This is a genomic window from Streptomyces sp. NPDC005302 (genome assembly GCF_040607345.1).
Taxonomy (GTDB): domain Bacteria; phylum Actinomycetota; class Actinomycetes; order Streptomycetales; family Streptomycetaceae; genus Streptomyces.
Map to the genome: position 1 here is coordinate 228,166 of NZ_JBEXGN010000002.1, position 56,034 is coordinate 284,199.

At 72.6% G+C, this 56,034-nt stretch carries 48 protein-coding genes and 2 pseudogenes (2 of these 50 cut by a window edge); 20 read left to right on the plus strand and 30 right to left on the minus strand.

Annotated features, from left to right (window positions below):
• The 4 genes from ABZT74_RS03410 to ABZT74_RS03425 all read right to left on the minus strand — a co-directional run.
• Positions 1–1,032 carry the 5' portion of an LLM class flavin-dependent oxidoreductase gene (locus ABZT74_RS03410; protein WP_355880174.1) on the minus strand. The gene continues 87 nt to the left of window position 1, outside the view, so only the first 1,032 of its 1,119 coding nucleotides appear in the window; the start codon lies at positions 1,030–1,032; its stop codon lies beyond the left edge, outside the window.
• A 98-nt stretch (positions 1,033–1,130) separates the two neighbouring features.
• Positions 1,131–1,907, minus strand: coding sequence for an SDR family NAD(P)-dependent oxidoreductase (locus tag ABZT74_RS03415; protein WP_355880171.1), 777 nt, complete (start codon positions 1,905–1,907; stop codon positions 1,131–1,133).
• A 10-nt stretch (positions 1,908–1,917) separates the two neighbouring features.
• Positions 1,918–2,859 carry a TIGR03619 family F420-dependent LLM class oxidoreductase gene (locus tag ABZT74_RS03420; RefSeq protein ID WP_356433251.1) on the minus strand — a complete coding sequence of 314 codons (942 nt, stop codon included), beginning with the start codon at positions 2,857–2,859 and terminating at the stop codon, positions 1,918–1,920.
• A 111-nt stretch (positions 2,860–2,970) separates the two neighbouring features.
• Positions 2,971–4,230: an amidohydrolase family protein gene (locus ABZT74_RS03425; protein ID WP_355880165.1), complete on the minus strand. Its 1,260-nt coding sequence runs from the start codon at positions 4,228–4,230 to the stop codon at positions 2,971–2,973.
• A 247-nt stretch (positions 4,231–4,477) separates the two neighbouring features.
• On the opposite strand from ABZT74_RS03425, the gene ABZT74_RS03430 reads away from it, so the two are divergent.
• Entirely contained in the window at positions 4,478–7,435 is a 2,958-nt protein-coding gene (locus ABZT74_RS03430) for a BTAD domain-containing putative transcriptional regulator (RefSeq protein ID WP_356433253.1), read from the plus strand.
• Positions 7,436–7,645: 210 nt separating this feature from the next.
• Positions 7,646–7,825: a hypothetical protein gene (locus ABZT74_RS03435; protein WP_355880159.1), complete on the plus strand. Its 180-nt coding sequence runs from the start codon at positions 7,646–7,648 to the stop codon at positions 7,823–7,825.
• A 102-nt stretch (positions 7,826–7,927) separates the two neighbouring features.
• On the opposite strand, the gene ABZT74_RS03440 is transcribed toward ABZT74_RS03435, so the two are convergent.
• A complete protein-coding gene (locus ABZT74_RS03440) occupies positions 7,928–9,526 on the minus strand; it encodes a FadD3 family acyl-CoA ligase (protein ID WP_356433255.1) in 1,599 nt (532 codons plus the stop codon).
• 99 nt (positions 9,527–9,625) lie between these two features.
• Between ABZT74_RS03440 and ABZT74_RS03445 the strand changes: the two genes are divergently transcribed.
• From ABZT74_RS03445 to ABZT74_RS03455, 3 genes are read left to right on the plus strand one after another with little or no spacing between them, the layout of a single operon-like run.
• Positions 9,626–10,774, plus strand: a complete 1,149-nt coding sequence (locus tag ABZT74_RS03445; protein ID WP_356167021.1) for a lipid-transfer protein — start codon at positions 9,626–9,628, stop codon at positions 10,772–10,774.
• A 1-nt stretch (position 10,775) separates the two neighbouring features.
• Positions 10,776–11,213, plus strand: a complete 438-nt coding sequence (locus ABZT74_RS03450) for a zinc ribbon domain-containing protein (RefSeq protein ID WP_356167024.1) — start codon at positions 10,776–10,778, stop codon at positions 11,211–11,213.
• Entirely contained in the window at positions 11,210–12,052 is an 843-nt protein-coding gene (locus tag ABZT74_RS03455; RefSeq protein ID WP_356433257.1) for an enoyl-CoA hydratase/isomerase family protein, read from the plus strand. Before ABZT74_RS03450 ends, ABZT74_RS03455 begins: the two co-directional genes overlap by 4 nt.
• A gap of 13 nt (positions 12,053–12,065) precedes the next feature.
• Here ABZT74_RS03455 and ABZT74_RS03460 read toward each other — a convergent pair whose 3' ends face one another.
• From ABZT74_RS03460 to ABZT74_RS03470, 3 genes are all read right to left on the minus strand, one after another.
• Positions 12,066–12,698 (minus strand): hypothetical protein, encoded by a 633-nt coding sequence (locus ABZT74_RS03460; protein WP_356433259.1) that lies wholly within the window; start codon positions 12,696–12,698, stop codon positions 12,066–12,068.
• Positions 12,699–12,759: 61 nt separating this feature from the next.
• Positions 12,760–15,087, minus strand: coding sequence for a serine/threonine-protein kinase (locus ABZT74_RS03465; protein ID WP_356167030.1), 2,328 nt, complete (start codon positions 15,085–15,087; stop codon positions 12,760–12,762).
• Positions 15,088–15,351: 264 nt separating this feature from the next.
• The gene (locus tag ABZT74_RS03470) at positions 15,352–16,107 is read right to left on the minus strand and encodes a VOC family protein (protein ID WP_356167032.1); all 756 of its coding nucleotides are present in this window, start codon (positions 16,105–16,107) and stop codon (positions 15,352–15,354) included.
• 157 nt (positions 16,108–16,264) lie between these two features.
• Between ABZT74_RS03470 and ABZT74_RS03475 the strand changes: the two genes are divergently transcribed.
• Positions 16,265–16,912 (plus strand): TetR family transcriptional regulator, encoded by a 648-nt coding sequence (locus ABZT74_RS03475; protein ID WP_081217837.1) that lies wholly within the window; start codon positions 16,265–16,267, stop codon positions 16,910–16,912.
• Positions 16,913–17,053: 141 nt separating this feature from the next.
• Here ABZT74_RS03475 and ABZT74_RS03480 read toward each other — a convergent pair whose 3' ends face one another.
• Together ABZT74_RS03480 and ABZT74_RS03485 are read right to left on the minus strand one after the other, a co-directional pair.
• Positions 17,054–17,620 (minus strand): nitroreductase/quinone reductase family protein, encoded by a 567-nt coding sequence (locus ABZT74_RS03480; RefSeq protein ID WP_356433261.1) that lies wholly within the window; start codon positions 17,618–17,620, stop codon positions 17,054–17,056.
• Between the two features lie 548 nt (positions 17,621–18,168).
• On the minus strand, positions 18,169–19,356 hold the full coding sequence (locus ABZT74_RS03485; protein ID WP_356433263.1) for an acyl-CoA dehydrogenase family protein: 1,188 nt from the start codon (positions 19,354–19,356) through the stop codon (positions 18,169–18,171).
• A gap of 140 nt (positions 19,357–19,496) precedes the next feature.
• On the opposite strand from ABZT74_RS03485, the gene ABZT74_RS03490 reads away from it, so the two are divergent.
• On the plus strand, positions 19,497–20,690 hold the full coding sequence (locus ABZT74_RS03490) for an acetyl-CoA acetyltransferase (RefSeq protein WP_356433265.1): 1,194 nt from the start codon (positions 19,497–19,499) through the stop codon (positions 20,688–20,690).
• A 54-nt stretch (positions 20,691–20,744) separates the two neighbouring features.
• Positions 20,745–21,401 (plus strand): pyridoxal 5'-phosphate synthase, encoded by a 657-nt coding sequence (locus ABZT74_RS03495; RefSeq protein WP_355880133.1) that lies wholly within the window; start codon positions 20,745–20,747, stop codon positions 21,399–21,401.
• A 29-nt stretch (positions 21,402–21,430) separates the two neighbouring features.
• Here the strand turns inward: ABZT74_RS03495 and ABZT74_RS03500 are convergent, their stop codons facing one another.
• The 4 genes from ABZT74_RS03500 to ABZT74_RS03515 all read right to left on the minus strand — a co-directional run bounded on the left by ABZT74_RS03500 (position 21,431) and on the right by ABZT74_RS03515 (position 24,206).
• Complete coding sequence (locus ABZT74_RS03500) at positions 21,431–22,342, minus strand: GNAT family N-acetyltransferase (RefSeq protein WP_356433267.1); 912 nt, start codon at positions 22,340–22,342, stop codon at positions 21,431–21,433.
• A gap of 103 nt (positions 22,343–22,445) precedes the next feature.
• Positions 22,446–23,051 carry a GNAT family N-acetyltransferase gene (locus tag ABZT74_RS03505; RefSeq protein ID WP_356433269.1) on the minus strand — a complete coding sequence of 202 codons (606 nt, stop codon included), beginning with the start codon at positions 23,049–23,051 and terminating at the stop codon, positions 22,446–22,448.
• 31 nt (positions 23,052–23,082) lie between these two features.
• Positions 23,083–23,475, minus strand: coding sequence for an OB-fold domain-containing protein (locus tag ABZT74_RS03510; RefSeq protein ID WP_356433271.1), 393 nt, complete (start codon positions 23,473–23,475; stop codon positions 23,083–23,085).
• 278 nt (positions 23,476–23,753) lie between these two features.
• Positions 23,754–24,206, minus strand: a complete 453-nt coding sequence (locus ABZT74_RS03515) for a DoxX family protein (RefSeq protein WP_355880123.1) — start codon at positions 24,204–24,206, stop codon at positions 23,754–23,756.
• 403 nt (positions 24,207–24,609) lie between these two features.
• Between ABZT74_RS03515 and ABZT74_RS03520 the strand changes: the two genes are divergently transcribed.
• On the plus strand, positions 24,610–25,821 hold the full coding sequence (locus ABZT74_RS03520) for an NAD(P)/FAD-dependent oxidoreductase (RefSeq protein WP_356167052.1): 1,212 nt from the start codon (positions 24,610–24,612) through the stop codon (positions 25,819–25,821).
• A 49-nt stretch (positions 25,822–25,870) separates the two neighbouring features.
• Positions 25,871–26,038, plus strand: a pseudogene (locus ABZT74_RS03525) (FAD-dependent oxidoreductase); the annotation flags it as partial.
• A 52-nt stretch (positions 26,039–26,090) separates the two neighbouring features.
• Here ABZT74_RS03525 and ABZT74_RS03530 read toward each other — a convergent pair.
• Positions 26,091–26,516: an SRPBCC family protein gene (locus tag ABZT74_RS03530; protein WP_355880119.1), complete on the minus strand. Its 426-nt coding sequence runs from the start codon at positions 26,514–26,516 to the stop codon at positions 26,091–26,093.
• A 252-nt stretch (positions 26,517–26,768) separates the two neighbouring features.
• Between ABZT74_RS03530 and ABZT74_RS03535 the strand changes: the two genes are divergently transcribed.
• The gene (locus tag ABZT74_RS03535; RefSeq protein WP_356433274.1) at positions 26,769–28,661 is read left to right on the plus strand and encodes an alkyl sulfatase dimerization domain-containing protein; all 1,893 of its coding nucleotides are present in this window, start codon (positions 26,769–26,771) and stop codon (positions 28,659–28,661) included.
• A 391-nt stretch (positions 28,662–29,052) separates the two neighbouring features.
• Here ABZT74_RS03535 and ABZT74_RS03540 read toward each other — a convergent pair.
• Positions 29,053–29,243 (minus strand): annotated as a pseudogene (locus tag ABZT74_RS03540) (IS5/IS1182 family transposase); the annotation flags it as partial.
• A gap of 377 nt (positions 29,244–29,620) precedes the next feature.
• Between ABZT74_RS03540 and ABZT74_RS03545 the strand changes: the two are divergent.
• Positions 29,621–30,439, plus strand: coding sequence for an alpha/beta hydrolase (locus ABZT74_RS03545; RefSeq protein WP_356433276.1), 819 nt, complete (start codon positions 29,621–29,623; stop codon positions 30,437–30,439).
• Between the two features lie 183 nt (positions 30,440–30,622).
• Here the strand turns inward: ABZT74_RS03545 and ABZT74_RS03550 are convergent, their stop codons facing one another.
• A complete protein-coding gene (locus ABZT74_RS03550; protein ID WP_356433278.1) occupies positions 30,623–31,231 on the minus strand; it encodes a DJ-1/PfpI family protein in 609 nt (202 codons plus the stop codon).
• Between the two features lie 215 nt (positions 31,232–31,446).
• Between ABZT74_RS03550 and ABZT74_RS03555 the strand changes: the two genes are divergently transcribed.
• Positions 31,447–32,271: an MBL fold metallo-hydrolase gene (locus tag ABZT74_RS03555; protein ID WP_356433280.1), complete on the plus strand. Its 825-nt coding sequence runs from the start codon at positions 31,447–31,449 to the stop codon at positions 32,269–32,271.
• Between the two features lie 12 nt (positions 32,272–32,283).
• On the opposite strand, the gene ABZT74_RS03560 is transcribed toward ABZT74_RS03555, so the two are convergent.
• Both ABZT74_RS03560 and ABZT74_RS03565 read right to left on the minus strand, forming a co-directional pair.
• Entirely contained in the window at positions 32,284–33,135 is an 852-nt protein-coding gene (locus ABZT74_RS03560; protein WP_356433282.1) for an enoyl-CoA hydratase/isomerase family protein, read from the minus strand.
• Positions 33,136–33,574: 439 nt separating this feature from the next.
• On the minus strand, positions 33,575–34,378 hold the full coding sequence (locus ABZT74_RS03565) for a hypothetical protein (RefSeq protein ID WP_356433284.1): 804 nt from the start codon (positions 34,376–34,378) through the stop codon (positions 33,575–33,577).
• A 709-nt stretch (positions 34,379–35,087) separates the two neighbouring features.
• On the opposite strand from ABZT74_RS03565, the gene ABZT74_RS03570 reads away from it, so the two are divergent.
• From ABZT74_RS03570 to ABZT74_RS03580, 3 genes are all read left to right on the plus strand, one after another.
• A complete protein-coding gene (locus tag ABZT74_RS03570) occupies positions 35,088–35,516 on the plus strand; it encodes a hypothetical protein (RefSeq protein ID WP_356433286.1) in 429 nt (142 codons plus the stop codon).
• A 536-nt stretch (positions 35,517–36,052) separates the two neighbouring features.
• Complete coding sequence (locus ABZT74_RS03575; protein WP_356433288.1) at positions 36,053–38,278, plus strand: acetate--CoA ligase family protein; 2,226 nt, start codon at positions 36,053–36,055, stop codon at positions 38,276–38,278.
• Positions 38,279–39,033: 755 nt separating this feature from the next.
• Entirely contained in the window at positions 39,034–39,813 is a 780-nt protein-coding gene (locus ABZT74_RS03580; protein ID WP_356433384.1) for an enoyl-CoA hydratase-related protein, read from the plus strand.
• 107 nt (positions 39,814–39,920) lie between these two features.
• On the opposite strand, the gene ABZT74_RS03585 is transcribed toward ABZT74_RS03580, so the two are convergent.
• A complete protein-coding gene (locus ABZT74_RS03585; RefSeq protein ID WP_356433290.1) occupies positions 39,921–40,889 on the minus strand; it encodes a hypothetical protein in 969 nt (322 codons plus the stop codon).
• Between the two features lie 158 nt (positions 40,890–41,047).
• Between ABZT74_RS03585 and ABZT74_RS03590 the strand changes: the two genes are divergently transcribed.
• The gene (locus ABZT74_RS03590; protein WP_356433385.1) at positions 41,048–41,668 is read left to right on the plus strand and encodes a flavin reductase family protein; all 621 of its coding nucleotides are present in this window, start codon (positions 41,048–41,050) and stop codon (positions 41,666–41,668) included.
• 15 nt (positions 41,669–41,683) lie between these two features.
• Here the strand turns inward: ABZT74_RS03590 and ABZT74_RS03595 are convergent, their stop codons facing one another.
• Positions 41,684–43,018 carry an MFS transporter gene (locus ABZT74_RS03595; protein WP_355880095.1) on the minus strand — a complete coding sequence of 445 codons (1,335 nt, stop codon included), beginning with the start codon at positions 43,016–43,018 and terminating at the stop codon, positions 41,684–41,686.
• A 71-nt stretch (positions 43,019–43,089) separates the two neighbouring features.
• Here ABZT74_RS03595 and ABZT74_RS03600 point away from each other — a divergent pair, with 71 nt between their 5' ends.
• Positions 43,090–44,139 (plus strand): helix-turn-helix domain-containing protein, encoded by a 1,050-nt coding sequence (locus ABZT74_RS03600; protein ID WP_356167092.1) that lies wholly within the window; start codon positions 43,090–43,092, stop codon positions 44,137–44,139.
• An 81-nt stretch (positions 44,140–44,220) separates the two neighbouring features.
• On the opposite strand, the gene ABZT74_RS03605 is transcribed toward ABZT74_RS03600, so the two are convergent.
• The 3 genes from ABZT74_RS03605 to ABZT74_RS03615 form a co-directional block, all read right to left on the minus strand.
• Positions 44,221–45,270, minus strand: coding sequence for a Zn-dependent alcohol dehydrogenase (locus ABZT74_RS03605; protein ID WP_356167095.1), 1,050 nt, complete (start codon positions 45,268–45,270; stop codon positions 44,221–44,223).
• A 69-nt stretch (positions 45,271–45,339) separates the two neighbouring features.
• Positions 45,340–46,575: an acyl-CoA dehydrogenase family protein gene (locus tag ABZT74_RS03610; protein WP_356433292.1), complete on the minus strand. Its 1,236-nt coding sequence runs from the start codon at positions 46,573–46,575 to the stop codon at positions 45,340–45,342.
• Positions 46,576–46,619: 44 nt separating this feature from the next.
• The gene (locus ABZT74_RS03615; RefSeq protein ID WP_356433293.1) at positions 46,620–47,531 is read right to left on the minus strand and encodes an SDR family NAD(P)-dependent oxidoreductase; all 912 of its coding nucleotides are present in this window, start codon (positions 47,529–47,531) and stop codon (positions 46,620–46,622) included.
• 96 nt (positions 47,532–47,627) lie between these two features.
• On the opposite strand from ABZT74_RS03615, the gene ABZT74_RS03620 reads away from it, so the two are divergent.
• A complete protein-coding gene (locus tag ABZT74_RS03620; RefSeq protein WP_356433294.1) occupies positions 47,628–48,554 on the plus strand; it encodes a cyclase family protein in 927 nt (308 codons plus the stop codon).
• A gap of 493 nt (positions 48,555–49,047) precedes the next feature.
• Here ABZT74_RS03620 and ABZT74_RS03625 read toward each other — a convergent pair whose 3' ends face one another.
• The 4 genes from ABZT74_RS03625 to ABZT74_RS03640 all read right to left on the minus strand — a co-directional run bounded on the left by ABZT74_RS03625 (position 49,048) and on the right by ABZT74_RS03640 (position 53,241).
• On the minus strand, positions 49,048–49,509 hold the full coding sequence (locus tag ABZT74_RS03625) for an ATP-binding protein (protein WP_355880080.1): 462 nt from the start codon (positions 49,507–49,509) through the stop codon (positions 49,048–49,050).
• A 479-nt stretch (positions 49,510–49,988) separates the two neighbouring features.
• Positions 49,989–50,891: an acyl-CoA dehydrogenase family protein gene (locus ABZT74_RS03630; protein WP_356433295.1), complete on the minus strand. Its 903-nt coding sequence runs from the start codon at positions 50,889–50,891 to the stop codon at positions 49,989–49,991.
• A gap of 8 nt (positions 50,892–50,899) precedes the next feature.
• Positions 50,900–52,054, minus strand: coding sequence for an acyl-CoA dehydrogenase family protein (locus ABZT74_RS03635; protein ID WP_355880074.1), 1,155 nt, complete (start codon positions 52,052–52,054; stop codon positions 50,900–50,902).
• Positions 52,054–53,241 (minus strand): amidohydrolase family protein, encoded by a 1,188-nt coding sequence (locus tag ABZT74_RS03640; protein WP_355880071.1) that lies wholly within the window; start codon positions 53,239–53,241, stop codon positions 52,054–52,056. The genes ABZT74_RS03635 and ABZT74_RS03640 overlap by 1 nt, the downstream gene beginning before the upstream one ends.
• Positions 53,242–53,450: 209 nt before the next feature.
• Here ABZT74_RS03640 and ABZT74_RS03645 point away from each other — a divergent pair, with 209 nt between their 5' ends.
• A complete protein-coding gene (locus ABZT74_RS03645) occupies positions 53,451–54,983 on the plus strand; it encodes an AMP-binding protein (protein WP_356433296.1) in 1,533 nt (510 codons plus the stop codon).
• Positions 54,984–55,084: 101 nt separating this feature from the next.
• Here the strand turns inward: ABZT74_RS03645 and ABZT74_RS03650 are convergent, their stop codons facing one another.
• Complete coding sequence (locus ABZT74_RS03650) at positions 55,085–55,597, minus strand: EF-hand domain-containing protein (RefSeq protein WP_356167531.1); 513 nt, start codon at positions 55,595–55,597, stop codon at positions 55,085–55,087.
• A 222-nt stretch (positions 55,598–55,819) separates the two neighbouring features.
• A protein-coding gene (locus ABZT74_RS03655; protein ID WP_355880192.1) for an STAS domain-containing protein crosses the window boundary here: on the minus strand, positions 55,820–56,034 show its 3' portion. 154 nt of this gene lie beyond the right edge of the window; 215 of the gene's 369 nt are visible here — the last part of the coding sequence; the start codon falls outside the window, past its right edge; it ends in the stop codon at positions 55,820–55,822.

Here is a 56,034-nt window from a genome sequence, read left to right on the forward strand (position 1 = left end):
CTGGAGGGTCTCCTCCTTGGGGACGCCGACGGGCAGTCCGAAGCTGAGCTGGTCGGCGCCCGCCTGCTCCCAGCGCTTGCACTGGGAGAGCACCTCGCCGGGGTCGCCGCAGATCAACAGCTCCTCCTGGATGAGGAGTTCGACGAACTCGGCGTTGTACTCCGGGAGGGTCTCCGGCCAGACGGGGAAGCCCTCGGGGCGCGGGAAGGTGTCGTGGTAGCGGAAGACGAGGGAGGGCAGGTAGTGCAGCCCGCCGCCGACCGCGATGCGGATCGCCTCGTCGTGGGTGGGGGCGCAGATCGCGGTGGTGGTCACCATCACGTTGTCGTTGACGAAGTCGCCGATGGGCTCGGCGTTCACGACGGCGGTCTTGTACTGCTCCAGGACCCACTCCATGTCGGAGACCTTCTGCACGCTGAAGCCCAGCACGCCGAGACCCTTGCGGGCGGCCATGGAGTACGAGGGCGGCGACCCGGCGGCGTACCACATCGCGGGGTGCGACTTCCCGTACGGCTTCGGCAGGATCTTGCGCGGCGGGAGCTGCCAGTGCTTGCCCTGGAAGCCGACGTACTCGTCCTGGAGCCACATCTTCGGGAACTCCGCGATGGTCTCCTCCCAGATCTCCTTCGTGTAGTTCATGTCGGTGATGCCGGGGAGGAAGCCGAGGATCTCGTGCGAGCCGGCGCCGCGTCCCGACCCGAACTCGAAGCGGTTGCCGGTGAGATGGTCGAGCATGGCGACCTTCTCGGCCACCTTCACCGGGTGGTTGACCTGGGCGAGCGGATTGAAGATGCCCGAGCCGAGGTGGATGCGGTCCGTGGCGTGTGCCAGATAGCCGAGGTAGACGTCGTTGGCCGAGAGGTGCGAGTACTCCTCCAGGAAGTGGTGCTCGGAGGCCCAGGCGTACTTGAAGCCGGACTTGTCCGCCTGGATGACGTACTCGGTCTCCTCCATCAGCGCCTTGTGCTCCGCGAGCGGATCGGTCTCGGCCCGCTTGCCCACATATCCCTGTACAAAGAGCCCGAATTCCAAGGAGGTTCACCGTCCCCATCCCGTTATCTGACGTACCGTCAGATCGTGTGAGCCGACTGTTCCACCGTGCGGATGGACCGTCAATAGCTGATGCGGCGTCAGAGAACGCTGACGCCCGCGAGCCAGCCGCCGTCGACCACGAACGGCTGCCCGGTGATGTACGAGGAGTCCTCGCCCGTCAGGAACAGGGCGAGCCGCGCCACGTCCTCGGGCCGGCCGATCCGGCCGAGCGGCACGAGCTTGCTGTAGAACGCGTCGAGCGCCTGCGAGGCCTCCTCGGTGTCGGCGCCCGGCGAGAGCTGCGCCGGGTTGCTCATGGCCGTGTCGACGGCGCCCGGGCAGACCGCGTTGACGCGGATCCCCTTCTCGGCGAGTTCGAGCGCGGCCACCCGCGTGAGGCCCACGATGGCGTGCTTGGTCGCCGCGTACGCGCCCACGTACGCCATGCCCGTGAGCCCGGTGAAGGACGCCGTGTTCACGATCGTGCCGCCGCCGGCCCCGGCGATCTCGGGCGCGAGGGTCTTGATCCCGAGGAACACCCCGACCTGGTTGACCTGCACGATCTGCATGAACTCGGCCAGCGGGGTGTCGACGAGCGCGTTGAAGCGCAGGATGCCGGCGTTGTTGACCAGCCCGTCGATCCGTCCGTACGCGGCCTTCGCCGAGGCGACCGCCGCCGCCCAGTCCTCCTCCCGGCCCACGTCCAGGTGGACGTAGTGCGCGCCGATCTCCTCGGCGAGCGCCTCCCCCTGCTCGTCGAGCACGTCCGCGACGACGACGCGCGCGCCCTCCGCCACGAAGAGCCGCGCCTCCTGTTCGCCCTGCCCGCGCGCCGCGCCGGTGATCACGACGACGCGCCCGTCCAGCTTGCCCATGACCGACTCCCTAGCTGAGGTGGGGTGCGACGTCCGATCCGAACGCCGCCATCTGGTCGAGGAGTTCGGCGCGGTCCCGGCTGCGGAACCGCACCTGGATCTGGTGCACGCCCATCGCGCCGTACGCCCGCAGCGACTCGGCGAGCGCCTCCGGCGCGCCGTGCAGCGTGCGGCGCCCGACCTCCCAGCCGGGCTCGCCGACGTAGAGGGGTTCGGTGATGGCGCCGACCGTGAGGGGTTCCTCGACGCCCGCCCCCTCGCGCAGCTCCTTCAGCCGGGCGATCTGGCCGGGCAGCCGGTCGCGCGGATCGCCCTGCGGCAGCCAGCCGTCGCCGCGCAGGGCGGCCCGGCGGACGGCGGCGGGCGAGGATCCGCCCACCCACAGCGGCACCCGCTCCTGGGCGGGCCGGGGCCGCTGGCCGAGCCCCTCGAAGTCGTACGTCTTGCCGTGGTGGACGGGGAACTCGTCCGGTCCGAGCGCGGCGCGCAGCGCGTCGATCGTCTCGTCGAGGACGGCTCCGCGGTGGGTGAAGTCCGCCCCGACCGCGGTGAACTCCTCCTCCACGTGACCGGCTCCGACCCCGAGGACGAGACGGCCGCCGGACAGGTGGTCGAGGGTCGCGTACTGCTTGGCGGTCACCAGCGGATGCCGGAGCCCGACGATCGCGACGTGACTGAGCAGCCGGACCCGTTCGGTCACCGCCGCGAGGTGGGCGAGGGTGGCGACCGGGTCGTACCAGACGGTGCTCATGGCGTCCGCGAGCCGGTGCGGGATGGCGACGTGGTCGCAGGCCGCGACGTAGGCGAAGCCGGCGCGGTCGGCGGCCCGGGCGATCTCGACGAGGTCCGCGGGACCGGCGCCCGCCTCCCACGCTTCCGCGTACATGGTGCTCTGCGACTGGACGGGGAGCTGCATCCCGTACGCCAGCCGCCCTTCGGGCAGTACCTGCATGGGCCCGCACCCCTTATCCGACGGTCCGTCACGTGACGGTTGCCGCCATCGTCGTAGCTGACGGTCCGTCAGACAAGGGGTCGGCGGGCACCGGGCCCGCCGAAGGGCGCCTCAGCCGGCCCAGAGTCCTTCGGGGGTGAGCCCGAGGAGGTCGATCGCGTTGCGCCGGACGATCCGGTCGACCACGTCCGCGTCCAGGTGGCCCATCTGTGCCTCGCCGACCTCCCGGGACTTCGGCCAGGTCGAGTCGGAGTGCGGGTAGTCGGTCTCGTAGAGGACGTTCCCGGCGCCGATCGCGTCCAGGTTCCTCAGCCCGAAGGCGTCGTCGAAGAAGCAGCCGTGGACGTGCTCGGCGAAGAGTTCGGACGGCGGCCGGTGGACCTTGTCCGCGACGCCACCCCACCCGCGGTTCTCCTCCCACACCACGTCGGCGCGTTCGAGGATGTAGGGGATCCAGCCGATCTGCCCCTCGGCGTACATCACCTTCAGGTTCGGGAAGCGCTCGAACTTGCCGCTCATCAGCCAGTCGACCATCGAGAAGCAGCAGTTGGCGAAGGTGATGGTGGAGCCGACGGCGGGCGGCGCGTCGGCCGAGGTCGAGGGCATCCTGCTGCTGGAGCCGATGTGCATGGCGATGACCGTGCCCGTCTCGTCGCAGGCGGCGAGGAAGGGGTCCCAGTCGTCGGTGTGCACGGAGGGCAGCCCGAGGTGCGGGGGGATCTCGGAGAACGCGACCGCCCGGACGCCGCGCGCGGCATTGCGCCGCACCTCCTCCGCCGCGAGCCGGGCGTCCCAGAGCGGGACGAGCGTCAGCGGTATCAGGCGCCCCTGGGCCTTCGGCCCGCACCACTCCTCCACCATCCAGTCGTTGTACGCCTTCACCCCGAGAAGGCCCAGTTCGCGGTCGGCCGCCTCGGTGAACGTCTGACCGCAGAAGCGCGGAAACGTGGGGAAACACAGGGCGGACTGGACGTGATTGACGTCCATGTCGGCGAGCCGCTCGGGCACGTCGTAGGAGCCGGGGCGCATCTGCTCGTAGGTGATGATCTCCAGCTTGATCTCGTCGCGGTCGTAGCCGACCGCGGTGTCGAGGCGGGTGAGGGGACGGTGCAGGTCCTCGTAGACCCACCAGTCGCCCACGGGTCCGTCGTCGCCCGGGGCGCCCATGACGGGCGCGAACTTCCCTCCCAGGAACGTCATTTCCTTCAGGGGCGCCCGGACGACGCGCGGCCCCGTGTCCTGGTACTTCGCGGGCAGCCTGTCGCGCCAGACGTGGGGCGGTTCGACCGTGTGGTCGTCCACCGAGATGATCCTCGGAAAGGCGGTCCCGTCGTCCGCCGGGGGGCTCTGCGGGGTTTCCGTGGTCTCCATACCGGCCACGGTAGCGCTGATCTGACGACCCGTCAGCTCCCTGTCGGGGACGCCGTGGACGAAGGCGGCCCGGCGGGTGATCGCGCGCGGAACAGCGCGGATGGCCGCGGGCGGGTGCGGAGGCCGTGTGAGGACCCTGTGGGGTACCCGTGCCCCGCCCTGTGATCGCTGTCTCGCACGGCTGACGCATCCCCCGAGAACAAGGCAAACTGGCCTCGTTGTACTGACGTTCGGCAGGGGGACAGCGATGGACGGTGTGCCGCGGGTACCGGAGCAGCGGCGCCGGGGCTCGGAGGAGCCCGCCGCGTTGCGCTTCAGCGTGCTCGGACCGGTGCGCGCCTGGCTCGGCGAGGAAGCGTTGCCGGCCGGGTCCCCGCAGCAACGCGCGCTGCTCGCCGCGCTGCTGCTCCGCGACGGCCGCACGGCCACGGCCGCCGAACTGATCGACGCCCTGTGGGGCGACGAGCCGCCCTCCCAGGCACTGGCCGCCGTGCGGACGTACGCCTCCCGGCTGCGCAAGGCGCTCGGCCCCGAGGTCCTGGTCAGCGAGTCCGGCGGGTACGCGATCCGCTCCCTCGGCGAGGGGGCGCTCGACCACACCCGCGCCCAGGAACTCGCCGGCCTCGCGGAGAAGGCTCGCGCCGAGGGCGATCTGCTCCGCGCCCGCGACCTGCTCCGGGACACCCTCGCCCTGTGGGACGGCGAACCCCTCGCGAGCATCCCCGGCCCCTACGCGGAGACCCAGCGGGCGCGGCTGGAGGAGTGGCGGCTCCAACTCCTCGAATCGCGGCTCGACATGGACCTGGAGCAGGGCTGCCACGCAGAGGCCGTCTCCGAACTCACCGCGCTGACCGCGGCGCACCCGCTGCGCGAGCGGCTGCGGGAGCTGCTGATGCTGGCGCTGTACCGCTCCGGCCGGCAGGCCGAGGCGCTCGCGGTGTTCGCCGACACCCGGCGGCTGCTCGCCGACGAACTCGGAGTGGACCCGCGGCCGGGCCTGCGGGAACTCCAGCAGCGCATCCTCCAGGCCGACCCCGGCCTCGCGGAACCCTCCGCCCCGGCGCCGGAACCGGCAGCCGCGCCCGTGCGCCCCGCCCAGCTCCCCGCCACGGTCACCGACTTCACCGGACGCGCCTCCTTCGTCCAGGAACTGAGCGACGTCCTCGCCGCCGCCTCCTCCGAGGAGGGCCGCGTCATGGCCGTCTCCGCGCTGGCGGGCATCGGCGGCGTCGGCAAGACGACCCTCGCCGTGCACGTGGCGCACCGCTCGCGCGGCGCCTTCCCCGACGGGCAGCTGTACGTCGATCTCCAGGGCGCCGGATCGCGGGCCGCCGAACCCGAGGCGGTGCTCGGCGCCTTCCTGCGGGCCCTCGGCACGGCGGACTCGGCCATCCCCGACTCGCTGGAGGAGCGCTCGGCGCTGTACCGCTCGTCCCTCGACGGCCGCCGCGTCCTCGTGCTGCTCGACAACGCCCGGGACGCGGCCCAGGTGCGCCCGCTGCTGCCCGGCACCGGGGGCTGCGCCGCGCTGGTGACCTCCCGGATACGGATGGTGGACCTCGCGGGCGCCCATCTCGTCGACCTCGACGTGATGTCCCCCGAGGAGGCGCTCCAGCTCTTCACGAAGATCGTCGGCCAGGAGCGGGTGGCCTCCGAACGCGAGGCGGCGCTCGACGTGGTCGCCGCCTGCGGGTTCCTGCCGCTGGCGATCCGCATCGCGGCGTCCCGGCTCGCCGCGCGGCGCACCTGGACGGTGTCGGTGCTCGCGGCGAAGCTCGCCGACGAGCGGCGTCGGCTGGACGAGCTCCAGGCCGGCGACCTGGCCGTCAAGGCCACCTTCGAACTCGGCTACGGCCAGCTGGAGCCCGCCCAGGCCCGCGCCTTCCGTCTGCTGGGCCTGGCCGACGGCCCCGACCTCTCCCTCGCCGCCGCGGCGGCGGTGCTCGACCTCCCCGCCGAGGCCACCGAGGACCTCCTGGAGTCCCTCGTCGACACCTCGCTCCTGGAGTCCGCGGCCCCCGGCCGCTACCGCTACCACGACCTCGTGCGCCTCTACGCCCGTTCCTGCGCGGAACGCGACGAACAGCCGCCCACGGAGCGGGCGGCGGCTATGTCCCGGCTCCTGGACTTCTACCTGGCCACGGCGGCCGGGGTGTACGCCCTCGAACGCCCCGGGGACCGCCTGGTGGACCATCTGGAGCCCACGGAGTACCCGGGTCTGGTGTTCGACGACCGGCACCCGGCGCACGACTGGCTCTACGCCGAGGCGAACGCCCTCCTGTCCTGCGTTCGTCAGTCCGTCGCGAACGGCAGGCTGCCCAGGGCGGTGGACCTCCTCTGGGCGGCCAAGGACCTCGCCGAGTCGGGAGCCAACTCCCGCGAGTACGAGGTGGCCGCGAACGCCGCGCTCGACCAGGCCCGCGCTGTGGGGGACGCGCGGGCGGCGGGGCGCGCGCTGACGACGCTCACCGACGTCCACATGGTCGCCGGACGGTTCGATCAGGCCGACGCGGCGGCCGTCGAGGCCATGGGCATGGCGCAGAAGGCCGACGACCCCGTCGCCAGCTGCTGGGCCCCGAACACGCGCGGCATCATCGCGATCTACCAGGGCCGGCACGCCGACGGCGAGCAGCACCTGAACATGGCCATCGAGAACTTCCGCAGCGACAGCAACCGGCCCGGTGAGGCCAGCGCCCTGTGCAATCTGTCCCGCATCCACCTGGCCATGGGGCGGATCGACAGCGCCGTCACCCTCGCGCGGCAGGGCATCGACATCTACGACTCCATGGAGAACGCCCTCAGGGGCGCGAACGGCCGCTACGCCCTGGGGCTGGCGCTCACCCGCAACGGCGACCTCAGCTCCGCGACCGCCAGCCTGACGGAAGCGCTGGAGACCTTCCGGGACAGCCGCCAGCGGCTCTGGGAAGGGATGACCCTCTTCCGGCTCGCCGAGGTCGATCTCGCCGCGCGCAGACATGCTCAGGCGGCGTCGAACGCGGAGATGGCGCTGACGGTGCTGCGGGGTATCGGCGGGGAGTGGCGGCGGGGCCTGGTCCTCACCGCGCTCGGCCGCGCGCTCAGCGGCATCGGTCAGACCGGACGCGCCCAGGTCTGCTGGCGGGACGCCCTCGCCATCTACGAGGAGTTGGGCTCGCCCGAGGCCGACGAGGTACGCGGTCTGCTCACCCCGGTCGCCGCGGCCTGAGGCCTGTCCCGGGGGTCGTTCATCGAACGTTTATCGCCACCCGACATGCTCACTCCTGTCGTTCCGTCGCGTCGGGGGGCAGGCGGATCGGTGACAGGGCCGTGAGGTTAGTCTGAGCGGCCGATCGGGCCTGTCCGGCGTCCATCGGGGGAGCTGCCGGGCAGGCCCTCAAGCCTCTTGCCTGCAACAGAACATGGGGAGTTGAACGCTATGAGCGACAAGAAGAAGGAACCGGTCGTCAAGCCGCTGGACCAGCACGCCACCGGCGAGGAGGCCGTCGTGCTGGACCAGCACGCCACGGACGAACCGGTCATCGCGCTGGACCAGCACGCCACCGGCGGTGCGATCAAGCCTCTGGACCAGCACGCCACCACGGAGCCGGCCAACTGACCACATCACGACGGGGAACGGCCGCGGCGGCGCGGAGGGGGAGCCGCCGCGGCCGACGTGTGTCCGGACGCGGCCGGTCCCGCTGTACCGCCCGGCGGCTCGTCACCGCCCCCGCAGTTCCCCCTTCACCACCTTGCCGCTCGCGTTGCGCGGGAGTTCGCGCACGAAGTCGATCGTGCGGGGCACCTTGTAGTTGGCCATCTCCCGGCGGGACCAGGCGATCAGGTCGTCGGCCGTGAGGGTCGAGTGGGGGCGGCGGACGACGTAGGCGCGGCCGACCTCGCCGAGGCGGGTGTCCGGGGTGCCGACGACCGCGACGTCGGCGACGTCGGGGTGCAGGCCGAGGAGTTGCTCTATCTCGGCGGGATAGGCGTTGAAGCCGCCGACGATGAACATGTCCTTGATGCGGTCGGTGATGCGGAGGTTCCCCGCGGAGTCCAGGACGCCCACGTCGCCGGTGCGCAGCCAGCCGTCCGGCGACAGGACCTCCGCCGTGGCCGCCGCGTCCTCGAAGTAGCCGCTCATCACGTTGAATCCGCGCACCAGCACCTCGCCGGGCGTGCCCACCGGGGCACCCGCGCCCGCGGCGTCCACCACCCGCACCTCGGTGTCCGCGACGGCCCGGCCCGAGGTCGTGGCGATCACCTCCGGCGGGTCCCCCCTGCGGCACATGGTGACGATCCCGCTCGCCTCGGAGAGGCCGTACGCCGTCAGGACCGTGGCCACCCCCAGTTCCGTGCGCAGGCGTTCCACCAGGCGCAGCGGCACCACCGCCGCGCCGGTGACGACCAGGCGCAGCGCGGAGAGGTCGTGCGCGTCCCGCAAGGGGTGGTCGAGCAGCGACTGGTGGAGGGTGGGCGGGCCGGGCAGGACCGAGACGCGTTCGGCCGCCACGTTCGCGAGGACGGTGTCCACGTCGAACACCGGCTGCGGGATCATCGTCGCCCCGCGCATCAGGCACGCGATGATCCCGGCCTTGTAGCCGAAGGTGTGGAAGAACGGGTTGACGATCAGGTAGCGGTCGCCCTCGCGCAGGCCGGCGAGGTCGCTCCAGATCTCGTAGCCGCGCAGCGTCTGGGCGTGGGTGATCAGGGCGCCCTTCGGGCGGCCGGTGGTGCCGGAGGTGAAGATGATGTCCGAGGGGTCGGCACCGGACACGGCGGCGGCCCTGCGGCGGACGGCGTCGTCCCCCACTCCCTCCCCCTCCGCCAGGAAGTCCTTCCAGGAACGGAAGTCGGCGGGGGCGTCGTCCGCGAGGACGACGACCTGTTCCAGGTGCGGGAGGCCGGGCAGCGGGCCGGGACCGGGACCCTCGCCGGCCGCCCGCCGCAGCGAGGCCACGTACGAGGTGCCGAGGAACGTGCCGGTGACGAACAGCAGCTTCGCCCGGCTGCGGTCCAGTACGTACGCCGCCTCGGCGCCCTTGAAGCGGGTGTTGAGCGGCACCAGCACCGCGCCCGCCGACACCGCGCCGAGGGCGGAGACGATCCAGTCGAGCGTGTTCGGGGCCCAGACGGCCACCCGGTCGCCGAGCCGGACACCGCTCGCCATACAGGCCGCCGCCGCCCGCTCCACCCGGGCGCCCAGCTCCCCGTAGGAGACACGGGTCCGGCCCTCGACGACCGCCTCGCGGCCGGCGAAGCGTGTGGCCGCCGTCCGCACCAGCCCCGGGACGCTTCCCCACTCCAGGTCTCCGCGCATCGCGCACCTCCCGCCGCAGCACCACTAGCTGACTGTCCGTCAGATTAGCTGTAGCCTGACGGCCTGTCAGCAGCCGGGACCGTGCGCGGAGGTGCACCCATGCCAGGGATCAAAGACGCCACGGCCGTCGTCGGCATCGGCCAGACCCCCTTCGCCAAGCAACTCCCCGACTCCGAGAAGACCTTGGCCTGCCGCGCGATCCTCGCCGCGCTCGACGACGCCGGCATCGCACCCGCCGAGGTCGACGGCCTCGCCTCCTACACCATGGAGGAGACCGACGAGGTGGAGGTCGCCAAGGCCGTCGGGTTCGGCGACCTCAGCTTCTTCAGCAAGGTGGGCTACGGCGGGGGCGGTTCGTGCGCCACCGTCGCGCATCTGGCCGGCGCGATAGCCGCCGGCCAGGCGACGGTGGGGGTGGCCTGGCGGTCGCGGAAGCGCGGGTCGGGACCCCGGCCGTGGAAGAACACCGCCGTGCAGCTCCCCACCCCGGCCCAGTGGACCCGGCCCTTCGGGCTGCTGCGGCCCGCCGACGAGATCGGGATGCTCGCCCGCCGCTACCTGCACGAGTTCGGCGCGACCCGCGACCATCTGTTCAACGTGGCGCTGGCCTGCCGCAACCGCGCCAACCAGAACCCCGCCGCGATGATGTACGAGCGCCCGCTGACCCGCGAGATGTACATGACCTCCCGCTGGATCAGCGAGCCCCTGTGCCTCTTCGACAACTGCCTGGAGACGGACGGCGCACTGGCCTGTGTGATCGTCTCCGCCGAGCGCGCCCGCGACTGCCGGCAGCGGCCCGTGTACGTCCACTCCGCGGCCCAGGGCCTGCCCGCCCAGCACCACGGCATGGTCAACTACTGGAACGACGACCCGCTCACCGGCCCGGCCTGGGCCGCCGCCCGGCACCTGTGGAAGAACGCCGACTTCACGCCCGAGGACGTGGACGTGGCGCAGATCTACGACGCGTTCACCCCCCTCATCCCGCTCTCCCTGGAGGGCTACGGCTTCTGCGGGCGGGGCGAGGGCGCGGCCTTCACGGAGGGCGGCGCCCTGGAGATCGGCGGCCGGCTTCCCCTGAACACCGGGGGCGGCGGGCTCAGCGAGGCCTACGTGCACGGCTTCAACCTCATCAACGAGGGCGTGAAGCAGTTGCGCGGCACGAGCACGGCGCAGGTGCCGGCCGCGGCGACCTGCCTGGTCACGGCGGGGGAAGGGGTCCCCACCTCCGCACTCCTGCTGAGGAGCTGAGATGGACGAGTCCCTGCTCTCCCCCGTCCTCGACGACGACGGCACGCCTTTCTGGGAGTACGCCGCCCAGGGCGAACTGCGCGTCCAGGGCTGCGCCGACTGCGGTGAGCTGCGCTTCCCGCCCCGGCCCTGCTGTCCGCACTGCCACTCCTTCGCGAGCGCGTGGCGCAGGATGACCGGGCGGGGCAGGATCTGGTCGTACGTCGTCCCGCATCCGCCGCTCCTGCCCGCCTACGCGGAGCTGCCCGGCTACAACGCGATCGTGGTGGAACTGGCCGACGCGCCCCGGATCCGGCTGGTCGGGAACCTGGTGAGCGGCCCGGACGCGGCCCTCAACTCCGTTTCCCCGGACCGGATCCGCATCGGGGCACGGGTGCAGGCGGTGTTCACCGCGGTGAACGGCGTGACCGTGCCGCGCTGGGTCCTGGAGCGGGCGTGAGCGCGGACGGGACCCGGCCCGCCGGCGCCGAGAGCACCCGGGGCCCGGAGAGCGGCGGAGGCGGCGGGGGTCTCAGGACCGTCGTCGACAAGGACTCCGGTGTCGCCGTCCTCACCCTCGACCGGCCGCACCGGCTGAACGCGATCGACCTCGGCACGGCAGCCGAACTGGCGGCCGCCTGGCGGGCGTTGCGGTACGACGACACCGTCCGGGCGGTGGTCGTCACCGGCTCCGGCACACGGGCCTTCTGCACCGGTATCGACCGCGACGCCGAGGTGCCGCAGCCTTCCTCGCCGTACATGGTGGACGACCCGCTCGCCACGATCGGCCCGAAGGCCAACGACCTGTGGAAACCGGTGATCGCCGCCGTGAACGGGATGGCCTGCGGCGGCGCCTTCTATCTGATCGGCGAGGCGGAGTTCGTGGTCGCCGACGAGGAGGCGTCCTTCTTCGACCCGCACACGACGTACGGGATGGTGAGCGCGTACGAGTCGGTCTACCTCGCGCAGCGCATGCCGTTCGGCGAGGTGGCCCGGATGGCGCTGATGGGCACCGCCGAGCGGATCTCCGCCCGGCGCGCGTACGACGTCGGACTGGTCTCCGAACTCACGCCCCCGGGAGGCGCGTTGGCGGCGGCCGTGGCGTGCGCGACCGTCATCGCGTCCTATCCGGCCGACGCCGTCCAGGGCACCGTGCGGGCGCTCTGGCAGGCGCAGGAGGCGACCCGGGCGGCAGCCCTCGCGCACGCCCCGCAGCTGGTCTCCCTCGGCAACCTGCCCGGCGACCGTCAGGCGGAACTGTTCGCGGGGCGACGCCCGGGCGGATTCCGGACGCGGTGAGCGCCGGAGCAGGTCACCGGTCGGCGGTGGCCCGCGGATCGACCTGGCAGTGGTCGATCCGGTCCAGGACCCCCGTACCGGCGGCGGCCACCCGCAGGGTCGCTTTGCCCTTCGCGGGCACCGACACCTGACCGGTGGTGTCGGCGAGGGTGAAGCCGGTCTCGTCCTTGTAGCCGACCTTCACGGTGAAGAGGGCCTCGCGGCCGTTCGGATTCCTGACCTCGACCTTCGTGTACGGATCGGCCTCGCTCGCGCACTGCTTGAGCACCGCGGTGCCGTCCTTCAGCGACCGCGAGGTGGCGGACGAGGTCGCGGTGGAGGTCGAACGGTGGGTGGGCCGCGAGCGGTACGTACCGCCCGTACTCCCGCCGGTGCTCGTCCCGGAGCCGTACGCGTCGTCGGACGAGCCTCCGTACGGGTCGCTCGACGAGCCCTCGTACGGGTCGCGGCTGGACGAACCGCCGCCGTAGGAACCGCCGCCCGACGTCGACGACGAACTGTCGTGGTCCTGGCGGGAACTGCTGCAACCACCGCCACTGCTGTGATGGCTGCGGCTCCCGTGACGCCCGGTCGAGAAGCCGGTCAGAGCCAGCACCACCATCGCCGACACCGCTGTGAACCTGAGTGTGCGCCCCCGCGTGTACATGACGTCAGCCTACCCAGGGCGTCCGCACGCACTCCGCCGAGGGACGCACCGGCGGGGGGCCTCAGGTCGTACGAGCCGTGCCGGTCCCCTTCTCCGCGTCCAGCGCGTACACGCAGCGGTCCTTGCTGCACGCGTACACCACACCGTCCTTGACGACGGGGGCGCCGGTGATCTCGCCCCCGGTCGCCAGCTTCCAGCGCAGCCGGCCGTCGTCGGCCTTCAGCGTGTACAGCAGGTGGTCCGTCGAACCGAAGTGGATGCGGCCCTCGGCGACCGCCGGGGCCCCGACCAGGTCGCCGCCTGCCTGGAAGCGCCACTTGGGGGTGCCGGTCACCGCGTCCAGCGTGTACAGGCCCTTGCCGCTGCCCACGTGGATGTGGCCCGCCGCGACGAGGACCGGCTCCACAGAGGCGCGGGACTCGGTCGCGATACGCCAGCGGTCACGGCCGTCGGTGGCGTCGAGGGCGTACACCGTGCCCAGGTAGTCGGCCAGGTAGACCCCGCCGCCCGTCACGGCGGGACCCGGCGCGAAGGTGGGCGGGCTGAGGAAGACGGCCGGGGCCTCGAAGTGCCAGCGGACCCGGCCGCTCGCCACGTCGACGGCCAGGACGCGGGTGCCGGCGGAGATGTACACGTAGCCGTCGGGGGCGTGGGTGATCCGCACCGGTACGCCGCCGCAGGAGGCCGCGTCACCGATGGGGTAGGACCAGCGCTCCTCGCCCGTCCGGGCGTCCACGGCGCGCAGCCGGGCGTCCTTCCAGACGTACACCGTGCCGTCGTGGACGGACGGGCCGGCCTCCGCCGACTCGAAGTCCGTCTGCGCCCCGCTGATCTCCCAGAGTTTCTGGCCGTTCGAGGCCTCCCAGGCCTGGACACCGCCGCCGCGCGTGCCGGTGACGACCGTTCCGCGATCGGCCTTGAGCGAGTAGACCCAGGCGTCCGTGGACAGCCGCCACAGGTCGGCGCCCTCGCGGGCGTCGAGGGCGAAGAGCGTCGGCCCGTCGGAGGCGTGGATCCGGCCGTCCGCGACGGCCATCGACCAGGCCACGTCCCGTGTCTTGAAGCGGCGGCGGCCGGTCGCCACGTCGAGGGCGTGGACCTCGAAGGAGGTGACGTAGACCAGGTCGCCGGCGACCGAGGGGGTGCCCCAGACGTCGTTCGACATGCGAAAACGCCAGGGGCGCCAGCCGGCGGGCGCGTCGGGCGAGGGGGCGGGCGGGGCGACGGTGGGCGCCAGGTCGGCGCCGTTGACCCCGGCGCGCGGCCGGGACCAGGACGCCGCGAGTCCGGCCTCCGGCGGGGGCGCCTTCACGGCGGCGGCGCGGGCGTCCGCGACACGCGGGCCCGGGCCGATGGGCACCCTGGCGCCCGCGAGCCGCACCGGGCCGGTGTCGGGCGCGCCGACGGCGACCGGGGCGTGCGACGGGGGCGGCGGCACCGCGGGGCGTCCGCCGCCGCTGCGCGCGCCGCCGGACGCGGGCTTCACCGGCGGACGGCCGCCGCGGCGCGTCTCGATGAGGCCGACCGCCCGCTCGGGCAGCCACGCCGACGCCGTACCGCTGTCGTCGGAGCCGGAGCCGAAGAGGTGGGGGGCGAGCTGGGCCTGGAGGTCGGCGGGGTTCGGGCGGGCCGTGGCGTCCATCTGCATGCAGGACTCGATGAGCGGGCGCAGCTCGTCGGGGAGACCTTCGAGGTCCGGTCCCTCGCGGAGCAGCATGAACACCGTCTCGACGGGGTTGGCGCCGTGGAAGGGCGCGTGCCCGGTCGCGGCGAAGACCAGCATCGAGCCGAGCGAGAAGACGTCGCTCGCGCCGGTGACGCTGCGCGAGTCCTTCGCCTGCTCGGGCGACATGTACGCGGGGGTGCCGACCGCGACGTTCGTCATGGTCAGACGGGTGTTCGAAACGCCGGACGCGATGCCGAAGTCGATCACACGGGGGCCGTCCTCGACCACCAGGACGTTCGACGGCTTCAGGTCACGGTGGACGAGTCCCGCGCCGTGGATCGACTGGAGCGCCTCCGCGACGCCCGCCGCGAGCCAGCGCACCGCCTGGGCCGGGAGCGGCCCGCACTCGTTCACTATTTCCTCGAGCGAGGGGGCGGGAACGTAGGCGGTGGCCAGCCAGGGCACCGCGGCGCGCGCGTCGGCGTCGACCACGGCCGCCGTGTAGAACCCCGATACAGCGCGGGCCGCCTCGACCTCGCGCGAGAAGCGGACCCGGAACAGCTGGTCCTCGGCGAGTTCCGTCCTGACCGTCTTGATCGCCACGCGCCGGCCGGAGGCCGAGCGCGCGAGATAGACCAGCCCCATGCCGCCGGCACCCAGCCGTCCCAGCACCTCGAACGGCCCGATCCGCCGCGGATCGTGCTGCGTCAGCTGATCCACCACTTGCCTGCCACCTCCCCGTACGGGTCGCGTCATCCACGTGTGAACGCGGCCCAGTGCAGCGTCTCACCACCGCACCGCCGCGGCGGCACGCACCCCGATTCTTCCTGGCCGAGCCACAGGTTGCGAACCCGGACGCGGATCGGGGTGTCTCATGACAAAACACCCGCTCCAGGAGGAGTACGGGCGGCCGGGCCCGGCCGTTCACGGCCGAATGACGCCCCTCGTCCCGGATGTACCCCGTCCTCCGGCGCCGGATGTCCCTCCTCAGCGTTCGAGGACGGCGAACGACGCTCCCTGATTGTCCGTGACCACGGCCACCCGTCCGTACGACGTGCCGAAGGGCGGCACCTGGACGCGGCCGCCGAGCCGGTTCACCGTCCCGAGCGCCTCGTCGCAGTCGCCGACCCCGAAGTGCACGAGGAAGTGGGGCGGCATCTCGGCCGGGAAGACGCCGGAGACGGGGACGCGGCCGAAGTCGGGGGTCGCGTCGGGCCCGAAGAGCGCGTCACGGAACAGGGTGCCGTAGAAGCGGTCGACGGTCGCGGTGTCCCGCGCGTACAACTCCGCCCAGCAGAAGGTGCGGCGCTCGTGGCGGCGGCCGAACCCGGCGTGGGTGCCGGGCTGCCACAGGCCGAACACGGCGCCCTCCGGGTCGGTCACGAGGGCCGCGGTGCCGAGGTCGCCGGAGGGGCCGGGCAGCTCGGTCGGCGCGGTGATGACCTGGCCGCCCGCCGCCATGACGCGTCGGGACAGCGCCCGCGCGTCCGGCGTCGCGAAGTACACCGTCCACACGGTGGGCATGCGGCCGTCCCGCTTGGGCGTGAGGCCGGCGACCGGCGCACCGTCCAGCTCCGCCAGGGTGATCGGGCCGGCGCCCGCGGTCCCCTCCGCCGCCTCCGGGAACGTCCAGCCGAACAGCCCGCCGTAGAAACGCCTGCCCGCCTCGACGTCGGGCAACTGGGCGTCGACCCAGCAGGGCACGCCCTCGGAGAACCCGGCGACAACGGCAGATTCGGCCATGCGATCAAGCTAACGGCGGTGCGCTCATCCCGCAGAGCGGGCGCATCCGCACCGGTGACACCCCGTGGAGACCCTCCACAGCCCCTGTGACGGACGGCCGCACCCCATTTGCAGTCGGCCGAATCGCGCTCCGATCACCCCTCGGTAAGCTGACGGCATGACAGGACAAGTGCGTACCGTCGACGGCCGCGTGGCCGGACGGCGTGGGCAGGCGACCCGGCAGAAGCTGCTCGACTGCCTCAGCGAGATGCTCAGCTCGTCGCCCTACCGGGATGTCAAAGTCATCGACGTCGCCCGGAAGGCGGGCACGTCGCCGGCGACCTTCTACCAGTACTTCCCGGACGTCGAAGGCGCCGTCCTGGAGATCGCCGAACACATGGCCGCCGAGGGCGCCGGGCTGACCCAGCTGCTCGAAGGGCGGTCCTGGGTCGGCAAGGCCGGGTGGCAGACCGCGCAGGAACTCGTGGACGGTTTCCTGGAGTTCTGGCGGAAGAACGACGCGATCCTGCGCGTGGTCGACCTCGGTGCGGCCGAGGGCGACAAGCGCTTCTACAAGATCCGCATGAAGATCCTGAACTCCGTGAACAACTCGCTCACGGACTCGGTGGCCGACCTCCAGGCCAAGGGCAAGGTCGACAAGGACGTGAACCCGGCGGCCATGGCCGGTTCCCTCGTCGCCATGCTCGCCGCGGTCGCCTCGCACCAGAGGGGCTTCCAGACGTGGGGCGTGAAGCAGGCCGAACTCAAGCCGAACCTCGCGCTGTTGGTGCATCTGGGCGTGACCGGGAAGAAGCCGACGAAGTAACTCAGCCGACCTTTTTCGCCTCAACTCCTGTCATGCGGGCGGCAGTTCGTTCCGGAGCATCACTCCGGCGGACTGCCGCCCGCTGCGCTGTCCGGGCGCGGGGGCACGCGGACCTCGGCCCGGCTACCCGGGCGGGGCCGGCTACCCGGGCGGCGGCCCGTCCACGGCGTCCGGGGTCGCCGTCGCTCCCCGCCGGACGATCCTGAAGAGCCGGATCTCCCGGTCCACCCGGGCCTGGTAGGTGGCGTAGGGCGGCCAGAAGGCCAGCGCCGTCCGCCACACCGCGGCCCGCTCCTCTCCGGTGAGAAGCCGCGCCGTCACGGGGATGTCCTCGCCCCGCCAGCTGATGACCGCGTCGGGATGGGCGAGGAGGTTGGCGGTCCAGGCGGGGTGGCCCGTACGGCCGAAGTTGGAGCCGACGAGGATCCAGCCGCTGTCCTGGCCGTCCGCGACGCCCTCGGCACCCGTCTCGTGCCGGACCCGGGCCGCACCGGCCTCCGGCATGCAGGCCAGGGGGGTGCGGCGCTCCAGGCCGCTGCGGGCGCCGCGGGCGGTCAGGACGATTCCCGGCAGCATCTGGGCGCTGAGCAGCACCTTGCCTCGGGTCAGCCGGTGCACGGCCCGGTCGAGGGCCGGGATGAGGTGGGGGGCCACCTTGGCGAAGGCCCGCGTCGAGGAGACCCGCTGCACCAGCCGCACCCCGGGCATCCTCCGCGCCCCGGTCCCGACCTCGGCCCCGGTCCCCGTCGCGACCCCGGTCCCGGTCCCGACCCCGCCCCCGGCCTCGGCCCCCGCACCGGGCGCACTTCCGCCCCGGCTTTCGCCACCGCTCACCCCGGACGGCCCTCCCCCGGAGCCTTCGCCACCGCTCACGTCGGGCACCCTTCCGCCCGCGCTCTCGCCACCGCTCACTCCAGCCGCCCCTCCCCCGGAGCCCTCACCACCACTCACCCCAGCCGCCCCTCCGCCCGGGCTCTCACCACCACTCACCCCAGCCGCCCCTCCCCCGGAGCCCTCGCCACCGCTCACGTCGGACGGCCCGTCGTCCCGGCCTTCGGTGCCGTTGCCCTCCTCGGCCGCGCCGTCCCGATTTCCGGCGCCGCCCGCTCCGCCCGCCTCCGCTCCGTCACCGCTCACCCTCTCGGCCTCCACCCCCGCACCGCTCACCCCGTCAGCTCCGGCGCCCGTGGCGCCGCTTCTCTCCCGATCCGTACCGTCCCCCGCGTCCCCCGGGCGCGGGCGTCCGGGCGTCGCCATCAGACCCTCACCTCGCCGGCGTCGAAGAGGCGGGCGGTGTCGGCGGCGTGGGCGCGCAGCCGGTGCACGGGGCCGAAGAGGAGTTCGTCGCCCGCGGCGCGCTTGAAGGACAGATGGGCGTCGTGCTCCCAGGTGAAGCCGACGCCGCCGTGCAGCTGGATGCCCTCGGAGGCGGCGGTGCGCAGCGCCTCCAGCGCCTGGGCCAACGCGAGCCCGCCCACCCGCTCGGCGCCGGTTCCCGCGGCCCAGGCCGCGTAGTACGCCGCAGACCGGGCCGCCCGCACGCCCACGTACACGTCCGCGAGCCGGTGCTTGACCGCCTGGAAGGAGCCGATCGCGCGGCCGAACTGCTCGCGGGTCCGCACGTGTTCGACGGTGCGCTCCAGTGCGCGGTCGGCGGCGCCCACGGCCTCGGCCGCGAGGACGGTGGCGGCGGCGTCCCCGGCAGCGGCGAGGGCGGCGGGCACATCGGCGCCCTCGTCGCCCAGCAACTCGGCTTCCACGTTGCGGAGTTCGATCCTGGCCTGCGGTCGGGTCGCGTCGAGCGCGGTCTGCCGCGCGCGGACCATTCCCGCGGCGTCGGCCCGCACCAGGAAGAGCAGGGTCCGGGACCGGGCGAAGCCACCGGTGTGCGCGGCCACCACCAGCAGCCCGGCACTGTGTCCGTCGAGGACCTGCGCCGCCTGCCCGTAGAGCCGCCATTTGCCGTCCGCACGGCGGGCCTGGACGCCTCCGGCGCGGCCGCCGCCCGCCCAGTCGCCGTGGTTGTCGTCGACCAGCGCGAGGGCGGTGGCCAGACCCGCGCCCGGCACCGCGAGCGCGGCGGTCAGTCCGCCGGAGGCCAGCCGGGGCAGCAGGGCGGCCCGCTGGTCCTCGCCGCCGAGGGCCAGGATCAGCGGGGCGGCGAGGGCGGCGGTGGCCAGGAGCGGTGTGGGGGCGAGGAAACGGCCGGACTCCTCGCAGGCCAGGGCGAGTTCGGTCACCGAGCAGCCGATCCCGCCGTAGCGCTCGGGCAGTGCGAGGCCGGCCAGTCCGAGCTGCCGGGACAGGGTCTCCCAGAGTGCCCGGTCGTGGCCCTCGGGGCTGTGCGCGGCGGCCCGGAGGTCGTCCGGGCCGCACCGTTTGGCCAGCACCTCCCGCAGGGTGCGCCGGATCTCCTCCTGCTCCGCGGTGAGACGGGCGTCCATGGGCGGGCTCCTCCCCGGGGCAGCCTGCGGGATCCGCCCACCCCTGATCTGACGGGCCGTCATGTTAGGTCGGACGGTTCCAGATGCCCAGGGGTTCGGCATCTCCCGGCGGCCCGGTTATCTGATGTACCGTCAGATTTATGACGCAAGCCACCCCGGGCCGGACCGGCCGCAAGGTCGCCGTCGTCGGCATATCCCTCTCCGACTGCGGCCGCGTGGACGAGGCGACTCCCTACGCGCTGCACGCCCAGGCGGCCCGGCGCGCGCTCGCCGACTCGGGCCTGGACCGCTCGGTGATCGACGGTCTCGCGTCGGCGGGCCTCGGCACCCTCGCCCCGGCCGAGGTGGCCGAGTACCTGGGACTGCGGCCCACCTGGTTCGACTCGACCTCCGTCGGCGGATCCACCTGGGAGGTCATGGCGGCGCACGCGGCCGACGCCATCGCGGCGGGTCACGCCAACGCCGTCCTGCTCGTCTACGGCTCCACCGCCCGCGCCGACATCAAGGCGGGCCGCCGCACCGGGAACCTGTCGTTCGGCGCCCGGGGACCGCTCCAGTTCGAAGTCCCGTACGGGCACACCCTGATCGCCAAGTACGCGATGGCCGCCCGCCGTCACATGCACACGTACGGCACCACCCTCGAACAGCTCGCCTCGGTCGCCGTGCAGGCCCGCGCGAACGCCGCCCACAACCCGGAGGCGATGTTCCGCTCCCCCGTCACCGTCGACGACGTCCTGTCGGGGCCGATGATCGCGGACCCCTTCACCAAGCTGCACTGCTGCCTCCGCTCCGACGGAGGCGCGGCGGTGCTGCTCGCCGCCGAGGAGTACGTACGCGACTGCCGTACGGCCCCGGTGTGGGTGCTCGGCGCCGGGGAGCACGTCTCGCACACCAGCATGTCCGAGTGGGCGGACTTCACCGTGTCCCCGGCGGCGGTGAGCGGCCGGCTCGCCTTCGAGCGCGCCGGGGTCCGGCCCGCGGAGATCGACGTCGCCGAGATCTACGACGCCTTCACCTACATGACCCTGGTGACCCTGGAGGACCTCGGCTTCTGCGCGAAGGGCGAGGGGGGCCCGTTCGTGGAGGCGGCGAAGGGGCGGCTGCTGGTGGGCGGGGAGCTGCCGGTGAACACCGACGGGGGCGGACTGGCGGCCCAACACCCGGGCATGCGCGGCCTGTTCCTCCTGGTGGAGGCCGTACGGCAACTGCGCGGCGAGGTTCCCGTGGCGCGCCAGGTACGCCGGCCCGACGGCACCCTCCCGCGGCTGGCGGTGGCGTCCGGGACGGGCGGCTGGTTCTGCTCGTCGGGAACGGTGGTGCTGGGCCGGGGGTGAGGGGGCGCGTCCGGCGAAGGCGGGCGTCCGTGCCGCGGGGCGATACTCGACGGCATGGAACCGGATCTTCACGAGCTGCTGAGATCGCTGCGGGTGTGGGACACGGAGCTGCCGGGCTTCGAGCCGCGGGAAGCGCCGGCGGACCCGCTGACCCTGTTCGCCCGGTGGCTCGCCCAGGCCGCGGCCGCGGGGCAGACCGAGCCGCACACGATGTCGCTGGCGACGACGGACGAGGACGGTCTGCCCGACGTCCGCACGGTGATGCTGCACGGCGCGGACGACCGGGGCTGGGCGTTCGCCACCCACGCGACCAGCCGCAAGGGCCGCCAGCTCGCCGCCCGCCCGCACGCGGCCCTCGGCTTCTACTGGCCCGCGCAGGGACGCCAGGTCCGCGTCCGGGGCCCGGTCACCCCCGCCTCCGCCGAGGAGAGCCAGGCGGACCTGCACGCCCGCTCCACGGGGGCGCTGGCCGCGGCCCTGGTGGGCCGGCAGAGCGACGTCCTGCCCTCCCTGACGGACCTGGACCGCGCCTCGGACGCGGCCTGGAAGCAGGCCGAGCGGTCCCCGGACACCCCGGCCCCCACCTGGACCCTCTACCGCCTCCGCCCCACGGAGGTGGAGTTCTTCCAGGGCGACCCCCGCCGCCGCCACGTACGCCTCACGTACCACCGCACGGCCCCGGGCTGGACGACGGAACTGCTGTGGCCGTGACGCGGCCGGGCCGGGTCCCGCGCCCCGCTCTACCGCCGGCCGCGTGAGCCGTCCGCCGCGCTGTCCCCTTCCCGGCCGCCCGTGAAGTCGTAGGCGGCGAAGTCCGCGACGGGGCGGTAGCCGATGCGCCGGTAGAGGCCGGTGCTCGTCGGATCGGCGAGGTCGGCGAAGAGCAGGACCTCCTGGGCCCCGGCCGCCCGCGCGGCGCGGCTCACCTCGGCGGTGACGGCACCGGCGTAACCACGGCCGCGCAGGGAGGCCGGGGTGTAGACGGGTCCGACGCGCACCTGACCGGCTACCGGTGGTGTCGCGCCCGCCATGGCGAGCGGGGTCCCGCCGGGCGCCTCCCAGAGGGAGACGCCGCCGTGGGAGATCCGGTCGTCGGCCCACGCCCCGCCGTCGCGCTGCGCGCTGCCGCCGATGGCGTCGGCGAAGTCCCGGTACCAGCGGGCGAGCAGCTCCCGGTCGGCCCCGCTCGCCACTCTGGCCCGCCCGGCGGGCACGGGTCCGGGCGCTGTCAGGTCCACGAGCCGGTACAGCCGTTCGCTGCGGACCCGTACGGCCGTCGCCCCCGTCCGTCGCCGCCAGGCCTCGGCGAACGCGCCCGCCGTGTCCGGCTCCGCCATGGCGCCGGGCAGCGCGGTGTCCACGTCCGCGAGCAGCGCGGCGAGGGCGTCCGCGTCCCGCTCGTCCACGGCCGTGAGGTTCAGGCGGTACGGCGGGGTACGGAAGAACGTCCCGCGGACGGCACCGTCCCGCTCCAGCACGCCGAAGAGCGGCGGCTCGTCGCCGTACCCGTCCATCCCCCGCCGGCGCAGGGCGTCCGTCACGGTCAGCGGAACCGTGTGCCGCACGGGCCCGGCGCGCAGGAAGTCACCGGCCCGTGCGAGGAACGCGTCGAGGTCACGGGTGAGCTGCCAGGCGTACGCGGTGGACGTCATGCGCGATGGTCCCGTGAACCCGGGGCCGGACGCCTCCGGATTTCGGCGGCCCCGTGCCGGTGGGGCCCGCTCGCGCGGTCCCCGGGAGGCCGGCGGCGCGTCGTCATCCTCCGGGCGCGGGCTCCGGGTCCGCCGCGACGCGGCCGTGCAGGTGGACGTCCCGGAACGCGTCGTGGCGGCCCGCCTCGAACATGGCGCCGCGGAGGGTTCCCTCGGCCCGGAAGCCGCAGCGTTCCGCGACGTGGCAGGAGACCTCGTGGCCCACGGCGTGGCCGAGTTCGAGGCGGTTCAGGGCGAGGCCGGTGAAGCCGTAGCGGGCGGCGAGGGTCAGGGCCCGGGTGGCGACGTGGCGGCCCCGCGCCTCCGGGAGGACCCAGTAGCCGACGCGGGCGCAGCCCATGACGTGGTCGATCTCGTTGACGCCGATGTGGCCCAGCGTCTCGCCGCTCTCCGCGTCCGTGACGCGGAACGAGACGTTGGTGCCGCTCGTGGCGCTCGCGATCCGGGACCGCAGCGCCTCCCGGGCCCCGTCGATGTCCCGGATGAACCGCAGCGGGGTGTTCCAGCGCTGGAACTCCGGATCGGTCAGTCCGCGCAGGTACGCCGAGACGTCGGCGTCCGACTCCGCGTCCCAGGGGCGCAGCCGAAGACCGAGCCCGCTCAGCTCGGGGAACGGGTGGACGGCGAACTGTTCGTGGACCTCGGCCATCCAGCCATTGAAACCCGTCCGGCCACCGGGGTCACGTCCGGGACGGTCCGGGCCCGCCCGCCCCGGCCGGCCGGAAGACGGGGATCCCGGACCGGAACGCGACCTCCAGGTCCATGCCGATCAGCAGCTCTGCCTGCGCGCACCCGACCACCTCGGTCATCATCCGGGGCCCCTCCGCCAGGTCGACGACGGCGGCGACGTACGGCACCCGGCTCCCGAAGGGGGGCAGGTCGTTGCGGTGGACGGTGGACCAGGTGTAGAGCGTGGCGCGGCCGCTCGCGGTCCGCCAGCTCACGTCCTCGCTCCAGCAGAGCGGGCAGAACTCCCGGGGGTGGTGGTGGGCACGGTCGCAGGCCGCGCAGTGCCGGATCAGCAGCCGCCCCTCGGCCGCCGCGTCCCAGTACGGGCGGGTGAACGCGTCCACCTCCGGCACGTCGAAGGCGGGGGCGGGGGATGCGGCGGGTGTAGTGGAGGGGGCGGGGGAAGCGGCGGCTGCGGTGGAGGGGACGGAGGATGCGGCCGATGTGGTGGAAGGGGCGGAGGGGGCGGGGGCCGCTGGTCCCGTGCCGGCGGCCGGTGCGTGCGATCCCGTCGCGTTCCCGGCGGCGGGCGGGGCGAGCGCCGGTGTCGGCGCGCCTGCGTCCGTCCCCTCGGTGTCCGTCCCCTCGGCGTCCGTCCCGCGCTGTCCCGTCGCCCGCCCGCTCACCGGAACAGCCCCAGCGCGTCGTCCAGCGACCAGGTCTGCCAGGACATCCCGAACAGCGCGACGGCCGAGATCAGCGCCATCATCGCGTTCTGCCCCTGTTCCGCCCAGTCGTGGATCATCAGCGTGAAGTAGAGGAGGTTGAGGAGCAGACCCGCGATCAGGGCGACGGGGGTCAGGAGGCCGGCCACCAGACCGAGGCCCAGGGCCAGTTCGGCGTACACGACGACGTACGCCATCGTCCGCGGGCGGGGGGCGACGACGGTGTCGAAGCCCGAACGCACCGCGCTCCACCGGTGCTTGTGCGCGACGTCCGCCGCCCACGCGATCCCGGTCCCCCGCTCGAACCAGCCCTTCCTGTCCTTGTGCCGCCAGCTCTCCAGCCACCACAGCCCGAGGCCGATCCGCAGCACGGCCAGCCACTCCGCCCCGCCGAGCCAGATCGTGTCCATGGAGCAACCTCCCGCGGAAAGCCGGAGCCGTAGCCGGCCGCAACAGCATCTGACGGTACGTCAGTTTCAGCGTTCCGGGTGCGCGTGCGCAAGGGTCCGGACGCGAACGCCACGACGGGCGGGGCGAGTTCGGCCGCCCGGACGGCCGTGCGCGCGGAGCCGCGCGCCGGGCGGACCCGCCCTCCGGCGAAGGGGCGTGGGCCGAGACCCGCCGCACCCCGCGACCGACCCGCGACCCCCCGCCCCCACCTGCCACGATCGACCGTTTTCCCGCCCTCTCCCGACGCGATGAAGTGACCTACGCCACCGGCCGCACTCCTCCTCCACCACCCGTGATCAGTTCGCAACCGATTCCGGTCTTGACCGAGACCTATCAACCGAAGTCGTGATTACGCTCGCGCACATGGCCGACTCGACTGCTTCCACGACATCCCGCCCGGTGCCGTCCCACGAGGACCGCCCCGTGTACGTGATCGGGGGCGGCCCCGGCGGACTCGCCGCGGCCCACGCGCTGCGCGCCCGGGGCGTTCGGGCCGTCGTGCTGGAGAAGTCGGACCAGGTCGGCGCGTCCTGGCGGCGGCACTACGACCGGCTCCACCTGCACACCACCCGGCGTCTCTCGGCGCTTCCGGGGCTGCCGATGCCCCGCAGGTTCGGACGCTGGGTGTCGCGCGACAACGTGGTGCGCTACCTGGAGAAGTACGCCGAGCACCACCAGCTGGAGATCGTCACCGGCGTCGAGGTCTCGCGCGTCGAGCCCGCCCCGGACGGCGACGGCTGGCTGCTGCACGCCACCGGAGGCCGGGAACTGACCGGCAGCGCCGTGGTCGTCGCGACCGGCTACAACCACACCCCGCGCGTCCCCGACTGGCCCGGCCGCGACACGTACACCGGCGAGCTGCTGCATGCCGGCGAGTACCGCAACCCCGCGCCGCACGCCGGCCGCGACGTCCTCGTCGTCGGCGTCGGCAACACGGGCGCCGAGATCGCCGTGGACCTGGTCGAGGGCGGGGCCGCGCGGGTACGGCTCTCGGTACGCACCGCGCCGCACATCGTCCGGCGTTCGACGGCCGGCTGGGCGGCGCAGTTCACGGGCATCGCCGTACGGCGTCTCCCGGTGCGTCTGGTGGACGCGCTGGCCGGGCCGATGGCGAAGCTGAGCGTGCCCGACCTGGCCGCCCAGGGCCTGCCCCGGCCCGACACCGGGCTCTACTCCCGGGTCAACGAGGGGGCCATCCCCGTGCAGGACGTCGGCCTCATCGACGCCGTCCGCAAGGGGAAGGTCGAAATCGTGGCCGCGGTGGAGAGCTTCGAGGACGGCAAGGTGGTCCTCGCCGACGGCAACCGGATCGGCCCGGACACCGTGATCGCCGCGACCGGATACGAGCGCGCCCTGGAGGGCCTCGTCGGACACCTCGATGTGCTCGACGGCCGCGGGCGTCCGGCCGTGCACGGCGCGCGCACCCCGAAGAACGCGCCCGGCCTGTACTTCACCGGATTCACCAACCCGATCAGCGGCATGTTCCGCGAACTCGCCCTGGACGCCGAGAGGATCGCGAAAGCGGTCGCCCGGCACACCTCCGGACGCCGGGACACGGCGGGCAGCGCGGGCTGAGCCGCCCGCCCTTCACCCGCACCCCGGTGCGCGGCGCACCGTCCGGCGTGCCCACGCCCCGCCGGGCGCCCTCACCGCGTACGGCCCGGTTCTGCGCGGGCCCCGCGGCGGCGTCCACTGGGCAGGCGCCGAGACGTCCACCTACCGGAACGGCTCCACGGACGGCGCCGTCCGCTCCGGCGAACGCGTCGCGAAGGAGATCCTGGCCGCCTCGTGACGGCCCACGGCGCCCCGCCGGCAAGTGGGGCGCCGCCCTCGCGCGGGCCCGGTCAGGAGGCCGCCGTCAGCTCCGCCAGCTTCTGGAACTCGCCGAGGTCGTAGTTGGCGAGCGTCGAGTCCAGGTTCGTGAGCGCGCCGAGCCGCTCGACGAAGCCCTTGGGGTCGTACTCGATCTGCACGGTGACCCGGCTGGTCGTGTCGCTCAGCCGGTGGAACGTGACCACTCCGGAGTGGTCGACGCCCTCCACGGTGTGCCAGGCGATGCGGTCCTCCGGGATCACCTCGGTGAGTTCCGCGACGAAGTTCTTGTCTGCGCCCGGCAGTTGGAGCTGCCAGGCGAATCGCTGTCCGTCCAGCCTGTCGACACGGCGTACGTGGCTCAGGAAGGCCGGCCACCGGGTGACGTCACTCCACAGTGCCCACGAGACGGAGACGGGGGCCTGGACATCGACGGTTTCGACCAGAGAGGCGGACAAGGCGACTCCTCACAGTTTCCGGGCTCCGGACGGAGCGCTCCGGCGATTCCGGGTACCCGCCCCGGAACCCCGCATGCGGCCGCGACGGATCGCTGCCTGATTCCGGCAGTCCTCCACCCGGATCCGGTGCCGCCCCCCGCGGCGTGTGACGACGCGTCCATCGTTTCCAGGGGTTCGGGGCGGGGCGGTGCGGACGCGCCGGAACGACGAGGACGCCACCGATATGCGGCATATCGGTGCGAATGTTTCTTCATGACTCCCTCTCCGAAGGCCGCGCAGCCGTTCATCGCTCAGCAGCAGGCAGAGCTGCGGGACCGCCTTCCGTTCGCCGACTCCCAGGACTTCGAGGATGCGGCGCGCGGGCTGATCGCGGACCGGGTGCCCAACGCCGTCCACGGCGACGGCGGACAGGTCGTGTGGGACAACGACACCTACGCCTTCCTCGAGGGCGACGCTCCCGACACGGTGAACCCGAGCCTGTGGCGCCAGTCCCGACTGGTCGCGCGGCAAGGCCTGTTCCAGGTCACCGAAGGCATCTACCAGGTGCGCGGGTTCGACCTGTCGAACATCACGTTCGTCGAGGGCACGGCCGGTGTGATCGTGATCGACCCGCTGATCTCCACGGAGACCGCCGCCGCCGCGCTGGCGCTGTACCGCGAGCACCGCGGTGAACGGCCGGTGACCGGCGTCCTCTACACGCACTCGCACGTCGACCACTTCGGCGGCGTCAAGGGCGTCACCACCCAGGAGGACGTCGACGCCGGGCGCGTGCCCGTCATCGCGCCACAGGACTTCACCGAGCACGCCGTCGCCGAGAACGTGTACGCGGGCACCGCCATGGGCCGCCGCGCCGCCTACATGTACGGCGCGGCTCTCGCACGCGGCCCGCGGGGCGCTGTCGGCGCCGGGCTCGGCCAGACGACGTCGACCGGCACCGTCACCCTGATCCCGCCGACCCTGACCGTCACCACGACCGGCCAGGAGGAGACCGTCGACGGGGTCCGCATGGTCTTCCAGATGGCCCCCGACACCGAGGCGCCCGCCGAACTGCTCATCCACTTCCCCGACTTCAGGGCTCTGTGCACCGCCGAGGACGCCACCCACACCCTGCACAACCTGCTGACCCTGCGCGGCGCCGTGGTCCGCGACCCGCGCGCCTGGTCGCACGCCCTGACCGAGACGCTCGACCTGTTCGGCGGGAGCACCGACGTCGCGTTCGCCTCCCACCACTGGCCGACCTGGGGGCAGGAACGCGTCGTGGCGTTCCTGGAGACCCAGTGCGACCTCTACGGCTACCTCCACGACCAGTCGCTGCGCCTGATCAACAAGGGCTGGACCGGCATCGAGATCGCCGAACACCTGCAGCTGCCGCCCGCGCTGGAGAGCGCCTGGAACACGCACGGCTACTACGGCTCGGTCAGCCACAACCTCAAGGCCGTCTACCAGCGCTACATGGGCTGGTTCGACGGCAACCCGGCGCACCTGTGGCAGCATCCGCCCGTCGAGGCCGGCAGGCGCTACGTGGAGTTCATGGGCGGCGCCGACGCCGTGGTCGACAAGGCGCGCGGCTCCTTCGAGAAGGGCGACTACCGGTGGGCGGCCGAGGTACTCAGCCACGTCGTCTTCGCCGAGCCCGACCACACCGCGGCCCGCGCACTGCTCGCCGACACCTTCGAACAGCTCGGCTACGGCGCGGAGAACGGCACCTGGCGCAACTTCTACCTCTCCGGCACCACGGAACTGCGCGAAGGGCAGTTCGGCACCCCCACGATCACGGCGTCGCCCGACATCGTCGCGCACCTCACGCCCACCATGCTCTTCGACGCCATCGCCATCCAGATCGACGGCCCCAAGGCATGGGGCGAGAACCTCACGGTCGACGTCCACCTCACCGACATCGACGAGCGCTACCGCCTCCGGCTGCGCAACGGGGTCCTCGGCTACACCGCCGCACCCCAGAAGACAGCCGCGGACGTCACCCTGACCACCGCCGTCCACGCCCTGTCCGAGCTGGCTGTCACCGGGCTCACCCCGGAGAGCCTCCACCGTGCGGGGGTCCAGGTCGAGGGCGACGCGTCGGTGCTCCAGCGGCTCACCTCCGTACTCGACCCCGGCGACCAGGACTTCCCGATCGTCACCCCCTGACGAGCGCCGGCCGGATGCCCTGACAGGACCTCCCCGTCGATCGACGGGGAGGTCCTGTCATGAGGCCGAGCCCGGCCCGGCGGAGTGCCGAGAGGCGGGCGAAGGCGCCGAGAACCTCCGCCTCGGTGCAGGATCTCAGCCTCCGTACCCATTTCGACGCCTCTGAGCTGCGACTCTTGCAGTTGTCTCAGCATCCGCCCCAGCTCGTCGTCTCAGACACTCACCCACTCGAACTGGCGCAGGGGGTCCGCTCGGGTTCACCGGCCACACCGCTGCCGGAGCGCAGTGGGGCGGGCACGCCGGAGGGTGGACATCGCCACCGAGAACGAGCGCGTACTCAGCGAACGTCGCCAGCACTACCCAGGCGCCACGGACCTCTGAGCGAGGCACTTCAGCCTGGACGGACCAAAAGCCGGATCGCGTCCATGGTGACCGTCCCGTGGAAGACGCGGGCCCGCTTGTCGTAGCGCGTGGCCACCGCTCGGAATGTCTTGGGCCGGTTCATGGTCCGCTCGACTTCTTGTGGCGTCGGTAGATCTTCTCCTCGAACCCTGTGGGTCGGCCGCCTTCGCCCCCGCGGCGGCTGTCTCACGCCGATGGTGGCCGGCCGATCTGGCCGCGGCACCTACAAGTCCATCGAAGCGGGCCACCGATCACCGAACCACACATCCATCGAGACGACCCGAACGGGCGAGGGCATTCGCTCATGTGCTTCGCCGGGAATGCGGGCCCGACGCACGCCGGACACGCTGACGAGCATCCCGCCCGTCCTCCGAAGGAGATCAGCTATGACGTCGTCCCGTGTGGTGCGGCCTCACTCGCGTCGAATACATGCAGCTGTCGCCACGTTGGTGACCGCGGCCGCTTTGTCGGTGTCGGCGCCGGCCGTCGCCGACGGGGGAGCCACGACTCCCGACAGCGGAACCGGCGCTGCCGGGGGCAAACCGACCATCGTGCTGGTGCACGGAGCATTCGTCGACGCGTCCAGTTGGAACGCAGTCGTGGGACGCCTGCAGGCGGACGGCTACCGCGTCATCGCTCCCGCCAATCCACTACGTGGCCTGCCCACCGACTCCGCCTACATCGCCAGCGTCCTGCGGAGTGTCAAAGGCCCCATCGTCCTGGTGGGCCAGTCGTACGGCGGAGCGGTGATCAGCGAGGCGGCCACCGGCAACTCCAACGTCAAGGCGCTCGTGTATGTCTCCGCCTTCATGCCGGACAAGGGCGAAGCCCTTGGCCAACTCGCCGCCAAGTTCCCCGGCAGCGAGCTCAACCCGGCCCTGGTACAGGTGCCCTTCAAGAACGCGGACGGTTCCACGGGAACAGATCTCTACGTCGCCCCGGACAAGTTCCGAGCCGTCGCCGCTGCGGATCTTCCGGAGACGGCCACATCGGTGGCAGCCGCAGCCCAGCGCCCCATCTCAGCCACGGCCTTCACCGACAAAGCAACCTCCGCCGCGTGGCGGACCATCCCGTCCTGGGCCGCAGTCGCCACCAACGACAAGGCCATAGCCCCCGACCTGGAGCGCTTCGAAGCCAAGCGCGCCGGTTCCCACACCGTCGAGATCGACTCCTCGCACAGCGTGATGATCTCCCACCCCGACGCCATCACCGATCTCATCCGTGACGCCGCCCGCGGGCAGTCCCCCACACCGGCCCTGGCAGAAACAGGACTCACCTCTCTCGGAGTCGCCGGCGCTGCCGCCGCCGGCGGAATGCTCATCGCGGGAGCAGGACTCGTCGTGGTCAGCCGGAAACGGTCGACCGGCGCGCGGTGATCGGCAGCAGCCGCGCCCCGGGAGTTCGGATCCCATCCCCTTGAGAGCTGGAGTGGCCCTTGACCTGGTGAATCGGTCAGGGGCCCTTGTGCCGGGTGCCACTCGAGTCTTCGCGGTGAAACCGATCCCTGAGCGTCCGCGGCGTCCGGCGTCCACCGAGGTCGACCAAGGCGATGCGGCGGGTCAGCGCATGGCAACTTCGCCGGTGTGGACCGCGCGCAGGGCGCGTTCGACGGTTTCCTGGCTTTCGCCGACCGGAGCGACGTAGCCCAGGACGTCGCGCACGGCGTCCTCCCCGAGTGTCCGGGCCATCACCCACGTGGCGAGGTACTGGGAGGCCAGGCAGCCACCCGCCGTGGCGATGTTCCCCTCGGCGTGAAACGGGGTGTCCAGCACCGTGACGTCGCAGGCTTCCACGAAGGGCCGGCTCTTCACGTCCGTGCTCACCGGCATGCCGTTCAGCAGTCCGAGCCGGGCGAGGACCAGCGCGCCGGAGCACTGGGCACCGATCAGCTGCCGGCCCGGGTCGAGCGACAGCCGGGAGAGCAGCCTGTCGTCGGCCACCACCTCTCGTGCCTTGACCCCGCTGCCGATCAGCACGACGTCCGCTTCGGTCACGAACTCCATCGGGCGCTGTCCGCTCACCTCGACGCCGTTCATCGACGTGACCACCGAAGTCGGTGTCGTGATGAAGGCCTCCAGGCCGTCCTTCCGGCACCGGTTGATCAACGCGGAGGCGATGAAGCTGTCGAGCTCGTTGAATCCGTCAAAGGTGACCACGGCTACCTGCATGGCGTTCTCCTCACAGCACGGCCCTGGAACGAGATTCTCATGTGCTCCGTGCCCAGGTCGCGGGCCAATGGGCAGTCAGTGGCTCATCCGTCAGTGCTGCGGTTGTCGAGGTCTGCCATGCCGTGGAAGGTGGAAACGGGTCGTGCGCGGCGGAGACCGGCGATACGGGAGTGAGGCCGGCGCGGTCCCCTCGTACCGGAGAGGAACCGAGTGGCATGACAACCTCATTGAACGTGAACGTGTTCACGGCACCGGAGAAGGAGCTGGTGGCCGAGCGGTCCCGGCCCTTCGGGCCGCCGCCGGCATGGGATCCGATGACCTCGACCCTGGTCTTCGGCGAGCACGACGCCGTTCTCGTCGATGCCCTCACCACGGCCGCAGAGGCCGAGGCCCTGGCAGCCTGGGTACAGCTGCACCACCGCAACCTGACCACGATCTACATCACCCACGGCCATCTGGACCACTTCGCCGGCCTCGGCGTGCTGCTGCGCCACTTCCCCGGCGCCCGCGCCATCGCCACCGCGAAGACGGTCGACTACGCACGCAAGCAGGTCGGCATGCTGCCGGTCTACCGCAAGCTGTGGCCCGGCCGGCTCCCTGCCGCCATCACCCTGCCCGAACCCTGGACCGAGGAGGCGTTCCAGCTGGAGGGCCACGACCTGCGGATCATCGAGCAGGGCCAGACAGACGCCGTCGACTCCACCTCCCTGCACGTGCCCGCCCTGGATCTCGTCATCGGCGGCGACGTGCTCTACAACCGGTGCCACATGTTCGTCGCCGCCACCACACCCGAGAGCCGCGAGAACTGGATCGCCGCGCTGGACCGGCTCGCCGCCCTGAACCCGAAGATCGCGGTCGCGGGACACAAGAAGCCGGGCGCTCCCGACACTCCCGACATCATCACGGCGAGCAGGCAGTACCTCACGGACTTCGGCCGCCTCCAGCACGAGACGAGCAGCGACCAGGAGCTCTACGACGCCATGACCGAGCTGTATCCCGACTGGGTCAGCCACCAGGCATGGCTGATGTTCGGCTTCTAGCAGGCTTATGGGTCAGCTGTCCTCGTTGTCCTCGGGGAAGTCCCCCACAGCCTTGCCGAGGTCGCGTTCGAGTCCACCCGGAGTCTGCAGGCCCCGCGCGCCGAGGTGGTCCAGGCGCTCACGGCTTTCGGGCCGGGCGATCAGGCTCTGGAAGGTGGCGGCGTCGGACCGGATGTGCGCGGGGGACGCGAGGGTCAGGTCGTTGACGGCACGCTTGGCCACCCGCACCCCTTCGGGCGGGAAGCCGGCGATGCGTTTCGCCAGGCGCTCGACGAAACCGTCCAGTTCGGTGTCCGGCAGGGCGCGGTTGATCCAGCCGTAGCGTTCGGCGGTGTCGGCGTCGAAGTCGTCGGCGCTGACGATGGCCTCGATGGCGCGGGTCCGGCCGAGCCGCCGGGCCAGGTGCTGAACGCCACCCGCGCCGGGCAGGGCGCCAGTACCGGATTCGAACTGTCCGAAGACCGCCTTCTCGCGCGAAGCGAAGATCATGTCGCACGCGAGCGCGAGTTCGTTGCCGCCGCCGCGGGCGCGCCCGCGGACCTTGGCGATGGTGATCACCGGAACTCTCGCCAGTTTGTACAAGAACATGCCGAGCGAGGCATCGCCGGGGCCACCCGCCTTCGCTGCCTCCGCGGTGTACTGCGGGACCGCCGTGAGGTCCACGTGCGCGCAGAAGTAGTCCGGCGAAGCGCTGTCGATGACGACGACACGTATGTCACCCGGGTCGGTGTACAGCATGTCGACGAGGGAGACCAGGTCACGGACCAGGTCGACACCGAGGAGGTTCAGGGAGCCGGCGTCGAGGGTGGCGAACAGGACACCGTCCTCCAGCCGGGTCCGGATCGACGGAAGGTCGATGCTCATGATGAACGCTCCAGGACGTGAGGGTGTGGTGCGCCCCTTCCCACCGCGTGCGCATGCTGGGAGACGGAGAGAAGGCCTTGCGCGCAGTTGTCGTGCGGGTACTGCGAGGTACTGGATGCTCAATTCGTCCGCCCGGTGCTCCGCGGTCCTTCAAGCAACCCTCGAGAACCACGTGGCAGGGTGCCGGTGACCAGCGTCTCCTCGGCACTCCGCCCACGACGAGAAACCCGTCACCGTCGTGGCGGACGCGACCATCGACCACAAAGCCTCCCTCGCCGGAGCCTGGCGCTCCGGCACGCCCACACCTGGACCCCGGACCAGCGCAAGGCCTTCGGCGCTCAGAGTCCTCCGGCTTCCCGGGGGCCTGTCAGTCCACGTCCGCATGGCGTCGTGGGATGCCGCCAGGAGCCGGTCTCTGTGTCCAGGCGTAGCCCTCAAGTCAGGGTGTGGGAAAAGGGCCTTCCGGGTCGGGCCCCTCCCAGAATTCGGCGCCGAGAGTCTCCTTCAGCAGGGCGTACATCCTCTTTCGGAAGTGGGCGGTCACGAGCCATGGGCGGGTGAAGATGCGGATCTCCGCGACCTCGCCCGCATCGTTGAGGGTGAACATCTCAACGAGTTGCTGTACGTGACCGTCCACATATTCGTCGATCACCACCGCGAATCCCGATCGGCCCTCGATGTCGAGGACGGCACGAACCTTGAGGTCGCTGAAACTCTGCGCCGCCGCTTTGAGGACAGGCCCGACGACAGCCTTCCCCGTCGGCTCTTCGCTCAGGATCGGGGAGTACAGGGCGACATCCTGCGCCAGCGGCGGAACGGCTGGATGGTCGACCCAGACCGGCGTCGGCCCATCCGGGGTATACGGTCCGGATCCGAGGCCCGGGTCTGCGAGAGCGTCGTCCGTCTTCGCAATCACTTCGCGCAGGGCGGCCATGAATGGCCACGGCCGACCGTAGACGTCGATGGTGGAAATCAGGCCCGCAGCGTTGTGTCGGGCGAGGGCCACGATCTCTGTCGGTCGTCCGCCGGGGCTCGCGCTGTACACGACCCCCTCCACCCCGTCTCCCTTGAGCCGGACTGTGACTTCAGGCGCGGCGAGCGCCTGATGGTACGTACCGAGAGCTGCCGAGACGGCGTCACGACCGGCGATGCGAGCGGCGACCAGTGGAGTCGCGAGAGAGACGTCCTCGGCAAGCGCTGTTGGAGCCTCTCCCGAAAGGGCAGCGTTCAACTGATCCGACATCGCGCGCTCCTTGGGGTCACGATCAGGGCGAGCCTCGGGATTCGGGAAATACGCGCCCACGAGGTCGTACGAGCGCGCTCGGCGCCGGCACCCCAAGCCACCAAGAACCTTCTGATGAGCCGCGGCAGCACCTCAGGCGGTGCCACGCAATTGCCGCGCCACGGCTGAGTTCGCCGCCGCCTTCCATCATGCGCCTGGAGCATGGCGTGGCGCATGCTGGAGGACATGGGTGCTCGTTCACCCGGGAATCAGAGGCCTGGAGGTTCGGGTGCCGGCACCGGCCGATGGGGCAAGGTACGCATTCCGAGCGGTAGCGGGACGGACCGCTGAGTCCACGGCCGTCACTGGGTGACTCGATTCGGCGCCTGAGGGGCAGCCACATCATCGCCGACGCGCGTTCCGCGAAGACGCATCGTCCGTGCCGCACGCGCCATTGCCCTCTGTGATCTACGCAGACCCCGACGGCGACGCCAGACTCGCTGTCAACCGGCCGGGATTGTTGTTCGACAGCTACGGCAACCCGCAGCCGCCCCTGGCGAGGGCGAGGGCGCCGACCATGGTGCACAGCTGGGTCATGCCGTACTGATCACGATGAGTTCCCGTTCCTGCCGTGCGAGAGCCGAGCAGTGGTGGCGGGCCGCCGTCAGCCTGCGCATCGCCGGAGAAAGGCGCATCCTGAAGCTGAAGGTCGATGAGTGAGGAGCAGGTGATGTCAGTCCTGCGGTTCCACATGGACTCCTCGATGAGCCCGTCAGAGGTCATGGGTGTACTGACCGACTTCAGCCCGTCGCGGTCGGAGACGTGGCCGACGATTGACGCGGAGCACTTCACGGTTCACGAACGCGGGGACACCTGGGCCGAAGTCACCGAGGGCACGGAGAGCAGTTGGGAGCGCGCCCGCTACGAATGGGATCCCGCGGGGGACACGGTCAAGGTCACGACTCATGATTCGAAGGTCTTCGGCCCCGGTGGCGGCTGGGTTTTCCACGTGGCTCCGGAGGACCAGGGCACCCGCGTCGACATTCAGCTCGAACGGGAGCACCCGACCACGTTCAAGGGCAAGATGCTCGGCGTGATCCTGCCTTTTGCGGGGCCGGTGTTCAAGAAGTCCTTCAAGGAACCCCTCAAAAGCGCCTAGAGACCTCTTGATGCCGAGTCCCGGCTCGCGAGTTCCGTGCGCAGCATGACATCGATGCGAGCGAGACGGATCCCGGCGAGGACCTCCGCGAGCGCCGCGGGGCACAGGGTGTCATCGCAGCGGCCGCCGCGGGCAACATCTCGCCCCTCCTCAGTGGTCCTGCCAGCGGTGGACGGCTCGTGGTCGTGGGAGCGTCCGGCCAACCCGTCAAGCCACTCCGAGACAGCTCGTCCTCGGCGACGTACCGCCGGCCAGGAGTCGAAGATCTGCGCGCTCTACGCAGACAAGCATCGTGGCGCAGGCTTCCGTCTCAGCGCACGGCGCCGGATCCCGGCATCACTCACACGGGTACACCTGAGACTGCGGGTGGGCCCCCTGGGCGTCCCTGTTGAGGAGTGGGCGAGGACGCCGAGAACCCCCGCCCCGGACCCCGGTCCGAGCCTTTGCCTGCACAACTATTCCTGACACGGCGTCAGTTACGTAATCTGACAGTGCGTCAGTTATCAGTTGGCTGTCACACAGGAGCGGGCGGACCGATGCTTGGATCAACCCACGGCACCCTCACCACCGACTCCCGCCGGGCCCGGGTCATCGCCTGCGGCGAGCAACCTTCGCCGGTCGTGCACGGACGGCCGGCCGAGGTCGACGACCTGGACGTCAGCGGGCGCCCGCTGTACGCCGACGCGCCCGATCTGGACCGGTTCTTCCGGCCCGAGTCGGTGGCCGTGATCGGCGCCTCCGACGCGGAGGGGCGGCCGAACACCGGGATCACCCGGCAGCTGGTCGGCTGGGCCGAGCGGGTCGGCGCCCGGCTGCACCCCGTGCACCCCACCCGCGGGTCCGTCTTCGGGCTGCCCTGCCTCCCCTCCGTCGCGGACCTGCCCGAGCAGGTCGACCTGGCCGTACTGCTGGTGGCCGACCCTCTCCCGGTGATCGAGGAACTCGCCGAGGCGAAGGTGCGGTTCGCGGTCGCCTTCGCCTCCGGCTTCGCCGAGACCGGGGACGAGGGCGCCGCGGCGCAGACCCGGCTCGCCGCCGCCGTGCGCCGCTCCGGGATGCGGCTGCTGGGGCCGAACACCAACCTCAACGCCTTCGAGCACTTCCGCGACGACCTGGAGGGCCCCGCGGTCGCCCTGATCACCCAGTCCGGCCACCAGGGCCGCCCGGTGTTCGCGATGCAGCAGCTCGGCGTCCGCCTCTCGCACTGGGCGCCCACCGGCAACGAGGCCGACCTGGAGACCGCCGACTTCATCTCCTACTTCGCCGAGCGGCCCGAGGTCGGCGCCATCGCCTGCTACGTCGAGGGCCTCAAGGACGGCCGTTCCTTTCTGCTCGCCGCCGACCGTGCCGCCCGGCGCAAGGTGCCCGTCGTCGCGGTCAAGGTCGGCCGCACCGAGACCGGCTCCCGCACCGCCGCCTCGCACACCGGCAAACTGACCGGCGCCGACGCGGTGGTGGACGCGGCGATGCGGCAGTACGGCGTGATCCGCGTCGACGGGCTCGACGAACTCCAGGACACCGCGGCCCTGCTGGCCCGCGCGCGGGCGCCGCAGGCCGACGGGGTCGTGGTCTATTCGATCTCCGGCGGCACCGGCGCGCACTTCGCGGACCTGGCCAGCGCGGCGGGCCTCGACCTGCCCGTCCTGTCCGACGCCAGGCAGACCGAACTGCACACGTGGATACCGGACTACCTGAACGTCGCCAACCCGGTCGACAACGGCGGCCACCCCGTCGGCGACTGGCGCGGCCGGAAGATCATCGACGCGATCCTCGCCGACCCGGCCGTCGGGGTGCTGATCTGCCCCATCACCGGGCCCTTCCCGCCGATGAGCGACAAACTGGCGCAGGACCTGGTGGACGCGGCCGAGCAGACCGACAAGCTGGTGTGCGTGGTGTGGGGGTCGCCGGTGGGCACCGAGGACGCCTACCGCACGACACTGCTCGGCTCGTCCCGGGTGGCGACCTTCCGCACCTTCGCCAACTGCATCACCGCCGTCCGCGCCCACCTGGACCACGCGCGGTTCACCGCCGCGTACCGCTCGCCCTTCGACGAGGCCCCGCGCACCCCCTCCCCGTCCTTCCGCAAGGCGCAGGCCCTGATGCGCCCGGGTCACCAGCTGAGCGAACACGCGGCGAAACAGCTGCTGCGCGCCTACGGGATCCGGGTGCCGCGCGAGCAGTTGGTGACCAGCGCGGCGGCGGCCGTGCGCGCGGCGAGCCAGGTCGGCTACCCGGTGGTCATGAAGGCGTCCGGCGCGCAGCTGGCCCACAAGACGGAACTCGGCCTCGTCAAGATCGGGCTGACCTCCGCCAGCCAGGTCCGTGACACCTATCGTGAGCTGACCGACATCGCCCGTTACGAGGGGCTGCCGCTGGACGGTGTCCTCGTGTGCCAGATGGTCGAGCGGGGCGTCGAGATGGTCGTCGGTGTGACGCACGACCAGCTCTTCGGGCCGACCGTGACCGTCGGGCTGGGCGGGGTGCTCGTCGAGGTGCTGCGCGACGCCGCCGTACGCGTGCCGCCCTTCGGTGACGACCAGGCGCGGGCCATGCTGTCGGAGCTGCGCGGGCGGGCTCTGCTCGACGGGGTGCGCGGAGCGCCTCCGGCGGACGTGGACGCGCTGGTCGAGGTCGTCGTCCGGGTGCAGCGGATGGCGCTCGAACTCGGCGACGAGATCTCCGAACTGGACATCAACCCGCTGATGGTGCTGCCCCGCGGACAGGGAGCGGTGGCCCTGGACGCCCTGGTGGTGTGCCGCTGAACGGCACCGGAGCCCCGGCTCGCGCGGGAGCCGGGGACGACGCGGGGCCGCGAACTCCCCCGTCCCTGCGCACGGCGCCGCATCCAACGGGGGGCCCTGGACGGCGGTCCGCCCACCGGGCGAGAACACCCCGGCCCCCCCACCTCACGAAGGGTGCGGCACCCCGCCGGCCCCACCACACGACAGGCGCGGTACCCCGGCACCCCTGCCTCTCGGCGCGGAGTCTCCGGCCGTCCAGCCCGGCTGCCGATCCGCCGGACCGCCCGGCGTGGCACTCCCGGCGGGAGACGCACTCCGGCGGCCCATCTCCAGCGCCAGGGAGGCCCGTTGGGACCACCACCCCGCACAAGCCCACGCGCCGACCGGGCTCCCCTCGCGGACGTGCGCCCAATCCCGCCCGACCGCCCGGACCCCCTCGCGACCCGCCCTCCCAGCGCAAGGAGCACCCCGGTGACCCATCTCCACTTCCAGGGCGCCCCATTGGGACCACCACCCCGTACAAGCCCACGCGCCGACCGGGCTCCCCTGGCGGCCCCGCTCCGCCCCCCGCGCGGCCCCGCGCGCCCGCTCCCCACTCCCGTAAGAAACGGTGGAACCCCGTGACCGACTCCCGTACGCCCGAGCCCCCTGCCCCCGGTTCCCTCACGACCGTCTCCCCCCATGTCTCCGACGCCGCGTCCCGTGCCTCCACGGGATCCGCAGGCGCCGCCGAACCGGCCGATTCCCCCGAACCGGCCGAAAAGCCCCTCGACTCATTGATACGGCACACCACTGACAACGCGGTCTCGTGGATCACCCTGGACCGGCCCGAGGCGATGAACGCGCTCACCTGGGACCAGCGGGAGCGGGTGATCGCGCTGCTCGCGGAGGCGTCCGCGGACCCGGGGGTGCGCGCGGTGGTGATCACGGCGACCGGCCGCGGGTTCTGCGCGGGTGCCGACCTGCGGGGCGGGCCGCCCTCGGGAGCCCGCGTCCCCGGCGATGTCGCCCGCACCATCCGGCTGGGCGCGCAGCGTCTGATCGGCGCCGTCCTCGACTGCGAGAAGCCGGTGATCGCGGCGGTCAACGGCACGGCCGCCGGGATCGGCGCGCACCTCGCCCTCGCCTGCGACCTCGTCCTCGCGGCCGAACCGGCCCGGTTCATCGAGGTGTTCGTGCGCCGCGGCCTCGTACCGGACGGCGGCGGGGCCTACCTGCTGCCCCGGCTGATCGGTCCGCAGCGGGCCAAGGAGCTGATGTTCTTCGGCGACGCGCTCAGCGCCGCGGACGCGGAGAGGATCGGGCTGGTCAACAGGGTCGTACCGGCCGAGGAGTTGGAGAAGACCGCGCGTGCGTGGGCCGAGCGGCTCGCCACCGGGCCGACCCGCGCGCTGGCGCTGACGAAGCAGCTGGTCAACGCCTCCCTCGACACCGACCGCGGCGCCGCCTTCGCCGCCGAGGCGGCGGCCCAGGAGATCAACATGACGACGGCGGACGCCATCGAGGGCGTCGCGAGTTTCGTGGAACGGCGGACCCCGCGCTACGAGGGCCGCTGACCGGACCGTCCCCCTCGCTCCCGTACCCGGCCTGCGGCCCGCCGCCCGCCGGCCCCATCCACCCCGTCCCGTCAGTCCCGTCAGTCCCGTCAGTCCCGTCAGTCCCGTCAGTCCCGTCGCAGGATGCGCAGGTCGCCCGAGTCGGGGTCGCCGAAGAGGACGAAGAGTTCGGGGCGGCCGGCGGTGCCACCGATCGTCCAGTACGTGTCGTGGCCGCAGTCGGCGACGCGGACGACCACCCCGGCCCGTTGCCCGGAGGTGCCTCCGTCGGCGTACGGGTCGTAGCGGCCCCCGGTGTCGAGGAACCAGTCGCCGGTGCCGTCGCAGCGCGTGAACTCCCGGGTGGTGACGTCCCCGAACTCGGGCTGGGCCGGTACCCCGGTGAGCAGGGCCCGGCCGCCGGGGCGCAGCCGCAGCACGGCCCCGTGGTCGCCGCGCCAGACTCCGGCCAGCCGGTCGGCGCCGAGCTTCGGGGGCTCGTACTCCCGGATGAGCCCCGTGGCCAGGCCGGCCGCGCCCGCGCCCGCGATCAGGACGCAGGCCCCGAGGGCGGCGAGCCCGGCGCGGAGCCAGACGCGTCGGCCGCTCGGCGAGCGTCCGGTGCGCCGCTCGCGCCGCCGCACCTGGGCGACGGCCAGGGCGGGCAGGACACCGGACCCGGCGATCAGCAGCGCCGGGGCGCCGGTCGGGGAGAGCCCACCGGGCACGACGGCGGGCACCGCCCAGAGCGCGCCGAGCGTGAGGGCCAGCACCAGGTGCCAGGCGGTCTCGGGCACGGGGGTGCGGCGGGCCGCGAGCCGGGCGGCGGAGGCCGCCGGCATCGTGACGGCCGCGGCGTGCAGGGCGCCCAGGGCGGCGAGGAGCGCGGGGCCGAACACCAGCACGCACAGCAGACCGACGGCGGCGAGGCCACCGCCGGACCCGGCGCCGTGGTCGTCGTCGTCGAACGTGCCGACCCAGAACACGGCGGTGACGGCCGCGGTCTGCGCCGCGCAGACCGCCGCGGCGAGGTTCACCTCGGCGCCGTCCCATCGCGGCCGGGAACGCGCGGGCGCCCCGGACTCTGCCCACCCCATGGGGCGAAAGATACGGGGCGGCCGACGCCCGGACGTCGGGCGGGCCTCGCCCGGACGGCACCCCGCCCGCACCGGCCGGGCCGGCCTCCGCGCGCCCCGGCACCGCGGCTCCGCACCCCTTCCCATCTGACGCACCGTCAGCTTCAATGGCTGGTGTGATGGGACACGCAGGGATGGCCGCCGCCGCCGTCCGCTACCTCAGGTCGGCCGGGGCCCCCACCGTCGCGGGGCCCGTCGAGGCGTTGCCGCGCCCGGATCTGCGCGCGGTCGGCGACGACGAACGCGCGCCCGTCGACCCGGCCGAGTTCCGGCGGGTCCTCGGCCACTTCGCGACGGGCGTCACGGTGGTGACGGCACCGGCCGCCGGCGGCGGGGACCCGGCGGGGCCGGCGGGCTTCGCCTGCCAGTCCTTCGCGTCCCTCTCCCTCGACCCGCCGCTGATCTGCTTCATGGTCGGCCGTACGTCGGCGACCTGGCCGCGCATCGCGCGCGCCGGGGTCTTCTGCGTGAACGTCCTCGGGGCGCACCAGGGTGAGCTGTGCCGGGGCTTCGCGGTGAGCGGCGCCGACAAGTTCGCCGGGATCACCTACGACGCGGCCCCCGCCTCCGGCTCCCCGCGCCTCGCGGGCGCGGCGGCGTGGATCGACTGCACGGTCCACGCGGTGCACACCGGCGGGGACCATCTGATCGTGGTGGGCCGGGTGGACGCGCTCGGCACGGGCGGGGACGGCGACGGCGTACCGCCCCTGCTGTTCCACAAGGGGCGGTTCCTGGCCTGACCCGCCCCCGCCCGGTCAGGCGGTCGCGGGCGCCACCCTCACCCTCCGCGCGGCGGACGGGCGGCTGCGCCGGATCACCAGCGCCATCAGGGCCGCCACCGCGCACAGCGCGCCCGAGGCGTACCAGACCACGTCGTAGGAGCCGAAGTGGTCGCGGGCGACCCCGCCGAGGAAGGCGACGAGGGCGGCGCCGATCTGGTGGGAGGCGAGGACCCAGCCGAAGACGATGGCGCTGTCCTCGCCGTACTGCTCCCGGCACAGGGCCAGGGTGGGCGGGACGGTGGCGACCCAGTCGAGGCCGTAGAAGACGATGAAGAAGATCATCGGCGGGTGCACGTTCGGGGCGAGCAGCATCGGCAGGAAGAGCAGGGAGATGCCGCGCAGGGCGTAGTACACGGCCAGCAGGCGGCGCGGCTCGAAGCGGTCGGTGAACCAGCCCGAGGCGATCGTGCCGACCACGTCGAAGACGCCGATGACCGCGAGGAGCGAGGCGGCCGCCGTGATGGGCATGCCGTGGTCGTGGGCGGCGGGCACGAAGTGCGTCTGGACGAGGCCGTTGGTGGAGGCGCCGCAGATCGCGAACGTGCCGGCGAGGAGCCAGAAGGGGCCGGTGCGGACGGCGGAGAGCAGCACGCCGATCGTGCGCCGGGCGGCTCCCCGCACCGGCTCGGGCTTCGGTACGAACTCCGTTGCGCCGTACGGCTTCTGGCCGACGTCGGCCGGGTGGTCGCGCAGCAGCAGCCAGACGAAGGGGACGACCGCGAGGGCGGCGAGGGCCACGGTGACCGCGGCCGGACGCCAGCTGTGCTCGGTGACGATCCAGGACAGCACCGGCAGGAAGATCAGCTGACCGGAGGCCGAGGCCGCCGTGAGGATGCCCGTCACCAGGCCCTTGCGCTCGGTGAACCAGCGGTTGGTGACGGTCGCGGCGAAGGCGAGGGCCATCGAACCGGAGCCGAGGCCCACCAGCAGGCCCCAGCAGAGCAGGAGTTGCCAGGCCGCCGTCATCCACACGGTGAGCCCGGAGCCGACGGCGATCACGGTCAGGGCGACGGCGACGACGCGGCGGATGCCGAAGCGGTCCATCAGGGCCGCGGCGAACGGCGCGGTGAGGCCGTAGAGCGCGAGGTTGATGGAGACGGCGAGTCCGATCGTGCCGCGCGACCAGCCGAAGTCGGCGTGCAGCGGGTCGATCAGCAGTCCCGGCAGCGACCGGAAGGCCGCCGCTCCGATGATCGTCACGAAGGTGACGGCGGCGACGAACCACGCGCGGTGGATGCGGTGCGGGGCGGCGGGGCGGACGGGCCGGGCGTCCTCCGCGGCGGGTGCGGCTTCGCTTGTCTCTGTCACGTCCTTGAGCATCGGGCAACGGAACCGGCCGAACCACTGGCCCGGAGGACAGCATTCGCTAGGATCGGGCCATGGCTCCTCCGGGAACGTTCCGTCCGCACCGTGTCGTCGTCCTCGCCCTCGACGGCCTGCTCCCCTTCGAGCTGGGCATTCCCCAGCGCATCTTCGGCAAGGCGCGCAACAGTGCCGGACGGCCGCTGTACGAGGTGGTCACCTGCTCGGCCCGGCCGCCGGGCCCGGTCACCACGGACGCCGACTTCGAGATCCTGGTCGCCCACGGCCCCGAGGCGCTGGCCGGCGCCGACACCGTGGTCGTCCCGGCGTCGTACGAACTCGGCCCCGTCGAGCAGGACGGCGTGCTGACGCCCGAGCTGGCCGCCGCCCTCACCCACATCCGCCCCGGCACCCGCCTGGTCTCCATCTGCACCGGCGGCTACGTGCTGGCCGCGGCGGGCCTGCTCGACGGCCGCCCGGCCACCACCCACTGGATGCACGCCGAGCACTTCCAGCGGCTCTTCCCGAAGATCCGGGTCGACGCGGACGTGCTGTTCATCGACGACGGGGACGTGCTGACCTCGGCCGGTGTCGCCGCCGGGATCGACCTGTGTCTGCACATCGTGCGCCGCGACCACGGCGCCGCCGTCGCCAACGACGTGGCCCGCCGCACCGTCGTCCCGCCCCACCGGGACGGCGGCCAGGCGCAGTTCGTCCGGCGGCCCGTCCCGGAGGCGGAGTCGGCCGGCACGACCAACGCGCGCGCCTGGGCGCTCGGCCGGCTGCACGAGCCGATCCAGCTCCGTGACATGGCCGGTCAGGAATCCATGTCGGTGCGCACCTTCACCCGGCGGTTCCGCGAGGAGGTGGGCGTGAGCCCGGGCCAGTGGCTGACCCGGCAGCGCGTCGAACACGCCCGCCACCTGCTGGAGTCCAGTGGTCTGTCCATCGACCAGGTGGCCCGTGACGCCGGGTTCGGCACGGCCCAGTCGATGCGCCAGCACCTCCAGGCCACTCTCGGCGTCACCCCCACCGCCTACCGGCGCACGTTCCGGTCGGGCACCGGGGGCGGCGGCAGCGATGGGGGCGGGGGCGGGGAGAGCGCCGTCGCGGCGGCCCAGGTGTGAGGCGTACCCGCGGCCGGGCGGGCGTCCCGGCCCTCACCCCCGTGGGCAGACGAAGGCCGGGCGCCTTCGCCGGGGCGCCGGTCAGAACGTGAGCACCGCGCGCGCCACCTTCCCGGCGTGCGCGTCCTCGGCGGCCCGCGCGAAGTCCTCGACCGGGTAGGTCGCGGTCACCAGCTCGTCGAGCAGCAGATGTCCCGCGCGGTACAGGTCGGCGTACAGGGCGATGTCGCGCTGCGGGCGGGACGAGCCGTAGCGGCAGCCCAGGATGGACTTGTCCAGGTACATGGAGGAGACGAGGAAGGACGCCTCGGCGGTCGCCGGGGGCACGCCCAGCAGGACGGCCTGGCCGTGCCGGTCGAGCAGGTCGATCGCCTGCCGGATCAGCTCGACGCGTCCGACGCACTCGAAGGCGTGCTGGGCGCCGGTGGGCAGGATGTCCTTCACGCCCTCGGTCGAGGTCAGGAAGTCGGTGGCGCCGAACTGCCGGGCCACCGCCTCCTTCGCCGGGTTGGAGTCGACGGCGACGATCCGCAGGGCGCCCGCGATCCGCGCCCCCTGGATGACGTTGAGGCCGATGCCGCCGGTACCGATGACGAGGACGGTGTCGCCGCGGTCGACCCGGGCCCGGTTGAGCACCGCCCCGACCCCGGTGAGCACCCCGCAGCCGATGAGCGCGGCCGACGTGAGGGGGATGTCCTCGGGGATGCGGACCGCCTGCACCGCCTTCACCACCGTCCGTTCGGCGAAGGAGGAGTTCGCGGCGAACTGGTGGAGCGGCTGCCCGGCCCGGCTGAACGGCCGCTGCGGCATGCCGATCGCCTTGCGGCACATCGTGGGCCTGCCCCGGTCGCACTCGGCGCAGGCCCCGCAGTTGGCGAGCGTGGACAGCGCCACGTGGTCGCCGGGCCCGACATGGGTGACGCCCGCGCCGACGGCCTCCACCACGCCCGCGCCCTCGTGGCCGAGGACCACGGGGACGGGGAAGGGGATGGTGCCGTCCACCACGGACAGGTCGCTGTGACAGAGTCCGGCCGCGGAGACGGCCACCCGCACCTCCCCGGGCCCCGGGTCCCGCAGCTCCAGGTCGTCCACGACCTCGGTCCGCTTCCCGTCGAAGATCACGCCTCGCATCGCGCCAGCTCCCCTCTTCCCGGGCCGTCCCCGGGCTGTGCCGTTCGTGGGCCGTGCGGGGCGCGGTGGCTAACCCCTGGGTTCCTTCGGCAGGCCGAGCGCGCGCTCGGCGATGATCGTGCGCTGGATCTCGTCCGAGCCGCCGTAGATCGTGTCGGCCCGGCTGAAGAGGAACAGGTGCTGTGCCGCGTCGAGTTCGTACGGGGCCCGCGGCGACCAGTCCGCCGGACCGACCGCCGCGCCCGGGCCCCTCACCCGCACGGCCAGTTCCCCGAGCCGGCGGTGCCAGCCGCCCCACAGGAGCTTCGCCGCGCTGGGTGCCGCCGTGTCCGCCGGATCGCCCGAACCACCCAGCGTGCGCAGGGCGTTCCAGCGCATGGTGCGCAACTCGGCCCACAGGCGCACGAGCTGGTCGCGCACGACGGGGTCCGTGGCGGCGCCGGTCGCGACGGCGGCCCGCAGGACGGCCCCCAACTCCTCGGCGAAGCCGATCTGCTGGGCGAGGGTGGAGACCCCGCGCTCGAAGCCGAGCAGGCTCATGGCGACCCGCCAGCCGTTACCGGCCCCGCCCACCACGTGCTCGGCGCGGGCCACGGCGCCGTCGAAGAACACCTCGTTGAACTCACTGGTGCCGGTCATCTGACGGATCGGCCGGACCTCGACGCGGCCCGGCTGGTCCATGGGCAGGAGGAGGAAGGACAGCCCGTGGTGGCGGGCGGACGCCTGCTCGGTCCGGGCGAGCACGAAGCACCAGTCGGCCTCGTGGGCGAGCGAGGTCCAGATCTTCTGCCCCGTGACGCGGTACACGTCCGAGGACGCCCCCGCCTCCCGCACGGCGTCCGGCACCACGGAGCCCGCGGCGGGAGCCGGAGACACGGAAGGAGCCTCACCATCCGTGTCCCGTACGGCGGTTGTGCGGACTCCCGCCAGGTCGGAGCCCGCGCCGGGTTCGCTGTATCCCTGGCACCACAGCTCCCGGCCCCGCGCGATCGGCGGCAGGAAGCGCTGTTTCTGCTCCGGTGTCCCGTGCGCCAGTACGGTCGGGGCGAGGAGGTTCTCGCCGATGTGCCCGGACCGCGCGGGTGCCTTCGAGCGGGCGTACTCCTCGGCCCACACGACCTGCCGGGTCAGACCGGCGCGCCGGTTCCCGTACCCGTCCTCCGGCCAGCCGAGCCCGATCCAGCCGGCCCGCCCGAGCTCCCGCTCCCAGTCGCGGCGCCCCGGTGTGCCGGCCAGGTGCTCCGCGAGCCAGGCCCGCACCTCGCGGCGGAACTCCTCGTCCTCGGGACCGAATGCGAAATCCACGCGCTCTCCTCCCACCGGGCCGCGGCTCGTGTCCGCGGGCGCACTCACGCGTTGGGGCGGGCCCTGTCGGCCGCCGCGCGCGCCATCGCCTCCACCTGCTCCAGCAGCGGCATCGGATCGACGCCGACGGTGCCGGGCAGGAAGTCGGCGATCCGCTCCGGGGTCCAGCCGCCCTCGGCGTATCCGGCGCGCAGTTCGCGGGGCTGGGCCCAGACGGCGATCTTGGGTCCGGCGATCGTGTAGACCTGCCCGGTGATGCGTTCCGCGCGGGCCCGCTCCGACAGCAGGTAGACCACGAGCGCGGCCACGTCCTCCGGCTCGCCGATCTCCTTCAGCTCCATGGGCACGTTCGCCGACATGCGCGTACGGGCCACCGGTGCGACCGCGTTGGCGGTGACCCCGTACTTGTGCAGGCCGAGGGCGGCGCTGCGCACCAGGGAGATGATGCCGCCCTTGGCCGCGCTGTAGTTGGCCTGGGCGACCGACCCCTGGTGGTTGCCGCTGGTGAAGCCGATGAGCGTGCCGGACCGCTGTGCGCGCATCACCGCGGAGGCGGCCCGGAACAGGGTGAACGTGCCTTTGAGGTGGGTGGCGACCACCGGGTCCCACTCCTGTTCCGACATGTTGAAGAGCATGCGTTCGCGCAGGATGCCGGCCACGCAGACCACGCCGTCGATCCGTCCGTAGGCGGCCAGCGCGGTGTCGACGACCCGTTGTCCGCCCGCCATCGTCGAGATGTCGTCGGTGACCGCGACCGCTTCGCCGCCCGCCGCCTCGATCTCCTTGACGACGGTGTCGGCGACCGAACTCGTGGGCTCCGCGCCCTCGACGGACACCCCGTAGTCGTTGACGACGACGCGTGCCCCCTCGGCGGCCGCGGCGAGCGCGACCGCCCGGCCTATCCCCCGCCCCGCGCCCGTGACGGCGACGACCTTGCCCGCCAAGAAGTTCCCCACGCCCGGCCCCTTCCCGCAGTTTCTGACGGTCCGTTAGATTCAACTCGGATTCTACGACCCGTCGGATACCTGGAGACAAGACCCCGGGGAGCACTCATGTCACTGCCTGCCGAGTTCCACGAGATCGCCAAGCGCGTGAACAACTGGGGGCGCTGGGGGGCCGACGACGAGATCGGGACCCTGAACCTGATCACCGACGAGGTGGTGCGCCGGGCGGCGGCGACCGTGCGCACCGGACGCCGCGTGCCGCTCGCGCTGCCGCTCCGGCAGGACGGCGTGCAGACCGGGATGATCCCGGGCCGGGTCAATCCGCTGCACGCGATGGTGCAGATCAACCAGGAGATCTTCGGGCCCGGCACGGTGGCGTGCAGCGACGACGCGGTGACCATGGGCCTGCAGGCGGGCACCCACTGGGACGCGCTGACCCATGTCTCGCACTCGGGGAAGCTCTACAACGGCCGCCCCGCCGGCACGGTCACCGCGCACGGCGGCGCCGAGTTCGGCGGGATCGACAAGCCGCGGCATGTCGTCTCGCGCGGTGTGCTGCTCGACGTGGCGCGGGCGCACGGCGTGGACCGGCTGCCCGGGGACCACGCGGTCACTCCGGAAGACCTGGAGGCCGCCGAGGAGTTGGCGGGTACCCGGGTGCGGGCTGGCGACATCGTGCTCGTACGGACCGGTCAGATCCAGGTGTATCTCGCGGGCGACAAGCACGGGTACGCGTATCCCTCGCCGGGCCTGTCGGTGCGCACCCCCGAGTGGTTCCACGCGCGCGACGTGGCGGCGGTCGCCGACGACACCCTCACCTTCGAGATCTTTCCGCCCGAGATCGAGGACCTCTGGCTGCCGGTGCACGCGCTCGACCTGGTGGAGATGGGGATGATGCAGGGCCAGAACTGGAATCTCGAAGAGTTGTCCACAGCCTGTGGACAAGAAAAGCGGTACGCGTTCCTGCTGTCGGCGATGCCGGAGCCCTTCGTGGGCGGCACCGGCACCCCGGTGGCTCCGGTGGCCCTCCTCTAGGCGGCACTTCAGGGCGCCGTTTCCCGTACGAGGTCCGGCTGGCGGCGCGCTTCCCCCACTCTCGACTGCGCCCGTCCGCGGGGTCCCCACCCCGCTCCGGGCACGGCACGCGCGCCGCCATCCGCCTCCGGCGTACTCACCTCGCTCCGCAGCCCCATGAGGAGCCGACGCCGGATCGCGACCCGCACTCGCCGAGGACCCCCGTCACCGGAGCCCTCGCCGTCCCCTCGCGGCGAATCGCTGAACACAAGCGTGATCAAACGGACACGTCACGTCAACACCGGATCGGCGATTTGCCCGGCACATCCCTTATGAGGCAGCGCGTACGGAAGCACGGCCCGGCGCATTCGGCCGCCGCCGTGGCCGTGTACAGCGCTTTCGTGCATACATGCACGAAAGCGCGCGCCCACCGGCGGCCGGCGGGGTGGCGGGAAGAGGCGCGTGCGCCGAGGACCGACCCGACCCCCCGCACGGCATGCGCGGGGAGGACGAACTAGACCGCCTCGTACGCGAAGTCCTCGTAGGCCGGGTACGCGGACACGGACGGGGCGCCCGAGACGCAGCGGTCCACCTCGCACCAGATGCGCTTGCCCGCGCCCTCGGGATTCCAGCCCCAGCGGTCCGCGAGGCCGTCGACGAGCTCCAGGCCGCGGCCGTTGGTCTCGTCGCCCTCGGCGTGCCGGGGGATCGGCGGCCGGGCGCAGGAGTCCGCGACCTCGAGGCGCACCGTGGCGGCCTCACCGCCGCCCGGCAGGCACAGCCGCAGCACGGCCGGACAGCCGGTGTGCACCACGGCGTTGGTGACGAGCTCGGAGACGAGCAGGATCAGCGTCTCGGCGAGTGGTTCGTCGACCCCTATCCCGGAACCCGCGAGCCGGGAACGGGCCCACCGCCGGGCCCGCCCCACCTCTGCGGGGTCGGGCCGGATCTCCAGCTGCACTTGAAGCACCTGCACCGCTCACACCATCCGAACCGGCGGACACATCGCCTCGCGCCTCACAAGGGCCACGATCGTAGCCATTTTCTGCATGGCCAGAACAAGGATCACGGAACGTGATTCCCTTGCGAGACAGCATGGTTGACGTACAGTCACCCCAACAAGCGCTTCGGGCATATTCCAGCGCGAAGGAGTACGCGTGCGGCATACTGTGCGACGCTCGCCACGGGGAGTCGAACAGGCAGGTACGGGGATTCGTCCTGCCTCGCGAGCGGCGCGCATCGCCGGGTCCGGCGCCGCCTCTGGGGCAACACCGGGCTGGCTCAGCCTCGGAACCACTCGCATCCCACACAAGGTACCGGAGCACGGCGCCGACTCCAGGCCGTGACGAGTCACGCGTAGGACACAACCCGATCTCGACGCTCCGTGATCCCGGTGTGCCACGTTCCGCGACATCCCGGTCCGCCGTTCTCGCGGCGCCGCAGGACAGGGGCCGGTCAGGCCGGTCCGGCGACCAGATCGTCCGCGAGCGTTTCCTCACTCTGTGTGCCTCCGCCCGCACGGTGGGTCCTGACCCAGGCCCTCTTGAGGTGCAGATGGATGTCGGACTCCCAGGTGAAGCCCATGCCGCCGTGCACCTGGAGGCAGTCGCGGGCGCCGCGCACGGCGGCCCCGTCGGCGAGCAGCCGGGCGGCCGCGACGTCGGCGGGGTCGGCGGTGACGGCCGCGGCGTAGACGGCGGCGCGCGCCACCTCGACCCGTACGAGCATGTCCGCGCAGAGATGCTGCACCGCCTGGAAGGCCCCGATCGGCCGACCGAACTGTTCGCGCGTCCGGGCGTGTTGCACGGCCGCCTCACAGGTCCGGGCGGCGCTGCCGAGTTGTTCGGCGGCGGTGAGGAGGGAGACGAGGAGGGTGTCCGCGGGGGGCCGGTCCGGGGAGGCGGGCAGCCGGTGCAGGGGGGTCAGCGGGTCCAGCGCGCCCAGCGGCTCGGCACCGGCGGTGTCCCCGCGGACGACGTCGGACTCGTCCAGCCATTCGACGAGGCCCGGGCCGACGGCCGTGACGACGGCCTCCCCGGTCGCCGCCCCGGCCACGGTGCCCGCGGCGAGGTGGGTGGCGATCAGGGGGCCGGGCAGCAGGACGCGGCCGGCCTCCTCGAAGGCCAGCACGGCCTCCGGGAGCCCCTGTCCGACACCGCCGGCCGCCTCGGGCAGGCGCAGGGCGAAGAACCCCGCCGCGCCGAGTTCGCGCCACAGCGCCCGGTCGAGGACGGTCCCGCCCGCCGTCTCGGCCCGGCCGGCCGCGGCGCGCAGCGAGTCCCGCCCGAACCGGCCCTCCAGCAGCTCCCGTACGCCATGGCGCAAGGCCACCTGGTCCGGGCTGAGTTGGAAGTCCATGGTCCCGCTCACCTTCCCCGGGGCAGGCCGAGGATCCGCTCGGCCACGATGTTCCGCTGGATCTGCGAGGTGCCGGCCGCGATGGTGTACGACAGGGACGACAGCCGGTCCAGGGTCCACTCGCGGCCGGGGTCGAGCGCCTCGGGCCCGAGCACCTCGGCGGCGGCGTCGTACAGCTCCTGGCGTGCGTGCGAGTAGGCGAGCTTGAAGACCGAGCCCCCGACGCCGGGCACTCCCCCGGTCCGCTGGGCCTCGCCGACGTTCCACTGGGTCAGCCGCCACAGGGCGCGGAACTCGGCGTTCAGCCGGCCGAGGCGGCGGCGCAGTACGGCGTCGTCCCAGCGGCCGTTCTTCCGCGCCTCGCGCGCCACCTCGGCCAACACCCGGCGGCAGGCGACGACTTCGCCGACGAAGGCGGTCCCGCGTTCGTAGGACAGGGTCACCATGGTCACGCGCCAGCCGTCGTTCTCCGCGCCGACGCGGTGGGCGGCCGGGACGCGCACTTCGTCGAGGAAGACCTCCGCGAACTCGGTGGAGCCCGCGAGGGTGCGCAGCGGGCGGACGGTGATGCCCGGCGCGTCCATGGGCATCGCGAGCCAGGTGATCCCGCGGTGCCGCGGGGCGTCGGGGTCGGTGCGCACCAGCAGTTCGCACCAGTCGGCCACTTCGGCGTGGGACGTCCAGATCTTCGACCCGCTCACCACGTAGTCGTCGCCGTCCCGCCACGCGCGGGTGCGCAGCGCCGCGAGGTCGGACCCGGCGTCCGGCTCGCTGAAGCCCTGGCACCAGACCTCCTCGCCGCGCAGCACGGGCGGCAGCCAGCGGGCCCGCTGCCCGGCGCTCCCCTCGGAGGCGATGGTCGGACCGGCGTGCAGCAGCCCGACGAAGTTGGCCCCGACGTAGGGGGCGCCCGCCTTCTCCGTCTCCTCCAGGTAGATGAGGTGCTGGGTCGGGGTCGCCCCCTGTCCGCCGGCGTCGACGGGCCAGTGCAGACCCGCGTACCCGGCGTCGTACAGCCTGCGCTGCCAGCCGAGGTCGTAGGCGCGGCGGGCGGGCCAGTCGGCGGGGGACGGCTTCGGGGGCAGGGCGGGCAGGACTCCGGCGAGCCAGCCGCGCAGGCGGGCGCGGAACTCCTCCTCCTCGGGTGTGTACGCGAGATCCACTACAGGTCCAGGTCCAGCATGCGGATCGCGTTGCCGCGCATCAGCTTGTGGATCGTCTCGTCGTCGAGGCCCTTCACGTGGTCGAGGGCGACCTCCTTGGTGTGCGGGAAGGTCGAGTCGACGTGCGGGTAGTCGGTCTCGAAGGTGGCGTTGTCGCGGCCGACGACGTCGAGGGACGCGACGCCGTGCTTGTCGCGGAAGAAGCAGCAGAAGATCTGGCGGTAGTAGTACGTGGAGGGCGGCTCGGGGATCAGGTCCTTCACGCCGCCCCAGGCGCGGTGCTCGGACCAGACGTCGTCGGCGCGCTCCAGGGCGTACGGGATCCAGCCCATCTGGCCCTCGGAGTAGGCGAGTTTGAGGCGCGGGAACTTCACCAGGACGCCGCTGAACAGGAAGTCCATCATCGACGCCATGGCGTTGTTGAAGGAGAGCGAGGCCTGCACGGCGGGCGGGGCGTCGGGGGAGGCGGCGGGCATCTGCGAGGACGAGCCGATGTGCATGTTCACGACCGTGCCGGTCTCCTGGCAGACCGCGAAGAACGGGTCCCAGTAGCCGGAGTGGATGGAGGGCAGGCCCAGATGGGTGGGGATCTCGGAGAAGGTGACGGCCCTGACCCCACGGGCGGCGTTGCGGCGGATCTCGGCGACCGCGAGGTCGATGTCCCACAGCGGGATGAGGCACAGCGGGATCAGCCGGCCGCCGCTGTCGCCGCACCACTCCTCGACCATCCAGTCGTTGTAGGCCCGCACGCAGGCGAGCGCGACCTCCTTGTCGTGGGCCTCGGCGAAGGTCTGGCCGCAGAACCGCGGGAAGGTGGGGAAGCAGAGGCTGGCCTCGACGTGGTTGAGGTCCATGTCCTTGAGCCGCTCGGCGGGGTCCCAGCAGCCGGGCCGCATCTCGGCGCGGGTGATGCCCTCCAGCGTCATCTCGTCACGGTCGAAGCCGACGGCGGCGATGTTGCGCTTGTACGGGAACTTGAGGTCCTCGTAGATCCACCAGTCGGTCGGCGGTCCCTCCGGGTCCATGGTGATCTGGTACTTGCCCGCGACGTAGGCGAGCTCGCCGATCCCGGCGGTGAGCGGTCGCGGCCCGCGCTCCCGGTACTTCCGCGGCAGCCAGGTCTCGAAGAGGTGCGCGGGCTCGATCACGTGGTCGTCGACGCTGATGATGCGGGGCAGTTCGGTCATGGTCCCCTCCGCCTGGCGTACGGGTCCGTCCGCGGGTCTCCCCACCGACGTATCTGATGGGTCGTCAGTTCTTCGGTCCACCAGCAGGCTAGCCCCGCGCCTATGGACCGACAAGGCGGCGAGCCCTACGCTCTGCGCACGATCTGACTGACCGTCAGGTCGGGCCCGTGCGTCGCGGGTGCCGAGGCGAACGCCCCCGGGGGGTCGAAGTGAACGACACCGCACACGCCCTGAGTTCCGCCCGCACGCTGTGGGAACTGGTCGACCGCCGCGCCGGACTCACCCCCGACCGGCCCGTGCTGCTCCAGGGCGACCGAACGCTGACCTTCGGCGAGCTGCGCGACCGCTCCGAGCGGGTGGCGGCCGGTCTGTACGAGCGGGGCGTGCGTCCCGGCACGGTCGTCGCCTGGCAGCTGCCCACCCGGATCGAGACCGCCCTGCTGTCGTTCGCGCTGGCCCGCATCGGAGCCGTGCAGTCCCCGGTCATCCCCTTCTACCGGGACCGCGAGGTGGGTTTCGCGCTCCGCGAGTCGAAGGCGTCCCACTTCGCGGTGCCGGGCGAGTGGCGCGGCTTCGACCACACGGCGATGGCGCACCGGCTCGGGGCGCGGAACGTCTTCGAGGCGTACGACGACCTGCCGGACGGCGACCCCGCCGTACTGCCCGCGCCGCCCTCCGACGGCACCACCGTCCGCTGGATCTACTGGACCTCGGGCACCACCTCCGACCCCAAGGGCGTGCTGCACACCGACCGCTCCCTGATCGCGGGCGGCTCCTGCCTCGCCCACGCCCTGCACCTGTCCGCGGACGACGTGGGCTCGATGGCCTTCCCCTACGCGCACATCGCCGGTCCCGACTACACGGTGATGCTGCTGCTGTACGGCTTCCCCGCCGTGATGTTCGAGCACTTCGCGCTGCCCGCCGCCCTGGAGGAGTACCGCGGGCACGGCGTGACGGTGGCGGGCGGGTCGACCGCCTTCTACGCGATGTTCCTCGCCGAGCAGCGCAAGCAGCCCGGGGAGCCGGTGCTGCCCGCCCTGCGGCTGCTCGCCGGCGGCGGAGCCCCGAAGCCTCCCGAGGTCTACCACGCGGTCGTCCGCGAGATGGGTGTGCAGCTCACCCACGGGTACGGGATGACCGAGGTCCCGATGATCACGATGGGCGCGCCGGACGACACGGCCGAGAACCTCGCGACCACCGAGGGCCGGCCGCCGCACGGCATGGAGATACGGATCGTGGACGGGGCGGGGGCGGTACGGCCGGCCGGCGTCGACGGGGACGTGCGGCTGCGGGGCGAGGCCGTGTGCCGGGGCTATCTGGACCCGGCGCAGACGGCGGAGGCCTTCGACGAGGACGGGTTCCTGGTCACCGGGGACGTCGGGCATCTGACGGAGAGCGGGCACCTGGTGCTCACCGGGCGGGTGAAGGACATCATCATCCGCAAGGGCGAGAACATCTCCGCGAAGGAGATCGAGGACCTGCTGCACCGGCATCCCGCCGTCGGGGACGTCGCGGTGATCGGCCTGCCCGACGCCGACCGCGGGGAGCGCGTCTGCGCGGTCGTCGAACAGCCGCCGGGCTCACCGGAGTTGACGCTGGCCGCGATGACATCGCACCTGCGCGGTGAGGGGCTCTCCGTGCACAAGCTGCCGGAGCAGCTGGAGGTGGTGGACGCCCTTCCGCGCAACGAGACGCTGCGCAAGGTCCTCAAGTACCGGCTCAGGGAGCGGTTCTCGGGGTGAGGAGGCCGGGACCCCGTCGTCCGGACCGTCCTCCGCGGCAGGTGCGGCGCCGCGCGGTCGAGGGGCCGCGCGGGTGCCGTGGGTGCCGTGGGGCGAACGGGCTACTCGGGCACCGTGAAGTAGCGGGCGAACGCGGCGACGACCTCCGTCTCGCCGATCCGTCCGTCGGTGTCGGCGTCGAGGACGGCGGCGGCGGCCGAGGCGGTGTCCTCGTCCGCGCCGAGGGCCGTGATGACGCGGCGGGTCTCGTCGACCGTGGCCGTGCCGTCCCCGTCGGTGTCCGCCACCGCGAGGGCCGCGTGCAGGAAGGGCCGGGCGATCTCGGCGAACCGCTCGGGGTTGTCCCGCAGCCGCTTCACCGCGCCGCTCACGAACTCCTCGCGGGTGATGCGCTGGTCGCCGTCCCGGTCCGCTATGCCCGCCATGCCCTGCCAGAACGCCTCGGCGCCGATGTACAGGGCCTGCCCCTTGTCGGACCGGGCCGCCGTACCGAACTCGGCGAGCACGGCCTTGGCCGCGGCGTTGAAGTCCTCCCGGTCGATGTAGCCGTTGCCGTCCTGGTCGAACCCGGCGAACCGGGCGGCAATCCTGCGTTCGTACTCGGTGCTGACCATGATGTGTCGGACCGCCTCACTGCTCAGCCGGCCGTGGCCGGACTGCGGTTCATCTGGCACGGAGCGTACGACGCGCGGGCCGCGACGGGAGCCGAAAACGACGGTTGTGCCAAGACCGCGGGAATTCCGGGACAACGGTGTGGCAGTGCGTCGCGCGGTGCGCCGGGGGGATCACGGTGGGCGAGGCGGCGGCGTGAGCGACCGCACACCCGCCGGCGTCGATCAGGCCGACAGCGGGCGGGACTCCTCGTCGAGGGCCGCGTCGACGTCCGGGTACACGTCGAAGAGCCGGCGCACGCCGAGCGCCGCGAGGACCCGGTTGACGTGGGAGCCCTCCACCGCGCCCTGCGCGGGCAGGATCAGCCGCAGCCGGCCTTGGCAGGAACGCATCAGGCGGCGGGTGGCGATCAGGACGCCGACACCGCTGGAGTCGCAGA

Excerpts from the sequence above, each read along its gene's own strand:
- ABZT74_RS03485 (WP_356433263.1), bottom strand. The coding sequence starts at position 19,356 with ATGGACGCCCGTCTCACCGCGGAGCAGGAGGAGATCCGGCGCACCCTG.
- ABZT74_RS03490 (WP_356433265.1), top strand. The coding sequence starts at position 19,497 with ATGACGCAAGCCACCCCGGGCCGGACCGGCCGCAAGGTCGCCGTCGTC.
- ABZT74_RS03480 (WP_356433261.1), bottom strand. The coding sequence starts at position 17,620 with ATGCCCGGGGTGCGGCTGGTGCAGCGGGTCTCCTCGACGCGGGCCTTC.
- ABZT74_RS03425 (WP_355880165.1), bottom strand. The coding sequence starts at position 4,230 with ATGGAGACCACGGAAACCCCGCAGAGCCCCCCGGCGGACGACGGGACC.
- ABZT74_RS03515 (WP_355880123.1), bottom strand. The coding sequence starts at position 24,206 with ATGGACACGATCTGGCTCGGCGGGGCGGAGTGGCTGGCCGTGCTGCGG.
- ABZT74_RS03570 (WP_356433286.1), top strand. The coding sequence starts at position 35,088 with ATGTCAGTCCTGCGGTTCCACATGGACTCCTCGATGAGCCCGTCAGAG.
- ABZT74_RS03430 (WP_356433253.1), top strand. The coding sequence starts at position 4,478 with ATGGACGGTGTGCCGCGGGTACCGGAGCAGCGGCGCCGGGGCTCGGAG.
- ABZT74_RS03440 (WP_356433255.1), bottom strand. The coding sequence starts at position 9,526 with ATGCGCGGAGACCTGGAGTGGGGAAGCGTCCCGGGGCTGGTGCGGACG.
- ABZT74_RS03415 (WP_355880171.1), bottom strand. The coding sequence starts at position 1,907 with ATGGGCAAGCTGGACGGGCGCGTCGTCGTGATCACCGGCGCGGCGCGC.
- ABZT74_RS03585 (WP_356433290.1), bottom strand. The coding sequence starts at position 40,889 with ATGGGGTGGGCAGAGTCCGGGGCGCCCGCGCGTTCCCGGCCGCGATGG.
- ABZT74_RS03550 (WP_356433278.1), bottom strand. The coding sequence starts at position 31,231 with ATGCAGGTAGCCGTGGTCACCTTTGACGGATTCAACGAGCTCGACAGC.
- ABZT74_RS03420 (WP_356433251.1), bottom strand. The coding sequence starts at position 2,859 with ATGCAGGTACTGCCCGAAGGGCGGCTGGCGTACGGGATGCAGCTCCCC.
- ABZT74_RS03605 (WP_356167095.1), bottom strand. The coding sequence starts at position 45,270 with ATGCGAGGCGTGATCTTCGACGGGAAGCGGACCGAGGTCGTGGACGAC.
- ABZT74_RS03590 (WP_356433385.1), top strand. The coding sequence starts at position 41,048 with ATGGGACACGCAGGGATGGCCGCCGCCGCCGTCCGCTACCTCAGGTCG.
- ABZT74_RS03650 (WP_356167531.1), bottom strand. The coding sequence starts at position 55,597 with ATGGTCAGCACCGAGTACGAACGCAGGATTGCCGCCCGGTTCGCCGGG.
- ABZT74_RS03520 (WP_356167052.1), top strand. The coding sequence starts at position 24,610 with ATGGCCGACTCGACTGCTTCCACGACATCCCGCCCGGTGCCGTCCCAC.
- ABZT74_RS03560 (WP_356433282.1), bottom strand. The coding sequence starts at position 33,135 with ATGAGCATCGACCTTCCGTCGATCCGGACCCGGCTGGAGGACGGTGTC.
- ABZT74_RS03555 (WP_356433280.1), top strand. The coding sequence starts at position 31,447 with ATGACAACCTCATTGAACGTGAACGTGTTCACGGCACCGGAGAAGGAG.
- ABZT74_RS03450 (WP_356167024.1), top strand. The coding sequence starts at position 10,776 with ATGGACGAGTCCCTGCTCTCCCCCGTCCTCGACGACGACGGCACGCCT.
- ABZT74_RS03470 (WP_356167032.1), bottom strand. The coding sequence starts at position 16,107 with ATGGCCGAATCTGCCGTTGTCGCCGGGTTCTCCGAGGGCGTGCCCTGC.
- ABZT74_RS03460 (WP_356433259.1), bottom strand. The coding sequence starts at position 12,698 with ATGTACACGCGGGGGCGCACACTCAGGTTCACAGCGGTGTCGGCGATG.
- ABZT74_RS03445 (WP_356167021.1), top strand. The coding sequence starts at position 9,626 with ATGCCAGGGATCAAAGACGCCACGGCCGTCGTCGGCATCGGCCAGACC.
- ABZT74_RS03475 (WP_081217837.1), top strand. The coding sequence starts at position 16,265 with ATGACAGGACAAGTGCGTACCGTCGACGGCCGCGTGGCCGGACGGCGT.
- ABZT74_RS03575 (WP_356433288.1), top strand. The coding sequence starts at position 36,053 with ATGCTTGGATCAACCCACGGCACCCTCACCACCGACTCCCGCCGGGCC.
- ABZT74_RS03505 (WP_356433269.1), bottom strand. The coding sequence starts at position 23,051 with ATGGCCGAGGTCCACGAACAGTTCGCCGTCCACCCGTTCCCCGAGCTG.
- ABZT74_RS03435 (WP_355880159.1), top strand. The coding sequence starts at position 7,646 with ATGAGCGACAAGAAGAAGGAACCGGTCGTCAAGCCGCTGGACCAGCAC.
- ABZT74_RS03630 (WP_356433295.1), bottom strand. The coding sequence starts at position 50,891 with ATGGACTTCCAACTCAGCCCGGACCAGGTGGCCTTGCGCCATGGCGTA.
- ABZT74_RS03600 (WP_356167092.1), top strand. The coding sequence starts at position 43,090 with ATGGCTCCTCCGGGAACGTTCCGTCCGCACCGTGTCGTCGTCCTCGCC.
- ABZT74_RS03495 (WP_355880133.1), top strand. The coding sequence starts at position 20,745 with ATGGAACCGGATCTTCACGAGCTGCTGAGATCGCTGCGGGTGTGGGAC.
- ABZT74_RS03640 (WP_355880071.1), bottom strand. The coding sequence starts at position 53,241 with ATGACCGAACTGCCCCGCATCATCAGCGTCGACGACCACGTGATCGAG.
- ABZT74_RS03535 (WP_356433274.1), top strand. The coding sequence starts at position 26,769 with ATGACTCCCTCTCCGAAGGCCGCGCAGCCGTTCATCGCTCAGCAGCAG.
- ABZT74_RS03565 (WP_356433284.1), bottom strand. The coding sequence starts at position 34,378 with ATGTCGGATCAGTTGAACGCTGCCCTTTCGGGAGAGGCTCCAACAGCG.
- ABZT74_RS03500 (WP_356433267.1), bottom strand. The coding sequence starts at position 22,342 with ATGACGTCCACCGCGTACGCCTGGCAGCTCACCCGTGACCTCGACGCG.
- ABZT74_RS03620 (WP_356433294.1), top strand. The coding sequence starts at position 47,628 with ATGTCACTGCCTGCCGAGTTCCACGAGATCGCCAAGCGCGTGAACAAC.